Source organism: Edwardsiella piscicida, from assembly GCF_001896205.1.
Classification (GTDB): Bacteria; Pseudomonadota; Gammaproteobacteria; order Enterobacterales; family Enterobacteriaceae; genus Edwardsiella; species Edwardsiella piscicida.
In genome coordinates this window covers 1,910,871-1,968,541 of the sequence record NZ_MPNU01000001.1, presented here as the reverse complement: position 1 = coordinate 1,968,541, position 57,671 = coordinate 1,910,871, and the positions used below count along the sequence as shown (strand labels likewise).

Here is a 57,671-nt window from a genome sequence, read left to right as displayed (position 1 = left end):
CCTCTGCGCCGTTCAGCGCAGTCCGCGGGCCCCGGATGTTCGTCATCACTATGGGCATCGGCGCTACGAGAATGCGGCCTCTTTGATCTTGGGAGGACTCCTGTTGGCCGTCGGTATTGGGATGATCGTTTCGGCCATCAATAAGCTCAGCGATCCGGCGGCCATTCCTACCGTGCATTACACCGCACTCGGCGTGGCGATAGCTGCACTGCTGGCGAAAGAGATACTCTTTCGCTACATGCTCGCCGTCGCCCATCGGGTTGGCTCTGGAATGCTGGTCGCCAACGCCTGGCATGCCCGATCGGACGCTGCCTCATCGTTGGTTGTCGCCATCGGGATCGCTGGAAATCTGCTGGGGTTTGGGTGGCTCGATCCCATCGCAGCGCTGATCGTCGGGGCAATCGTGAGCCGTATGGGATGGCGCTTTAGCGCGGATGCGCTGCATGATTTAACCGATCGGGCCGCCGACGCTGAGCAGAATGATGCCATCCGACGGGCTATTTTATCTACGCCCGGGGTCATCGGACTGCATGCGCTAAAAACCCGCAAAAGCGGCGATCTGATCCTGGCCGATGTCCATCTGGAAATTGACGGCCGGCTTAGCGTCACCGCGGGACATCATATCGCCAGCGAGGCGGAGCGCAGAGTGATGGCAGAACATCCGGTGCTGTGTCTGATGACGCACGTCGACCCCGTCGTTTGCGCAACCCCTCGCGGTTAACCCCGAACCGCCTCTATCACCCGCTGCAGCGGTCGGGGATCTGCCCTGAGAGCGGCGCCATCGCCGGCGCCGCACGCTGATAATCCGTGACAACGTCACGATATGGCGCACCTCGCGCCGCCGGCGCCCTACTTTTCAAGGCGGCGCACGGGCGAAATAGCGCCTCGCTAGGCGCCGGCAAACAGGTATTTCGCGTTAACATCCTGCGCCAGCTGAGTAAACAGCTGGTTGGTTAGCCTCTGCGTCGTCTCTAACGCCTCCGCAAATACCTGCTCGCCAAAGCGCTGAAGCAGGCGGTCGGCCTCATCCATATCATCTTGATAAATATTAATATATTCAGACTCCATCGCCTGCTGCAGCTCGCTAAAGCGCAACTCTAATTGTTGATATGCCTGCTGAACGCTCGGTGCATAGCGATAGTAGTTGACCATAACCAGCGTCTGCAGCTTGCGAAACTGCCACTGCGCCGAGAACGTATCGGCCTCCCCGGCGGTAACCTCGCAATAGGCGGCTGGCACATCGCCCTGAGCGTTGGGATAAAACGGAATATAGAGCGAAATGCTGGGCATACCGTAGGATAGGTATATCACATCGCTCAGCGCACGCGGCAAACCGCTGCGCGACTGTAGGATATGGGACTGCTGGGTGCGGAACAGTGATATCGGCCGCCAGGTATAGTCCGGCGTATCCGCATAGGGCTGCCTCCCCAGATTATCGTATGTGTTGCGTAGCCCTCGCTTAACCGATTCCACATCCAGCGCAGCGCTGGGCGCTTCGAATACCGCAAACTGCTGCGGCTGCTGCAGCGTTCTGTCCGGATCGGGGCGATACAGCTGCTGCAAGGCATACACCCGCGGATAGTTATAATAACCGTCGAGGCGATCGTCATGGCGCGTATAGGCCCGCTCAAAATTGAAGGCCCCCTCGCGCTGGGGATCATACAGTCCATGCTGAAGGGCAAAGTCGATCAGCGAGGCCGACGCCATATAGCCGTCGTGGTCGTCGGGATCATAGTCGCGCAGGCGTCCCTGATTGCCGGTAACAAAATAGCCGTGCGGCGGCAGTTTAGCGGCCAGCCACTGGTGCGCACTGCCGGTCTCCAGATACCAAATCTCATCCGAATCGATAAAGGCAACGCCAAACCCCTCACCGGCGCCCTGCTCTTCAATCATTTTGCCCAGGCGCGATACCCCGTCCCGCGCGGAGTCGATATAGGGCAAAACAATATCGACAATGCTGTCCTCGGTGATCCCACTCTCGCTCAGATAAGGATCGTGTAACAGGGCTTGCTCACTGGCAAAAATCGTCTCGGTGGCGCTCATTCCGACGCCGCGCTGATTAAATCCGGCGGCGCCCCAGGTCATCTGCGCCGCCGTTTTTCCGACTTTACCGTTAGCGAATGCGCTATAGCCCTGCGCCGTTTGGGGTAGCGGCCAGCTAAAGGCATTTTCATTGGCATGAAACAGCCCACGCTGATCCGCCTTCGGCGGATGCTTGAGCAGTACCTTCGACAGCAGCGGATCGTGGTCCTCGGTGCGGGCAATAATACGCGAACCATCGCGGGTCGCCGCCGCGCCAATCAGAATAGTGGTACATGAATCTTGGCTTATCGGCATGGTCGATGGGGAAGCAGCAGATACAGAAGAGACCTTCATTGTTCAACTCCTCGAGCCTGAGGGGAAATGACGTCAGTCATGACGCGTTACGTCGCAACGATCAGCTTCAGCATACGCCATATATTGCCATGGCGCATTTAGGCTGCGGCAATAATTCCCGCTGCGTATCCGTCTGCGCAGGGCCTAACCGTTATGACTATTTTCCATACATTAAACAGTTATTTTTTGTTACCCATTCGCCGGCAATACGGCTAAATTTAACAATAGGGCCAATAGGAGAAACAATTATGTACAGAAATATTTTAGTACTACTTGACCTTAAAACCGGATCCCAAGAGGACATTCAGCTATTGAGCAAGGGCGTTCAGCTGGGTGAGCGTCTGCAGGCAACCCTGCATCCGGTACATGTCGTGCTCGATATTGATCCGGGCGATGACGGCGGAAACTCACCCTACTTTTCTCAGCTAGAGGATCAGGCCGAAACGCTGAAGCACACCATTGGCGCCGCATGCCCAGAAATTACTATTATGATCAGCAATGATTTTTCTGCATCCCTGGAGGACTTTATTCAGCAGCAGCAAATCGACTTGGTGATTTTGGGGCACCACAACAGCGCGTTTGCACAGAAATTTGTCTCCTTTCTTTCCGTGGCGAAGAACACCATTGACGCCATAAACATTGATACGCTGATCGTCCCGTTAAAAGGTAACTGAGTTAGCGAATCCAGATAGACCCGGCATCTTTATCGCCGGGTGCTATCCTTAAGTTAACTGACATCTTGACCCGTTGCCTGGATCACCATGAAGCCTCCGCGCGCGATTCCCTTTTATTTGCATATTGCCTATCTGTTTATCGGACTGCTGCTGGTCTTCTCTTGCCTGATCCTATGGTATCAATATCACGCCAGCACCCGCCTGCTCTTGGGGACGACGTACAATCATTATCGCAGCGTCGTCAGTGAAACCGCGAATGAAATGGAGCAGGCCTACCACAGCGGCTCGCTGCTGGTCGAGCTGCTGGCTAACCAGCGCAACGATATGGCGACGCAGCCATTGGCAGATCGCCTGCAGCATCTGCCGTTCTATGTCACCGCATTACGCAATAGTCCTAAACTAGCCGCGCTCTATACCGGCTATGATAACGGCACGTTTTTTCTGGTCCGTCGCTATATTCCGTCGGCTGAAATGATCCGCCAGTTCGATCCGCCGGCGGGAACCGCCTGGATGGTACAGAGCCAAACGCTGAACGGCGATGGCAAAATAACGGGAAGCTACCTGTTTTATAATGATAAATTAACCCTCCTGGAACAGCGCGGCGTCGCCGCCTATCGTTTTGATCCGCGCATGCGTAACTGGTATCAGATGGCCAGCGATCCGGGCATGCTGCACAGCACCTCGCCATACCGCTTTGCCAGCGGCGGCCTGCTGGGGATCACGCTCGCGGCACGCATGGTCAACGCCCCCGGCGTTGCAGGCAGCGATATTCAGCTTAATGGATTAGATGCGATGCTGCAGGCGGCGCGCATTACGCCCAACAGCCATCTGGTCCTCCTCAACGCCCAGGGGCAAATCCTCGCCAGCGATCTGGGACTGCCTGGACTACTGACCAACAGCCTGGGTATTGTCCACCTTCCTACGTTGGCCGATACCGACAACCCGCAGCTGCTCCCGCTGGCCCAGCTTAGCCGCATGCCGCCCTTACAGCCCGTCTCGCTGGATCTTGCCAACGGCGAACGCTGGGAAGGTATGCCCTTTACCTTTAAGGTATTAGGGGGAGAAACGCTGCGCCTGCTGATGGCCTCGCCTACGGCGGAGCTGATGGCCAGCGCCCGACAGGACGTCGGCCAAATGCTGCGGATCTCGCTGCTGATCCTTGGGTTGGGGCTGATCGGCGCGATATGGCTGGCGCACCGCGCATCCAAGCCGTTGAATCAGCTGGTTAATGAAGTCAAGAAGATCGAAGAGTTCCGCTTTGATGAGCCGGTCAATGTGCAGAGTAACATCGTTGAAATTTATCGTCTGGCCAAAGCGTTCGGGAAAATGAAAGAGAGCATCGACCACTTTATGGCGATCTCTCAGGCGCTGGTCGGCGAACGTCACCAGCCCGTACTATTGGCGCGGATCCTGGCCGAAATGACCAGCCAGACCCATGCGATGGGGGGATTAATCCTGCTATCTCAACAGGGGGTGCTGCACCCGGTTCAGTCGCGCTGGCAGGAAACAACCACGACAATCGATGAACGTCATACCTGGGTCTCTGCTGCCGGGATGGGCCTGCTCCAGCGAATGCAGCAGCAGCAGCTCATCCGGCGCACTATCGATCCGCCTACGCTAGCGGCGGCCTTTCCGGCGTTTCCCCCGACGATCCGGCCGCTGACTCTGCTACTGCTCCCCTTGAGAAACGCCGCGCAAGAGTCCCTGGGGCTGCTGATCCTGTTCATCGATCATCAGCACTTTCCCGTCTCATCGCGTATGCTGGCCTTCGCCCAGGCGCTGGCCGGAACGGCCGCCGTCGCGCTGAATACCCAGCGCCTGCTGGATGAGCAAAAGCGCCTGCTGGAGGATTTTATTCGTATCATCGCCGGCGCCATCGATGCGAAGAGTCCGCATACCGGAGAGCATTGCCAGCGGGTTCCCGTGCTGGCCAAGCTGCTGGCACAGGCGGCCTGCGACCAAAAACAGGGCCCCTTTGCTGACTTCTCTCTCTCTGACGATGAGTGGGAGGCGCTGCGCATCGCCGCTTGGCTACACGACTGCGGCAAGGTGACGACGCCGGACTCCGTGATGGAAAAGGCCACCAAGCTGGAGACCCTGTATGACCGGATTCATGAGATCCGTATGCGCTTTGAGCTGCTAAAACGGGATGCTGACGTCGCCTACTGGCAAGGCATGGCGGAAGGCGGCGATCCGACGACGCTGGCGCGGGTGCGCGATACGCTAAAATTACAGCTGGATGAGGAGTTTGCCTTTGTCGCCGCCTGTAACCGCGGCAGTGAATCCCTGTCGCCGGAGGCGATTGAGCGTCTGCGTGCCATCGCCCTACGAACCTGGACCCGCACCCTTTCCGATAGAATCGGGCTCTCCGCCGATGAGACGCAGCGCAAGCAAGCAACGCCGGAATCGCCCCTGCCGGTGAATGAACCGCTGCTGGCCGACAGAGCGGAGCATCTTCTGCCGCGCCACGGTAACGAACTGCTGGAGGCCTATCGTCAGCAGGGATTTACCATGGATATACCGCAGTATCAGTATCATCACGGCGAGCTGCATAATCTGACCATCGTGCACGGAACCTTAACCGACGAGGAGCGCTTTAAGATCAATGAACACATTATTCAGACGATTCTAATGCTGAATCAGCTGACCTTTCCCCGTCATCTGCAGCAGGTGCCCAATATTGCCGGCAGTCATCATGAACATATCGACGGCTCCGGCTACCCACGGGGGCTGATCCGCAGTCAGATGTCGATACAGGCCTGTATCATGGCCGTTGTCGATATTTTTGAGGCGCTTACCGCCAGCGATCGTCCCTATAAACCGGCGAAGACGCTATCGCAGACGCTCACGATCATGAGTGAGATGTGCCGTCGAGAGCATATCGATGCCGATGTATTTTGTCTGTTTCTACAAAGCGGCGTCTACCTGGACTACGCTAAGCGCTACCTACGCCCAGAGCAAATGGATCGGGTCGATATTGCTATGCTGATAAATAATTGCCGGGGGAAATCGGATCGGGGCGCAGAGGCCTCATCGGTATAAAGAAAAAGGGCATGCCCTCGCGATGGGCATGCCCTTTTAAATAGGTATTATTTGTTAGCGCTACGCAGTGCGTTTCTCAACAAGATATACCCGCAGCTTAAAATCACACCCAGCAGTAAGGACAAGACCAAAATTAAAGCACGCTTTTGCCCTACTTTATCCACCGATATATTAGTCGCATTGAATATGGATAAATTATCTTCAGTGAGCTTGAATCCATTAATCGAATCAAACATTTCCTGCATGTCAAAATAGCTGGCGTTAAACTTCAGCGGTAAGTTTTTTTCATGCTCAATCATTGTGTTTAAGATTGGAACGCCAAGCATAAACAGCATATCATCAGATATTTCTCCGGATACCGGGTTAAGCTTGGTCTGTTGGATGTTCATCTGGTTCGCCAGCTGTAGCGCATTTTTCAACACGCTAATGCGATAGTCTCGCTGCGCCCTGGCGCTATTTTCCTGAGCCTGCATCTGTATTTTCAAGCTATTAGCGCGTTCACGTAGCGAACTGTACATCAACGCATCCAGCTGCTTACGCGCATCATCACTCAGCGACATTAAGGCTGATTGCAAGTTTTTCTTCGCCAATGCCGGATCGTTTGCCGTTGAGGAAACAATAAACGTCTCGGCGGTGGTGCCGGGACGAATACTGATATCCATCCCGGAGAGAATTTGAGCATTAGCCATAGCGATAAACGTATTAAATACATTGCCGGTTATTTTAGCATCATCGATAACGGGGGCGTTATCCCCGTCATTCATCGGCCAGACCTGGCTCAGCATGACCCCTGCGGGATAATTTGCCAATTGGTTAAGATAAGGCTTCGAAAGCGTTGACTCCGCCGTCCATTTTGGCGTAGTCAACATGATATAAAGGCCAGCGATAGCGAGAAACATGATTGAAACACAAAAAACAATCACTTTCCCTTGCCATAGCTGCCTAATGATATCAAGCAGATCGATCTCATCATTGACATGGTTTACTGGTTTTTCATGCATCTTGCATAGTCCTTAATATGTCGCATGTTTATACGTAGTAACGTAAATCCCTGTTAAGAATATCTCGATTTTAATAAGACAGGTAGTATATTACGAATAAAAAACATAGAATTTTAAAATATGATATGTATCGAATTATTATCATGATTACATATTAGGATAATTCTGGCATTCTGATAGACAGTGTTCCATTACGGTGCGTAACGTCGGCGGTTGTGAAACGTTGCAAAGGCGCATCAAATTTATCCACACGCGAGGGAGTGAGTATGAACGTTTTCATTACCGGGGCTACCGCCGGGTTTGGTGCGGCGATCGCCCGTAAGTTTATTCGCCATGGCCACCACGTTATCGCCGCCGGACGGCGCCTCGAGCGGTTGGAGGCGCTACGCGATGAACTGGGCGATACGCTGACGGTCGTTCAGCTGGATGTCCGCAACCGGGCCGCTATCCAGGATGCGATCGCGCACCTGACGCCGGCGCAGCGCACGATCGATCTGCTGGTCAATAACGCCGGATTGGCTCTGGGGCTGGAGCCCGCCCATCAGGCGGATATCGATGACTGGGAAACCATGATCGACACCAACGTCAAAGGCGTCGTGAACATGACTCGCGCCCTGCTGCCGGAAATGGTCGCCCGCAACGCGGGTCATATTATCAATATCGGCTCAACGGCGGGCAGCTGGCCCTACGCCGGCGGCAATGTCTATGGCGCGACCAAGGCCTTTGTCCGCCAGTTCAGCCTTGGCCTGCGGGCCGATCTGCACGGAACCCGAATCCGGGTAAGCGACATTGAGCCCGGCCTGGTCGGCGGTACCGAATTCTCCAGCGTCCGCTTTAAAGGCGACGAGCAGCGCGTCACCCGTACCTATCAAGATGCGCATGCCCTGACCGCCGACGATATCGCCGAGGCGGTGTTCTGGGTGGCAACGCTACCCCCTCACGTCAATATCAATACGATGGAGATGATGCCGGTCTCCCAGTCGTTCTCACCCCTGGCGGTCTATCGCGGCGAATAGGCATTCGCCGAATGGCTATAGCGTCATAGAGAAAATCATGGCAGATTGAATCAATGACGCTCTGCGCGGTCTGAAAAGTGCATTTCGCTGAGGACAACACTGTGAAGATAGATAAACGACATCAACTCGTCCGTTTGATTCCCCTGCTGCTACTGCTCGGCGGCGTCGGTTGGCAAAGTGCCGCGCAGGCCGCCAGCTGCGAGGCTGGCAGCACCTGCGTCTTTGGCTCCAGCGGTGGACAAGACAACTCGCTGACCAAAGAGCAGGCGCGTGAACAGCGGGAGCAATGGGACCAAACCCGCCCTTTGCGTAGTAAGGTCAACACGCACGTTGAGAAAGAGTTTGATAAGGCCGATCGGGCCATCGAACAGCGAGAGCGCTGTGAGCGCAGTTTGAACGTCAACGCCTACTGGGAACCAGGGACGCGCCGCTGCCTGGATCGTCAGAGCGGGCGTCCGTTAACTCCCTAACTGACAGGTATCATATGCATAAACCTATCTTATTCTCCGCCCTGCTCCTGGCACCGTTGTTCTCTTATGCCGCCGTCTCCTCCTGCGAAACCATCCGGGATGAGATTAGCCAGAAGATCGTAGCCAACGGCGTCCCGCAGGACGCCTTTACGCTGGAGATCGTCCCCAACGATCAGGTACAGCAGGCGAACGGTCAGGTCGTGGGTCACTGCGGTAACGACACACAGAAAATTATCTATATCCGTACCGACGGCGCCGAACCTGGCGCCCACGCGACGCCACGCTAAACGCCTAGGCCGCCGACGGCGGCCTAGGCTATTTATGATCCCCGATCTCTTCAATCCGTTCGCGCAGCCCCGCCCCCGCCGGGATCAGCCATGCCGCCAACAGGGCAAGCCACGCCAATAGCGCCGCTGCAATAAACACCGCGTGCAGCGACGCCGCGACCGGCGCCAGTAGCGCGCCGACCTCCTCCGTCGCCGGCTGAGCCCGCAGGGTCATCAGCCGCTGTACCGGATCGCTCACCTGCGGTAGACGCCAGGCCAGATTCAGGTTGAGCGTCGCGCCAAGAATTGCGGTGCCCAGCGCAGAGCCAAGCATACGGGTAAACACCGTACAGGCCGTCGCGATACCGCGCATGGCGTGCGGCGCGCTGTTTTGGACCGAGACCAGGAAGGTGGTATTGGTCATTCCCATCGCCGCGCCAATGATAAAGGCCGAAATCCGCCCCCACCACAGGCTCCCCTGCGGGGTCTGCCACAGCAGACATAGGCTTCCCGCAATCAGCAACAGGGCGCCCAGCAGCGCCGTGGTGCGATAGGAGGTATGGGCCATCAGCCGACCGCTGAGCGTGCTCGCGATAGGCCAACCTATCGACATCAGGGCCAGCGTCGTACCGGCCTCCAGGGCCGAATACCCCATAACGCCCTGCACATAGGTGGGCAAAAACGCGGCGACACCCATCATGGCGGCCCCAACGACCAGCCCGCCGATGTTGCCGGCCACCATAATGCGCTGCCGCCAGAGTACGGCCGGGAACAGCGGCTCTGCCGCGCGCAGCTCCTGACGCCACAGTAAAAAACCGCTCAGCACGGCGATGGCCAGCAGCAGCAGCACCCACCGCCCCAGCCACTCGGCCTGCAGCAGTGACAGCAGCAGCGCGGTAATGCCGATGGCGAGCCAGGCGGTCCCGGCCAGATCCAGCGCATGGCGCCGCGGATGCCGCTGTTCGGGAAAATAGCGCCATAGCAAATACATCGCGCAACAGCCAATGGGCAAATTGATCCAAAAGACCAGAGACCAGTGGAAATGCTGGACGATAAATGCCCCCATCAATGGCCCAACGATCGCCGATACGCCCCAGACGCTGGAGATATATCCCTGAATTCGGGGACGCTCAAGGGGGCCATAAACGTCGGCGATAATGGTGACGGCGATCGGCGTAATCGCGCCGGCGCCGGCCCCCTGCAGCGCGCGGAACGCGATCAGCCACAGCATGCTGTGGGCAAAGCCGCAGAGCACCGAGCCCAGCAGAAACAGCGTGGCGCCGATATAAAACATCCGTTTGCGCCCATGCAGATCCGCTAACCGCCCATAGATAGGGATAGAGATCGCCTGTGTCAGCAAATAGGCGGCAAATACCCATCCCAGCAGGGAAAAGCCGCCCAAATCGGCAATGATGGTTGGCATGGCGGTAGAGACAATCGTTACCTCAATCGCCGCCATAAAGGTGGCAAGCATACAGGCTGCCAAGACCAGTACCCGCTTCGGGCTTATCGATGTCGTATCCGTACTCATAGGGCCTATGTCGTCGAAAATCCTGCGACTATACTAGCACGGAGAGATAAGACGATTCCCACTTACTTTCCTGGCCTGCGCCTTTCCGCAGCCCTTACCACCAAATTTCAGCCTGCACCCCAAAGCTGAATTGCTCGGGACGCTCATCCTCAAAAGAGAACTGTGAGATATCATTATGCAGCGTCTTAATCCAGGTCGTATAGAAGCGAATTTCAGGACGGGAGCGCAGCATGCTGGTATCAACTTTAAACGCGTGATATAGCGTCATCTTATATCCCTCTTCATGATAGCGGCCGCGATTTGCCCGATTCACCTGGTTAAACCAGCCGACCTCAACGCCGCTCTGGTTAAAGTCATTCCATATATATGCAGGACGTAACACGGCGCGGAATGAGTCAAAATCGGTATGCGCCCCGCTGGCATAGCTATACACATCGTGTCCCCATGCATACACCAATGCGTTAGCCATGATGATTTTAGGGTGTAGGTACATCTCCCCCTGCGAGATTAGGCGAAAGGCGTTGCCATTATTATGATCGCCGTGATAATACACGCCGTCGCCATAGTGAGGATTGGCATCAGAGATACTCATAAAGCCACTGGCCACAGAGTTATTGGCTGCCTGAATAACAAACTCGTTAAATCCGCCGTTTTCAAAGCGCTGCCGTACGATTCCCGCGGCTAACCAGGCATCCTGAATGGAGAAGTATTCATTTGATTTGGCTGCGTGACTGCGATTAGCCAGGTTGTATCTGGCCGCAATATCCAGCGTTGCATTATGCCACAGCGGGATATCTTTATAGCGGAGCTCGATGGCGTTGGTATTCACCGGCGTACTGGTGTTGTAATCCCTAGCGTAAAGCTTTAAATCCTGACGCAGCAGCGTAACGTCTATATTTCCAGGCCCTGCTTTTATATTCTCCAAGCCAACGCCGCCCGCCGATACGGCCCAGTTGGCCTTCCAATCCAGCATCTGAATCTCATAGAACGGCAGCGCATTTTTCCCCACCCAAAAGGTTGTCTCCGGCATAAACGGGATAAAGCCGGTGGTGGTGACATACAGGTTTGAAAACTGCAGCAGATTGTCTTCAAACGTATTAAACCAGGCCGTCGTATAAGCGTTGCTGACGTTACCATCCAGCTGTACCACCGCATTGACCGTTTTCCCTTGGTTGGCGTAAACACGCTTATCCAGGCGGAGATCAAACCAGGCGCCATACTCATTCCCCAAGCGCCCCAGGGAGCCAACGGCATAGGGACGCGGGCTGCCTCTGCTGCTGCTTGCCCAGCCGCCGCGAAAGTAACCGCTGTAGCGGAGCCACAGATCATCACTCGGCGACGCAGCCGCCCGCTGGCGCTCGGCCTCCTGTTTCTCCAGCGCATCCAGACGCTGCTCGACGGAAGGCGATGAGGCCAGTAGAGCCCCCGAATACAGCGCCGATAAGATTATCAATATTTTTGCCTTTAGCTTATTTCCTTGGCTCATAGCAGATCCCTCATAGACGAGATAAAGCCGTTGTACCGACGCAGTGAACCGGCGCCGCAACGCTATCGGAGTAAATTACGGATATAGCAACCACCTCCACTGCAGGATCGTTCAATACCGCAAAACGTCATTCCGCGAATAAAAGTTAAATAGCAACGCGTAGTTGCGCATGGAAAATAATAAAATGGCCCCCCTCAATGCCATCATTCCTCTTTCTTACGCAGCGTCATTCCATGGCTCTTAATAATATCGGCATACCAAAAGAAGCTGTCTTTACGCATTCTCTCCAGCGTACCGTTACCCTCATCATCGCGATCGACATAAATAAACCCATAGCGCTTTGACATCTCCCCCGTTGATGCACTGACCAGATCGATCGGTCCCCAGCAGGTATATCCCATCACCGCCACACCATCCTCGATAGCCTCACTCACCTGCACGAGGTGATCGTTTAAGTAGCTAATACGATAATCATCATGAATGTGGCCATCCGCCTCAACGTAATCCTTCGCCCCTAAGCCATTTTCAACGATAAAGAGCGGTTTCTGATAGCAATCCCAAAGCATATTCAGCAATGTCCGTAGACCCAGTGGATCGATCTGCCACCCCCACTCCGACGCGCGAAGATGCGGATTAGGGATCATGTTGAAAATATTTGAGGATGATGCTTCATATAGCCGCTCGTCGGCAGAGACACAGCCGGTCATGTAATAGCTGAAAGAGATAAAGTCGACGGTGTAGGCGAGTATCGCGCGATCGGCGTCGGTTATCTCCAGCGTAATATCGCGCTCGCGTAAATAGCGTAATAGATGGCCGGGATATGTACCGCGACACTGGACGTCCGCAAAAAATTGCCAGCGATGGTTGGCGTGTAGCGCGTTAAGGATATCTTCAGGCCTACAGGTCAGAGGATACATTAAGGCCCCCAACAGCATATTGCCTATCTTAGCGTCGGGAATAATCTCATGGCAGGCTTTAACCGCTAAGGCGCTGGCGACCAGCTGATGATGAATCGCCTGATATACATCGGCCTCGGCGCACTCTCCGCGGAGGCCAACCCCGGTTAACGGCGCATGTAAGGACATATTGATCTCATTAAAGGTGAGCCACAGCTTCACCCTATCCCGATAGCGCGTAAAAACCGTTCTGGCATAGCGTTCAAAGTACGCGATCACCCTGCGGCTGCGCCAGCCGCCGTAGTTTTCGACCAGTGCCCACGGCATCTCATAATGTGACAGTGTCACAATTGGCGCGATGTGATACTTTTCCAGCTCGCTAAATAGCCTGTCGTAGAAGGCCAGTCCGGCTTCGTTTGGCTCAGCATCGTCGCCCCGTGGAAAAATCCGCGTCCAGGCAATGGAAATGCGCAGGCAGGTAAATCCCATCTCGGCAAACAGCGCAATATCCTGCGGATAGCGGTGGTAAAAATCGATGGCGATATCTTTAATCCCGCTGCCGCCCAGCGTACGGTCGACCATCTTCCCCAGCACGCCGTAGGGCTGGATATCTGAGGTGGAAAGTCCTTTTCCCTCCTCCAGATAGGCGCCCTCGACCTGATTGGCAGCGATAGCGCCACCCCATAAAAACTCCGGTGGAAATGTTGGCATCATGTTTCCCCTTGCATTGAGTGATCCTGCGCCCCGGCGGACTAACGCCGACCGTCGTGGCGCAGCTGAGTTACCTGTGCGGTGCATTCCGCTCAATATCCGCATCAGCGTGCGCAGTCGCCTTCATCTGCTCGCTTGAGCGCGTAGCCTCGGCCGACGCGCGCGGCAGCCCGGCCATCATGGTCAGCCCACAGGCGATAAACAGCGCGGCGAAGATCCCGATGGCGCCCCCCCAGACCGACGCATCCACGCCCTGAGGCGGGATCATCTGTGCGATAGCGAAGAAATTGGCAAAGCCGACAGAGTAGATTTGCGTCCCGCTGAAGCCGGCAATTCCGCCGCCAATAGCGCCAGCGATACAGCCGAAGATAAAAGGACGACGCAGCGGTAGATTCAGACCATAGATAGCGGGCTCGGTAATGCCAAAAATCCCGGCGGATAGCGCGGATCCCGCCAGAACCCGCTGCTGAATATCGCGAGTGCGCAGGAAGATCCCCAGCACCGCCCCCACCTGTCCCATCACCGCCGGTATCAGCATCGGCGCCATAGAGTCATGCCCCACCACGGCCATGTTATTGAGCATGAGCGGCACCAGCCCCCAGTGCAGGCCAAAGACCACGCAAACCTGCCAGAGCGCCCCGAGCACAACCCCCGCGATCCACGGCGCTAATGTATAAACGGCCTGATAGCCATTCGCTAGTAGCTGGCTCAGCCAGGTCGCCAGCGGTCCAATCATTAGAAAGGTCAGCGGAACGACGACCGACAGACAGATAGCCGGGGTGAAGAAATTTTTCATCGCCGCCGGCAGCCATCGGCTGCAGTGGCGCTCTAGCCAACAGCTGAGCCAGGCGGCAAGAATGATAGGGATCACCGATGAACTGTAGTTAATAAAGCTGACCGGGATCCCCAGAAAATACTCCGTGGCCGCCCCCGGCGCTAAGCTGGCCTCAAAGGCGCGAATCATCAGCGGATGCAGCAGCGCAGCGCCGATCGCCATGGTAATAAACGGATTGCCGCCAAATTTTTTCCCGGCGCTGTAGCCAAGAAACAGAGGGAAAAAGAAGAACAGTGCATCGCCCGCCGCAAACCAGATTTTATAGGTGGCGCCGGCGGGATTGAGCCAGCCGCAGACTTCGGCCAGCGCCAGCAGCCCTTTCACGATCCCCGTCGCCGCTAAGACACCGATAAAGGGGGTAAAGATACCGGAGACAATATCGATCGCTTTCCCCATCACGGTGCTATTTCCGCCCGGCGACGAAGGCGCATCATCTTCTCCCTGCCCACTCGCATGGAGTACCGCTAGCCAAACATCATGCACATGGTTGCCGATCACCACCTGAAACTGGCCGCCGCTTTCTACAACCGTAATAATGCCGGGGCACGCTTTCACGCCTTCCGCATCGGCCAACGCGGGATCGTTTAATCGAAAGCGCAGACGCGTCGCGCAGTGCAGTAGGCTTGCCACATTCTCTTTGCCGCCAATCAAATGCAAAATATCTTGCGCCAGCGCCTGATACTGCGCATGCGGCGCCCCACGTTGGCTATCCATAGCGTTCCCCTGTGCCGATGGTTCAAATAAAAAAACCTGAGGACGACGTCTTACCCGACGTCACGCTCAGGTTTTGCCTGCCTTATGCAGTCGCAATCCAGTCACGAACCGTTTTCTCTGCCCCGCGCTATAATAATGCGTAAAAAAAGCAGCCCCTCGCTGGTGGATTTATTTATCGGACCCCATACGCACAGCGTGCGCCGGATAAACACGCAGGCCCATTGACGGCGCGGCGCTGCAGAGACGATCGCCGCGGGCGCGTTATTCTCGGCAAAGCCTGAGTACGACCGCAGTCATTAATGGCCCGTGGCGCCATGGCTATTTAATCGCGCCATGACAAAGTGCAGCGCAATAAACCCGACCTCATCATGGCTAAGCGCTAGACTAAAATATTGGGTGATCAGCGATTTCACCTGCAGTCCCAGCGCGAACTCACGCGGATAGCGCCCGATAATTTCCCGTAAAAGTGCATTGTGAATAACGGCCCCTCGCCGATGTCGCTCAATGGCGCAATAGCAGTACTCTGCCAAGGCGCTGGCGAGCCCGGCCTGCAATTTACCCTGGCCAGTATAAACCGATAAAATAATGCGCTCGCAGGTGGCTATAGCATCCAGGGGAAGGTGTAGAATCATGTCATGAGGTCTGCAGCTTAGTCTATTACACTGAAGCGCAAAGATTTTCTCTATTCTACCCTCATCCAGGATATCCCCTACGCACTGATGAAAAGCAAGGCCTCGCCCCATCATCACCAGCTCGCGCTGCCGGCTATCCAGCGCCAGCACCACATTATTATTCAGGATTTTGGCAATGCGCATCATCATCCCCCGGGCGCGCTCCCGCCGCCGTCGATAGGCCGGCACGGCGACAAGACAAAAAAAACCTGACCTTTGACGTCATCGCCAACGATCAGGTTTTGCCTGCAGGTGCAGTAACAATCCAGTGTTTTAGTATTGTAATTGCACCTATAATAACTTCAACCGGCTTAATAAAAAAGTGTGAAGCCGATGGGTAATTTATCGCTATATTAGCGTCACCTTAATACTTCCCCAATAACTCATAAATTAAATAAATCTCTGTATTGTAAAAGCGATGCGGCTATGGTTGGCGATCACCGCGCCGACCTATATCAACAGAGATAATCATAATGCAATTAAGTATGGTGAAAGGGAATTCATTATCGGCGTAATCTCTCTATCCAACCAACGCATAATAAGCCGGCGTTCACTGACGATGCGATCGCCGCGGCGTCAGCGCCGGTGCCTCTCGCCACACGGTCGTCCAGCCGATGGCGTCGAGTACAGATCATCTGTCAGAAACAGATAGTATTACCCTGTAATATATAAATTAATCGCCAAATCCGGCCTAAAAGGCAGTATATACATCTAATAAAACGCGCTTAATTGTCGATTCCTATCTTAATGATAGGTTATCCCTGCATCTATCGTTGACACTTATCAAATATCGACGCGAGACCACCCTGCACTATGGGCGCGTCGGTTCGCCGACATTTGTCGGCTGCCTCCGCAGCCGTATTGACACTCTCAAAAGGAGTTTTGTAACAATGAAAAAAATAACGAAATGGGCGGGAGGCATCGTCATTGCCGGTCTCGCCTGCTACTTAGGGTTGGTCGGCTATGTCTATAATCATGACAAACAGCGTAATACCGTACCGAGTGAACCGGCAAGTTCACCGCTTAATGCGCAGGTATTGGGGATACTGAGCGAAAAAGGCTGTGACTACTGCCATACACCATCGGCTAATTTGCCGTTTTACGCCAGCGTTCCCGGCGTGAAACAGCTGATGGAGTATGACATGTATCAGGGATATAAGGCGTTCAACCTGACTCCCCTGCGCGAAAGTCTGCTGAAGCCCTCCCCGTGGAAAACCGCCAGCGGCCAACCACCGACCCTGACGGATCTCAATAAGCTGGAATGGGTGGTTCAGCATCAAACCATGCCGCCAACCCGCTATACCGCGATGCACTGGGCCGGTCGGATGTCGCAGGCCGATCGCGATACGCTGCTGACGTGGGTGGATGAGCAGCGTCAAAAATACTATGCAACGCCGGATATGGCGCCCTCGCTGCGCAATGAGCCGATACAGCCGATCCCTGAGTCTTTACCGGTCAACGCAGAAAAAGTCGCGCTGGGATTCCGTCTGTACCACGATCCGCGCTTATCCAGCAATGACACCGTGGCCTGCGCCCACTGTCACCAGCTGGGCGCCGGTGGCGTCGATGGGCGGAAAACATCGCTCGGCGTCGATGACCAGGTTGGCCCCATCAACGCGCCAACGGTGTTTAACTCTGCGTTCAACATCGCCCAGTTCTGGGATGGACGTGCGGCAACCCTGCAGGATCAGGCCGGTGGGCCACCGCTGAATCCGATCGAGATGGCGTCCACATCGTGGGAGCAGATCATCGATAAGCTGAATCAAGATCAGGCATTTAAGCAGGCGTTCCTCAAGGTATATCCGCAGGGCTTCAGTGGAAAAACCATCACTGACGCCATCGCCGAGTTTGAGAGGACCCTGATTACGCCAAACTCCGCGTTTGACCGCTACCTGCGCGGCGATAGCAGCGCGCTCACGACCCAGCAGCAGCGTGGCTATCAGCTATTTAAAGATAACCGCTGCGCAACCTGCCACGCCGGCGTGGCCATGGGGGGAGAGTCTTACGAGCCACTCGGGCTGATCAAGGCATATCCGTTTGGCGAAATGACCAGCGCGGACATCGGTCGGATGAACGTCACCCAGGATCTGCGCGATAAGCTGCGCCAGAAGGTACCGACGCTGCGTAACGTTGAGCTGACCGGGCCCTACTTCCACCGTGGCGATGTGCAGACGCTGGATGAGGCTGTGAAGCAGATGCTGCGCTATCAGGTCGGCGTCACCCTGCCGCAAAGCGATGTCGACGATATCGTGGCCTTCCTGAAGAGCCTGAACGGTGTCTATACGCCGTACCCGATGAACACGGCCGCCGCAGAAGCTCCGGCGACGCCAACGACGGAGACGGCCCATCCGTAGCCGTTGAGGTAAAAGCAAACGGGCGTGCACAGTGCACGCCCGTTTTAGTAACGTCTGCTCTCCGCGCGCGGCGTCAGTCCAGCGCGGACAAATCGATATAGCGTGCCAGCGCTTTTTCCTCTGGGCGGTACAGATAGGGAATCTCTCCCAGCTGCGGCGCCGGCAGCTTCTGCCTCAGAGCATCAATGGTTTCAGCATAGTGCGACAGGCCGGGGTTAATCCGGTTTGCAATCCAGCCGACAAACGGCAGGCCATCATTAATAATGGCCTGGGCGGTCAAGATGGCATGGCTGATACAGCCCAGCTTAATCCCTACCACCAGGATCACCGGGAGCTGCTCCTGCACAACCCATTCGGAGAGCGGGCGTAAATCCTGCATCAATACCCGCCAGCCGCCGGTTCCCTGCACCACGACATGCTGCGACTTGGCACTCAGATGCTGTAGTCCACGGCTCATAGCGCCGTAGTCCAGCGCCTCACCGGTATAGGCATTAGCTATCTCTTCGCGCAGGGTGACAGGATTGACCTCGTCATAGCTTAGCGCCATGGAGGACGCGTTGAGCAGCGTGACGGCATCTCGATTGCGGAGCCCCTGCGGGGTCTCATCACTGCCTACGGCGATAGGTTTATACCCCACCGCACTGTGCCCAGCCGCCTGAATAGCTTGTAATAACGCACGAGAAGCCACCGTTTTACCCACCTCGGTGTCGGTTCCCGTAACGAATACGCGTTTTAACATGGAATAATTACTCCGGAGAGACTCCGATTAATAATAGAAAAGCAGAACGATCTGACCGGAAGTATGCTGTGTGCCCGCGATCGCCAATAAACCAGAAAGTCTAGGCGAAGCGCTTCTCACGCGGCTTGCGTTAGCTCAAATTTTTATTTATCGCGCGGATCATTTTCTTACCCACCGCGCGAATTCACGGGAAATGAGTAACAACTCGGCAAACAAAAGCGAACAATTACCCTTGCAGCAGCTGTACCAGCAGCGAACCGTTATACAGCGCTTCTTTGACCAACGCAGCGGCAGGCATTGTACCATGATGGTGGAAATGGCTGGCTTCAACCGACAGATGCTGGGTGTAATGGGGCAGCGCCTGCTGCCGAATTGCGCTGGCAATGGAGGGGAACAAGACCTCTGCGGCCTGGTTTAGCGGTGAGCCTATCAGGATTTTCTCCGGGTTAAACAGGTTAACCATCACCGCCGCGATGCGGCCTACGCTATGGCCGACGCTATTGATCAAGTCCCGCCCCAGCTGATCTCCCTGCAGCGCGGCCTGACACAGCGCCTCAATGTTCAGCGGGCTGACCGCGTGCAGCTGTGACGACGGCGACAGCGCGAGGCGCTGCTGCGCCAGCGTCAGTATATTGCCCAGCCCGGCAATCGTCTCCAGACAGCCATGGTTTCCGCAGTAGCACTGCTTACCATAGGGATCGACCTGGGTATGCCCTATTTCAACCAGACTTTGACGGCTCCCGTTCAGCAGACGCCCTTCGCTGATCACGCCGGCGCCCACGTTATGGTCAATGACAATCTGAATCAGGTTGGCACAGCCCGCGCCGGCGCCAAACAGCGATTCGGCCATGGTCCAGGCGCAAACGTCATGCTGCAGATATACCGGCAACCCAGTATGGCGCGAGAGTTCGGCGCTCAGCGCCATGTCACGCACCTCGGCATAGTACGGCATCCGGTGTACGATCCCTTGGGCGGCGTTGATTAACCCCGGCAGCGTGATGGCAATCGCCGTCAGACGCTCTAACTGATGCTGGTGGCGGGTAAAAAACAGATCGATCTCGGTCACGATGCGGGTCAGCAGCGGCAGTTCCCCCTGCGCCGGCAGCGCGAGCTCATCTTCGGCGACCAGCGCCCCGCTCAGATCGCGCAGCGCCAGCGTCATGGTGCCCAGCCCAATCCGCACGCACAGATAGTGCCAAGAGGCGGTATCCAGCGTAAGCCCCACGGCAGGACGCCCGCGGCTGCCGGGCTCCTGGAACTCCGTCTCCTGCACCAGGTGAGCCTCAAGCAGCTCACGCACGATTTTGGTGATACTGGCGGGAGCCAGCTGTGCGCGTTTTGAAAGCTCAATGCGCGAAATGGGGCCAAAACGATCGATAAGGCGGTAAACCGCCCCAGCATTTATCTGCTTGATTTGATCAATATGCCCCGGCTGACCGTCAGCAATCACTACTGCTACTCCCAGTTATTTTTCGCGCTTCAAAATAAATCTTACCGGGTATGGTGGGTATTTTACAAAAAGGCGTCAACCATTTGATTAGTTATGTGATTAAGTGCACAAATACTTACCCATTCGGTGGGTTTTCCAGCATGGCTGGCGCCACCATGGCGTCGGAGGATGGCGCGGTCAGCAGCGCGATCAGCGCATTGGCCTGTGCGCTCAGCGGACGCTGGCGGTGGTAGGCGAGCCACACCTCGGTATAGGCGTCGGGCTCATCCAATGCGCGATAACACACACCGTCCACCTGAATACGGGTATAGGAGGCCGGCAGAATAGAGACGCCCAGCCCCGCCGAGATCAGTCCGACGATCGTCATCGCCTCGCCGACCTCCTGCGTAATATACGGCACAATGCCGGCCCTCTTCAGCAGCGACAGCAGTTCATCGTACAGCGCCGTACCATCGCCGCGGGAAAAAAAGACAAAGGGTTGGTCGGCCAAGTCGCAGAACTTCAGCGCCTGCCCCCGCTGCGCCAAAGGATGATGACGGTGTAAAACCGCAACCAGCGGCTCGCGCTGCAGCACCCGGTGCGTCAGCACGCCGGGCAGTTGGGTATTGCGCAAGATGCCGATGTCCAGCTTTCCCTCAACCAACGGTTCGATCTGCTGCTTGGTATTGAGCTCGCGCATTTGCAGATGCACCTGCGGATAGCGATGGCGGTAGGCGAATAGGCTGTGCGCCACCCGGGGAATAAAGGGGACCGAGGAGGTAAAGCCAATGGTCAGATCCCCGGTCTCCCCTCGATGTGCTCGAGCCGCCTTTTCTGCCGCCTGCTCCAGCTGGCCAACGATGGCATAGCACTCTTTCAGAAAAAGGCTCCCCGCCTGCGTCAGACTGACGCTGCGGTTGGTGCGCATCAGCAGACAGGCGCCCAGCTCACGCTCCAGCGCCTGGATCTGCTGGCTCAGCGGCGGCTGGGAGATATTCAGCCGCTCCGCCGCCCGGTTGAAATGTCGCTCCTCGGCAACGGCGATAAAGTACTTTAGATGACGAATTTCGATGCGCATGGCCATTGATACTTTAAATATATTATTGGTTCTTATTAATATATTAGACATTCAGCAGGCGTAATTCTATGCTCGCTATCATGCAGCCTAGTTCCGCGTCGACATCGCAGATCGTGATGCGGCCTACGCTGACTCTCTGTGTGCCCCGTACAAGGATATTGTGTGAATACCTCCCCGGCTGAAGCCGCGCCGGATACCGTCTCTCCGGCATCCACCGCCATCAGCGATGGCCTTACTGGTAAACCCCCTTTTATCACCCGCGACCGCCCCGATTTTAAGCGGGTCACGCTGGCCCTGTTTTCAGCGGGGCTGGCCACCTTTGCCCTGCTGTACTGCGTACAGCCCATCCTGCCGGTGCTATCGCAGGATTTCGCCATCACGCCGGCGACCAGCAGCCTATCGCTGTCGGTGTCCACCGCCATGTTGGCCATCGGGCTGCTGTTTACCGGCCCGCTCTCCGATGCCATCGGACGTAAAAATGTCATGGTCACGGCGCTGCTGCTGGCGGCGATCTGTACCCTGATCTGCGCCCTGATGAGCAGCTGGGATGCCATTCTGGTGATGCGAGCCCTGGTGGGGCTAGCCCTGAGCGGCGTCGCGGCCGTGGCCATGACCTATCTCAGCGAAGAGATGGATCCTTCGGTAGTCGCGTTCTCCATGGGGCTGTACATCAGCGGAAACTCGATCGGCGGCATGAGCGGCCGACTGATCAGCGGCGTCCTGACGGACTACTTTTCCTGGCGGGCCACCCTGGCCGTTATCGGGCTATTTGCGCTGTGCGGCGCGCTGATGTTCTGGAAGATCCTGCCGCCCTCGCGCCATTTTCGCCCGACCTCTCTGCGCCCGCGCAACCTGCTGCTCAATCTGCGCCTGCACTGCCACGATCGGGGGCTTCCGCTGCTGTTCGCCGAAGGCTTCCTGCTGATGGGCAGCTTTGTCACGCTGTTTAACTACATTGGCTACCGCCTGCTGGCCTCGCCCTATTACCTTAGCCAGGCTATCGTCGGCGTACTGTCACTGGTCTATATCAGCGGCACCTACAGCTCGCCCAAGGCCGGGGCGATGACCGCGCGCTTTGGCCGGGGCCCGGTGCTGAGCGTCGCGATCATCATTATGCTGCTGGGGCTGCTGATCACCGCCTTCTCCGCGCTGTGGCTGGTGTTTATTGGCATGGTGCTGTTTACCACCGGCTTCTTCGCCGCCCACTCGGTGGCCAGCAGCTGGATCGGACGCCGAGCGCGCCGGGCCAAAGGTCAGGCCTCCTCGCTCTATTTGTTCAGCTACTACGTCGGCTCCAGCGTCGCCGGGACGCTGGGCGGAGTGTTCTGGCACAGCCACGGTTGGAACGGTATCGTCATCTTCCTGGTCGTCATGCTGCTGCTCGCCTGGCTGCTGGGCCGGCGGCTGCAGCGTCTTCCTGAAGCCGCTCCCCTCTCATAACGCCCTCGCCGGGCGGCCAAAGGGCGGCTCGGCGAGATCGGTTACTTGAGACGCAAGCGCACCGGCTCAGGTATTGCGAGGGCCAATGTAGCCGGAAAGCGCATTGTCCCTGCTTCAGCACGGAGTGAAGAACGGCTACCTACGGTGACGACACGTATTAACGCCGGGGCGAGTCGCCGAGCCCTTGCACAAAAATTTACGTCCTCCCGCCGCCTCTGATCCAACGAAAGCAGGAAAGCTATCATTCTGGATAATTTGTGGATATCGATACCGCCTCAAGACACCCGCGGTGGCGGTCTGCTCAGAGCGTGACGTGGGCATTGGTTACCCACAAGGCCAGGGGAAACCGTCAGTCCGGGGAGTCCCCTTCATCTAAGCCCCTCTACACCTATCGGTACGCGTCATCCTACGTATTTTAGCCCGCCGCTCCCGGCACCAAAGTCTGAGTTCATCCCCGCCCGTCGAGGCGCCGTCATCCTGGTTGGCTTACGTTGCTCACCGTTCATACGAGGGTAAGGGGAAAATGCGTTGCCGCAGATGGCGCGGTGTGTCATAGTCAAATGTATGTTGTAACTAATAAGGGCTTGTCTTCTTTATGTCCACCAGCAGCGTCATCGAACGACTTCATCTCTGCTTCCGTCAACTGGAGGAGGCGCTCGCTCATACCGACCACCAGCTGGCCGCCCTCACTCCGCTGCAGGCGCAAATCTTTGCGCTGCCGGAGATAGAAAAAGGCAAAGAGCATGAGGAGATCCGCCGCATCGCCGTCACCCCCTGCGCCGCCGACGAGGCCTTTGACGCCGGACGCCGCCACTTTCGCCGCCTCTTCCTCCACCACCACAGCCAGCACGTCAGCAGCAAGGCCGCGGTACGCCTGCCCGGCGTGCTGTGCTATCAGGCCACCCCCTCACAGCGCAGCGCGCTGCGCGACGCGATCGAGCGGGTCAACCGCTACAAACGGCAGCTGGAGCAGATCATCGCCGTGGAGACCGGCCTGCCGCCGGAGCAGCGTTTTGAATTTGTCCACCGCCAGCTCAAAGGACTGTTGACCCTCAGCGCCTACCGCACCCTGACGCTACTGGACGACCCCAGCAGCGTCGGCTTCGGCTGGGCAAACAAGCAGGTGATCAATAATCTCAGTCGCGCCGAGGTGCTGACGCGCCTGGACAAGAGCCTGCGCGCCGGGCGCGCCGTCGCCCCCTATACCCGCGAGCAGTGGACGCAGCGCATTCTGCAGGAGCGAGATACCCTGCTGGCGCTGCCCGAGGATGTCAAACTCAAAATTCGTCGTCCGGTCAAGGTTCAGCCGATTGCCCGCGTGTGGTACAGCGCCATCCAGCGTCAGGTGCAGCACCCGTGCAGCATGCCGCTGATCGCGCTGTGCGAATCCGCCGAGCTGGCGCCGCGCATCGGCACCCTGGCCGACTACGACGCCGATAACATCGCGCTGCGCCATCGCCCGCGGGCCAAGCAGCTGATCCCGCTGATCCCCCGGCTGCACCTGTACCGTGAGGTCGATGGGCAGGGAAACTAAGCGTGACATTGTCACAAATCAGTCGCCCTGTGCGACACTCCCCACCATCTGCGCGGGTTGAACCCATTGGTCAAACGCCTGCGCGCTAACGTAGCCGAGCGCCAGCGCCGCCTCCCGCAGCGTCGTCCCCTCTCGGTGCGCCCTCTTGGCGATCTCTGCCGCCCGATCGTAGCCGATGTGCGGGGCCAACGCCGTCACCAGCATCAGCGAACGCTGCAGCAGTTCATCGATACGCTCCCGATTCGGCATCAGTCCCTGCGCACAGTGCTGGTTAAAGCTCTCCATACCGTCGGCTAACAGGCGCAGCGACTGTAAGACATTGTGGATCACCAGCGGACGAAAGACATTCAGCTCAAAGTTACCGGAGGCGCCGCCGATATTCACCGCCGTATCATTCCCCAGCACCTGCGCGCACACCATGGTCAGCGCCTCACACTGCGTCGGGTTGACCTTCCCGGGCATGATGGAGCTGCCCGGCTCATTCTCCGGCAGCCTCAGCTCCCCTATCCCACAGCGAGGCCCAGAGGCCAGCCAGCGCACGTCGTTGGCTATCTTCATCAGGGAGCAGGCCAGCCCCTTCAGCGCACCGTGTCCCTGCACCAGGGCATCACAGGTCGCCAGCGCCTCGAACTTATTGGGGGCGCTGACGAACGGCAGACCGCTCTGTTCGGCGATCTGCGCGGCGACGCGCTGGGCAAAGCCCGGCGGCGTATTCAGCCCGGTTCCGACCGCCGTTCCCCCCAGCGCCAGCTCGTACAGGTGCGGCAGCGCGTGGCGGATATGTTGCCCGCTATGCTCCAGCATCGCCACCCAGCCGGAGATCTCCTGCCCCAGCGTCAGCGGCGTGGCATCCTGCAGATGGGTGCGTCCAATCTTCACAATGGAGGCGAAGCACTGCGCCTTATGCCGCAGGGTATCGCTCAGTTGGGCGATCCGCGGCAGCAGATCGCGTTCAATGCCCAGCACCGTCGCCACGTGCATCGCCGTTGGAAACACATCGTTGGAGCTTTGGGCACTATTGACGTCATCATTGGGATGCACCAACCGCTGCTCGCCGCGGACCCCCCCCAGCAGCTCACTGGCCCGGTTCGCCAGCACTTCGTTCATATTCATATTGGTCTGCGTACCGGATCCCGTCTGCCAGACCGACAGCGGAAACTCCCCGGCGCGCTGACCGTCGATAACCTCCTGCGCCGCCAGCATAATGGCGTCCGCCTTCTCCGGCGTCAGGCGCCCGGCCTCTCTGTTGACGCGCGCGGCGCACAGCTTGACCAGCGCCAGCGCCGTAATCAGCGCCGGCGGCATCTTTTCTACCGAGATACGGAAATGCGCCAGAGAGCGCTGCGTCTGGGCGCCCCACATCCGTTCCTGAGGAACCTTCACCTGTCCCATCGCGTCGCTCTCTATACGCATCGCCGTCATCGTCTCTCCTCGATTTTCCGTTGGCCCATCGCCCGCGCGGTGAAAAATTAATCGCTGTTTTTTCAGTATACTTCCTTATCAATGACCTCATTGTGAATGCCTTCGCCATTTAGATGATCAATCCCCTTGCCGAGGCGGGGGCTGTTCCTGTTTACTGAAGAAAATTCACGTTTCACTGACTCGCGGAACCGATAGATGCAAAAGATGATCAATGCCATACAGCACTATGCCTGGGGCAGCCACGACGCGCTGAGTAACCTCTATGGCATCGCTAACCCCGATAACCAGCCGATGGCCGAGCTGTGGATGGGGGCCCACCCGCTGAACAGCTCTCGGGTGCAGGATGCGCACGGCGCCGAGCAAAGCCTGCGCGATCACATCGCCGCCGATCCACGCGCTCAGCTGGGCGATGCCGTCGCCCGCCGCTTTGGCGAGCTGCCGTTTCTGTTCAAGGTGCTGTGCGCCGCCCAGCCGCTCTCCATCCAGGTACATCCCAATAAGCGCGCCGCCGAAGCCGGCTTTGCGCGTGAGGAGGCCGCCGGCATCGCGCTGAATGCCCCGAACCGTAACTACAAGGACGCCAACCATAAACCGGAGCTGGTGTATGCGCTGACCCCCTTTGCGGCGATGAACGGCTTTCGCGAATTCGACCAGATAGCCGCCCTGCTGCAGTCGCTAGCCGATGCCCACCCGGATATCGCCGGTTTTATCGCGCACCCGAACGCCGACACGCTGCGAACCCTGTTTGCCAACCTGCTCAATATGCAGGGCGAGGAAAAAGCCCATGCGCTGCGCCGCCTGCGCGAGGAGATGGCCCACCAGCAAGGCGTTGTCTGGGACACCCTGCGCACCATTGCCCCGATTTACCCGGATGACAGCGGCCTGTTCTCCCCGCTGCTGCTGAACGTGATCGCGCTGGCGCCGGGCCAGGCCATGTTCCTGGATGCCGAAACCCCCCACGCCTATCTGCACGGCGTCGGCCTGGAGGTCATGGCCAATTCGGATAACGTACTGCGCGCTGGCCTGACCCCGAAATACATCGACGTCGCCGAGCTGCTGGCGAACGTCCGCTTCGTCGCCAAACCGCGCGATACGCTGCTGACGGCGCCGTGCACCTCTGGCGCGGAGCGCCGTTTTCCGGTGCCGGTCGCCGATTTTGCCTTTGCGGTCCATACGCTGAGCGCACAGCCGCAGCCGCTGCACCAAGAGAGCGCCGCCGTACTGTTCTGCATACGCGGAGAGGCCCGTCTGCAGCAGGGAGCACAGACGCTGATCCTGCGCGCCGGCGAGTCTTGCTATCTCAGCGCCGCCGACCGCCAGGTTTCGGTGACCGGTCACGGCGAGCTGGCGCGCGTTTTTAATCAGTTAGATTAATTTTCAACGAATTATTTGCCAATTACGCCCCCTTGCCTCCACAATAAAAACGCCTGCGGGCGTTTTTTACCTTCCGGCACCGCTGCGCTTGAAGCCGGTGCCCGATTCTGGCTACAGAAGGACAGAGTATGAAAAAATCAGCCGTCGCCGTTGCGGTCATCGTGGTATTGGGCGCAGCCTGGAGCGGCGCATCGTGGTATACCGGTAAGCTTATTGAGCAGCGTATGGACGGTGAAGTTGCCCGCCTTAACGAAAGCCTCACGCAGCGCCTGCCTCAGGCCGGCCTGAAGATCAGCTACCAGGATTACCAGCGCGGCGTTTTCTCCAGCCGGGTTCACTACATTATCCAAGCCGATCCCGCCGCCAAACAGGATGCACTGCTGAAGCCGGGCCAGCAGCTGGCGCTGAATGAAACCATCAGCCATGGCCCCTTCCCGCTGACTCACTTCTCCCTGGCGCCCAGCATGGCCGTGGTGCACAGTGAGTTGGCCAATACGCCGCTGGTCGCCCCGCTGTTTACGGCCAATAAAGGGCAGTCGCCTCTCGATGCCTATACCCGGATCGCCTATAGCGGAGATAACCGCTCCGAGATAACCCTGCTGCCGCTCTCTCTGCAAGCGGGCGAGAATAAAATCGACTTTGGCGGCGCACAGATTAAGGCCGATATCGCTCGCGATCTCAGCCGAATGGATCTGGCGGCGGATGCCAAGAGCCTGAGCATCGACGCCCCGAACGGTGGGCAGCGTGAAACCCTGTCGCTGACCGGCGCCACCTTTACCACCCACAGTAAGATGGGCAAGTTCGGCCTGAATGTCGGTGAACAGCAGATCGCCGCCAAGCGACTGAGCCTGTCGGTCGATGGCAAAGAGAGCACCGCGCTGGACGATCTGGCGATGGACGCCAGCCTGAAAGAGGGTGAGCGTACGCTGGACGCACGGGTGGACTATCGCCTGGGCGCGCTGCAGATCGATGGGAAAGCCTTCGGCGGCGGCGCCATGACGCTGAATCTGAACGGGTTCGATGGCCATGGCGTGAAAGGGTTTGCCGATGAGTACAATGCCTTTATCAGCCGACAGATCAGTAGCGGCAACAGCAGCGACAGCATCGCCTATCAGCAGCAGCTGACCCGCATGCTGGATGCCGCGCTACCGACCCTGCTGAACGGCAACCCCCAGATCGAACTCAAGCCGGTCACCTGGAAAAACAGCGCCGGCAGCAGTCAGTTTGACCTGAGCCTGTCATTGGGCGTACCGGCCAAGACCGAGGCCGCCGCGGCGCTGCCACCGCTGCTGCAGGCCGTCCGTACGCTGGATGTCTCCCTCAACCTCTCCATGCCGATGGCGACGCAAATCGCCGCCAATGCGGCCGAGCTCGAGGGCTACCAGGCCGATGAGGCACAAAAGCTGGCGGCACAGCAGGTGCAGGGCGTCTCCGCCATGGGCCAGATGTTTAAGCTGACGACGCAGCAGGATAACGCGATCGTCAGCCAGCTGCACTATGCCGACGGTCAGGTGACCCTGAACGGTAAGCCGATGACCCTGGCCCAGTTCGCTGGCCTGTTTGGCGTGCTTGGCGGTATGGATTCGGCGCCCGCTGGCGCACAGTAATCCTCCCCGGCACCCGCGATAACGCCCGCCGCTCGGCGGGCGTTTTTCTTCCCATCCCCGCGTCGCGCACACCACTGTATATATACACAGTATTACAGCAAATCGAGACATCCGTTGATTTTTAGTGATGTTGATCACACTTTTATGTAATGAGATAGCGCTTTACATCGCGTTATTTTTATACTGTTGCGCACTTTACGCAAAATAACTGAGAGTGCCCATCATGATCGATTCGCGTTTTCCCCTGACCGACCTGCACCGCCATCTTGATGGCAATATCCGACCGCAAACCATTTTAGCGCTGGGGCAACAGTATCAGCTGGCGCTGCCGGCGAACGAGCTGGAGGCCCTGCGCCCCCACGTCCAAATCAGCGATACGGTGCCGGATCTGGTCAGCTTTCTGCAGAAGCTGGACTGGGGCGTCGCCGTTCTGGCCACCCTGGACGCCTGTCGCCGGGTTGCTTACGAAAACGTTGAAGATCTGAAGCGCGCAGGCATCGATTATGCCGAGCTGCGCTTTTCTCCCTACTACATGGCGCAGCGCCACGGCCTGCCGCTGCAGGGGGTGGTTGAAGCCATCATTGACGGCGTCCGCGCCGGATCGCGCGACGTCGGCGTTCCGGTCAAGCTGATTGGGATCATGAGCCGCACCTTTGGGCAGGAGGCCTGCCGCCAAGAGCTGGAGGCGCTGCTGAGCTGCCGCGATCAGATCGCCGCGCTGGATCTGGCCGGTGACGAGCTGGGCTTCCCGGGCGATCTGTTTATGTCGCACTTTACCCGGGCGCGTGACGCGGGGTGGCACATTACGGTACACGCCGGCGAAGCCGCGGGGGCGGAAAGCATCTGGCAGGCTATCCGCGAGCTGGGTGCCGAACGCATTGGCCACGGCGTGAATGCGATCCAGGATCCGCGCCTGATGGATTATCTGGCGGAGCACGCTATCGGCGTGGAGTCCTGCCTCACCTCTAACCTGCAGACCAGTACGGTGCCCTCGTTGGCACAGCATCCGCTGAAGCATTTCCTGCAGCACGGCATTATCGCTAACCTCAATACGGATGACCCGGCGGTCGAAGGAATTGAGCTGCGTCACGAATATCAGACGGCCGCCCCGGCGGCGGGGCTGAGCGCCGAGCAGATCCGCCAGGCGCAGTACAACGGCCTGACCATGGCTTTCCTGAGCCCGGCGGAGAAACAGGCGCTGCGCGACGCCAAGCAGGCGGGCTAACGTCCCCCAGCCCCAGCGCGCCATGGGGCCTCGCTATTCAGCGCGCGCCTGACCGCCGCGGGCGTAGCGCTGGGCCAGCCAGGCACAGACCATCAGCTGCAGCTGGTGAAAAATCATCAGCGGCAGCACCATCATTCCGACGGCCGCCGCCGGAAACAGCACATTGGCCATCGGGATACCATTGGCCAGGCTTTTTTTAGAGCCGCAGAACACAATGGTTATCTCATCGGCCTTATCAAATCCCAACGCCCGGGCGACGACGGTGTTAATCAGCAGCACAATCGTCAGCAGCAGGCAAGAGACCAGCACGATCACCCCGAGCGAGACGGCGTCAATACGCTGCCAGATCCCCTCGATCACCGCCTCACTGAACGCGGTATAGACCACCAGCAGAATCGATGAGCGGTCGGTTACATTGATCAGGCGCCGGTGACGGGCCACCCAGGCCGCCGTCAGCGGACGCGACAGATGCCCCAGCAGGAACGGCAGCATCAGCTGCAGCACAATCGCGCCGATCGCGTGCAGGCTATCGATATTGTCGCCCTGCGTATGCATCAGCAGCCCCACCAGCAGCGGCGATAAAAACACCCCCAGCATACTGGAGGCCGAGGCGCTGCAGATGGCCGCCGCCACGTTGCCGCCGGCCATCGAGGTATAGGCAATGGCCGACTGTACCGTCGCCGGCAGCGCGCACAGATACAGAAAGCCCAGATAGATAGCCGGGCTCATCAGCGCCGGCACCAGCGTCCCCAGCCCCACCCCCAGCAGGGGAAACAGCGCGAAGGTGCTCAGGAAGACCACGAGATGCAGCCGCCAGTGGCCGATGCCGGCGCCGATCGCCTCGCGCGACAGCTTGGCGCCATGCATAAAAAACAGCAGCGCGATGGCCGCCGTCGTCAAGTGACCAAACAGGGTCTTGGCTTCACCGCGACAGGGAAACAGCGATGCCAGCAGCACCACCAGGATCAAGACCAACAGAAATGGATCAATGCGTAAACGCCGCAGCCAGGACATAACACCGGTTTCCTTGTCAATCGATGGGATCGCTCCCATCATAACGGGGTTTCCCCCTGCTGCCACGCCCCCTGTTACAGACCCTGACAAAATCCCCGCCGCCGCGGCGGGCTGAATGGCGTCGTTGCCATCAATATTTCATAAATTTGTAATCCATGTCACTAATATCTCTCTGGACTCATTAGAATAATTGCTGAATACTGTTTTTTATTATACATATCCATTTCGAACAATGACCAAAATATGAACGTTGACGAATTCCTGCACAAATTCCGCAAAGTGAATAATAGCGACAGTCTGGAAAAACTTTTCGACCATTTAAATTATTCTCTGCAAGATGAACGCGACATTATAAATATGTATCGCGCCGCCGATCATCGGCGCGCCGAGCTGGTCAGCGGCGGGCGCCTATTTGACGTAGGCTGCGTGCCGAAAGAGATTTGGCACTATGTCGTCTAGAATGAGCTGCGCCGCGCGCATCGATCGTTTGTCCGCGCGCGGCGGACAGGGTTTTCCCCTCCCCAGCGCGCCCGCCTCTCGCTGAGCCCGACGCCGTTGTCTCAACTACGCAGAGCAGGCCACAGGAATAGCGGGCGGCGGACGCCCCGGATAGGGAAAATGAATTTAAATTAGGTTATCTGAATTATTCCATCCGGTTAATCGTTTACCTCGCCTTTTCTATTAACGCTAACAACGATGCAAATTACGCGTAAATACCCGGCGACGCCGCGGCTATCCCCCTATCCTCGCCGTATTCAGCGGCATGATAAATCAGCCAGCCTTATAAAATAGTCCACTCTGGCGGCGCAGCCTATTTTTTATCCTGTCCGGCGCCGTTTTCCCCCGCCCTGTCACAATATTTCGACATTTAGCGGAGCAAACGTTTGCGCAGTGTGGCATAGTACGCACCCGAGCCCGTCCAGGCGTATAATCGATGCCGCTCAGCCCACTTAGCGGCCTGCTGCCGGCAGCGCCTGTGTTTACTCTGTCTATGTAAAGGATCACGACACGCCATGATATCCCGCTGCGAACCGATGCCTTCATCTCAGCCTGCCCTGCAGCCGATCGCCGCCGTTGCCGCCCGAATCGGCATCGCCTCTGAAGCCCTGATCCCCTATGGCCACTATGCGGCCAAGGTGGATATGCGGAAGCTCACGCCCCGCCCGTCCCGCGGTAAACTGATCCTGGTCTCCAGCATCACCCCCACGCCGCTCGGCGAAGGGAAAACCGTTACGACCCTCGGCCTGAGCCAAGGGCTGAACCATCTGGGGCACAGCGCCATCGCCTGTATCCGCCAGCCCAGCCTCGGCCCGGTATTCGGCGTCAAGGGCGGCGCCGCCGGCGGCGGTGCGTCGCAGGTGCTGCCGATGGAGCAGCTCAATCTGCACCTGACCGGCGATATTCACGCTATCAGCGCCGCCCATAACCTGGCCGCGGCGGCGCTCGATGCCCGTCTGTTCCATGAGCAGCGCCTGGGCGACGCGTTCTCCGACCAGAGCGGGCTGCCGCGTCTGGATATCGACCCCCAGCGCATCGTCTGGAAGCGGGTGATGGATCATAACGATCGGGCGCTGCGCAGCATCGACGTTGGCGTCGGCGGCGGCAATAACGGCGTGCCGCGCCACGATGGCTTTGACATCAGCGCCGCCTCGGAGCTGATGGCCATTCTGGCGCTCTCCGAGAGCCTGGCCGATATGCGTCTGCGCATCGGTAAGGTGATCCTGGCCTATTCCCTGCAGGGCGCGCCGATCACCGCGGAGGATCTGCAGGTTGCCGGTGCCATGACCGTCGTGATGAAAGAGGCGATCCACCCGACCCTGATGCAGAGCAGCGAGCAGACGCCGGTGCTGATCCACGCGGGCCCCTTTGCCAATATCGCCCACGGCAACTCCTCTGTGCTGGCCGATAGACTGGCCCTGCAGCTGGCCGACTATGTGGTCACCGAGGCGGGCTTTGGCTCCGACATGGGCATGGAGAAGTTCTTCAATATCAAATATCGCCAGTCGGGGATCGCCCCCTCCTGCGTGGTGCTGGTCGCCACGCTGCGCAGCCTGAAAGCCAACAGCGGGCAGTTCAATATGAAGCCGGGACAGGCGCTGCCGGAAGAGGTCAAGCAGCCGAACGCCGATCTGCTGCGCGCCGGGTGTGAAAACCTGGGCTGGCACATCGCCAACGCCCGCCGCTACGGTCTGCCGGTAGTGATCGCCGTCAACCGCTGGCCGGAGGATACGCCGCAGGAGCTGGCCATACTGCGCGACTATGCGCTGAGCGCCGGCGCCTTCGGCGTCGAGTTCAGCGAAGCCTTTGCCCTCGGCGGGCGCGGCGCGGCGCGCCTGGCGGCCTGTGTCACCGACGCCTGCAGCCAGGCGGCCCAGGTCACGCTGCTGTATCCGGACGAGATGCCGCTGGCAGACAAGCTGCAGACCCTGGCGCACAGCTACGGCGCCAGCCACGCCGAGCTGACGGCGCAGGCGCAGCAGGAGCTGGAGGCGCTGGCGCAGGCCGGCTTTGGCCACCTGCCGCTGTGCATGGCGAAGACTCCGCTCTCCATCAGCGCCGATCCGGCGTTGAAAAATGCCCCGCGCGACTTTGTGCTGCCCATCCGCAGTCTGCAGGTCTCCGCCGGCGCCGGGTTTATTCGCGCCTACGCCGGTAACATCATGACGATGCCGGGGCTCAGCACCCTGCCAGCCTACCGCCACATCGATATCGACGCCGACGGCAATACCGTTGGCCTGAGCTAACGCCGCCCCCCGATCCCTGCCCCCTCCGGCGCCGGGATCGGGTATACTCCCCCGCATTCGCCCTTTTATCCGGTATTGCATACGATGAAAACTGACCGTATCGGCGGCTGGCTGTTTGCGCCATTGGCCTACATGATCCTCTCTCTCTTCTCCTCCAGCCTGATGCTGGTGCTGTTCATCATGACGCTGCTGCAGCACGGCGGCGGCGGACGCCTGTGGGCCCACGGCGGCACCTTTTCCTCTCAGTGGGGGCTCTCTCTGCTCATTACTCTGGGAATATGGTGCTTCTCCCTGCACGTACTGCGCCTGTTTTTTAAGCGTTCGCGGCGCTTCCCCAAGCATTTCATCGCCTGGCTGCTGGTCATGCTGCTGCTGGCGCTGAAGTCGTTCGCCTTCTCGCCGATCAGCGATACGCTGGCGCTGCGCGGGATCATCACGCCGCTGCTGGCCGCCGCCGTGTTTGTTCCCTATATCAAGCGTTCGACCCGCGTGCGCCAGACATTTATTGAGCAATAGCGCCAATTTACGCCGTCGACGCCGCCCTTATCGTGGGTAATTTGCGCAAATCGCAATAACCCTACGTTTGATCTGTTGTCGTCAGCCGGTTAAACCCCGATAATACAGCGGTTTCATCTTCCGGCTGATCTTTCTGCTTTGTAGGTTTTGTGTGATGACCGATTACCTGTTGTTGCTGGTCGGCACCGTCCTGGTCAATAACTTCGTCCTGGTTAAATTTCTCGGCCTGTGCCCCTTTATGGGGGTATCGAAAAAGCTTGAGACGGCGATGGGCATGGGACTGGCAACCACCTTTGTACTCACCCTGGCGTCCGTTTGCGCCTGGGCCGTAAACCAGTTTATTCTGGTGCCGCTGGGGCTGACCTATCTGCGCACCCTGACCTTTATTCTGGTCATCGCCGTCGTGGTACAATTCACCGAGTTGGCGGTGCGTAAAACCAGCCCGATTCTATATCGTCTGCTGGGCATTTTTCTGCCGCTGATCACCACCAACTGCGCGGTGCTCGGCGTGGCGCTGCTCAACGTCAACCAGTCGCACAACTTTCTGCAGTCGGCCGTGTACGGGTTTAGCGCCGCCGCCGGCTTCTCGCTGGTGATGGTGCTGTTTGCCGCCATCCGTGAACGATTGGCGTTGGCCGACGTACCGGCGCCGTTTCGCGGCGCGTCCATTGCCCTCATCACCGCCGGGCTGATGTCTCTTGCCTTTATGGGCTTTAGCGGATTGGTGAAATTCTAATGTCTTCATTGTGGATAGCGATCGCCGCCGTCAGCGCCATCGCGCTGGTGTCCGGCCTGATCCTGGGATTTGCCGCCCGTCGTTTTCAGGTGGAGGCGGACCCCATCGTAGAACGTATTGACGCCCTGCTGCCGCAGAGCCAGTGCGGCCAGTGCGGTTACCCTGGCTGCCGCCCCTATGCCGAAGCCGTCGCCAACGGCGAAAAGATCAATCGCTGTGCGCCGGGCGGCGATGCGGTAATGCGTAATATCGCCGCCCTGCTGGCCGTCGACCCGCAGCCGCTGGAGGGTGAAAATGCCCAGAGCGAGCCTCAGCGCCAGGTCGCGCTGATCGACGAGGCCAACTGCATTGGCTGCACCAAGTGTATTCAGTCCTGTCCGGTCGACGCCATCGTCGGCGCGACGCGGGCGCTGCACACCGTTATCAGCGATCAGTGCACCGGCTGCGGCCTGTGTCTACCGCCCTGCCCGACGTCGTGTATCCAGCTGGTGCCCGTACCCACCACGACCGCCACCTGGAAATGGGATTTGCAGACCATTCCCGTACACATTCTGGAAGTTGAGCGCCATGTTTAAGCTGTTCGCCGCACTGCGTAAAGAGAGACTGTGGGACTTTAAAGGGGGGATCCACCCCCCTGAGATGAAGCAGATCTCCAGCGAGATCCCGCTGCGCCGCATTCCGCTGCCGAATCTGCTGATCATTCCGCTGCAGCAGCACCTGGGACCCGAGGGGGACCTCCTGGTCAAGGTCGGCGAACGGGTCTTGAAAGGCCAACCGCTCACCCGCGGCAATGGCCGCACCCTGCCGGTACACGCGTCGACCTCCGGCACCATCAGCGCCATCTCGCGCCAGGTGACCGCACACCCCTCCGGCCTGCCCGAGCTGTGCATCAGCCTGGTTCCCGACCAGCAGGAGCGCTGGGGAGAGCGTCACCCGCTGCCCGACTATCGCGCCCTGACGCCCCCGGCGCTGATCGACCATATTCATCAGGCCGGGATCGCCGGGCTCGGCGGCGCCGGTTTCCCGACGGCCGCCAAGCTCAACGGCGGCGCAGATCGCATTCATACCCTGATCATCAACGCCGCCGAGTGTGAGCCCTACATCACCGCCGACGATCGCCTGATGCGCGAGCACGCCGCGGACATCGTCACCGGCTGCGCGATACTGAGCCACATTCTGTCGCCAGAGCGGGTGCTGATTGGCATCGAAGACAATAAGCCGCAGGCGATCGCCGCCCTGCGTCAAGCGTTACAGGGTCACGAACAGATACAGCTGCGGGTGATCCCCACCAAATATCCCTCCGGCGGGGCCAAGCAGCTGATCAAGATCCTGACCGGCATGGAGGTTCCCCACGGCCAGCACTCGGCCTCCATCGGCGTGCTGATGCAAAACGTGGCGACGGTCTACGCCATCAAGCGCGCCGTCATCGACGGAGAGCCGCTGATCGAGCGCGTGGTCACCCTGACCGGCGAGCAGATGCATCGCCCGGGGAATGTCTGGGCCGCCATCGGTACGCCGGTGAAGCATCTGCTGCAAAACGGCCGCTTTATTGCGCAGAACAAACACCCGATGGTGATCATGGGGGGCCCGCTCATGGGCTTTACCCTGTCGCGCCTCGGCGTCCCAGTGGTCAAGATCACCAACTGTATTCTGACGCCTTCGCGCGATGAATTCAGCGCGCCGCAGGCGGAGCAGCCCTGTATTCGCTGCGGCGCCTGCGCCGACGTCTGCCCCGCGCGCCTGCTGCCCCAGCAGCTGTACTGGTACAGCCAGGGCAAAGAGCACGATAAGGCGCGCGACTACCATCTGCAGGAGTGCATCGAGTGCGGCGCCTGCGCCTATGTGTGCCCCAGCAATATTCCGCTGGTGCAGTATTATCGCCAAGAAAAGGCCGAGATCCGCGCGTTGGACGATGAGGCCCGACGCGCCGCCGAGGCCAAGGCGCGCTTTGAGGCGCGTCTGGCGCGCCTGGCGCGGGAAAAAGCGGCGCGCGAGCAGCGTCACAAACAGGCGGCGGTCAGCGTCAGCAGCAGCGATCGGGAGGCCATCCAAGCCGCGCTGCAGCGCATTAACCTGCGTAAAGCGGGCCCGACCGATGATAGCGACGCCGCCGTAGACGCCGCCATCGCCCGCGCCAAAGCTAAACAGGCCGCGGCGAGCGAAACCGATGCCCCGAACACCGCGCCGCCGGCGGCAGACAATACGCCGGACGACCCGCGCAAGGCCGCTATCGCCGCTGCCATCGCCCGCGCCAAGGCCAAGCAGGCCGCGGCGAACGAGACCGACGTTCCGAACCCCGCGCCGCCGGCGACAGACAAGGGTGAAAGCCCTCGCCGTCAGATCTCCCGGGCTACGCTGCAGGCAGCCTACGCGCCAGGATCCGACGCGGATACACCGGCATCCTCGGAGAGAGAGACGCCGGCGTCCGATCGCCAGGCGGCGATTGCGACGGCCATCGCCCGGGTAAAAGCCCGCCAGGCGCTGGTCAACGGAGAGGCACCCCAGCCCACCGCTCCGTCCACCCCCACGGATGCGCAGAAAGCGGCCGTCGCGGCCGCTATCGCCCGCATTAAGGCAAAGCAGGCGTCCGCAGCGCCAAGCGAGGAATAAATGGCCTTCAGAATCGCCAGCTCCCCCTTTACCCACAACCGTCAACACACCGCACGGATCATGTTCTGGGTCGTCGCCGCCGCGTTACCCGGCATCGCCGCCCAGATCCACTTTTTTGGCTATGGCACGCTTATCCAACTGGCGCTGGCGATCGTCACCGCCTGCCTGTGCGAAGCGCTGGCGCTGCGTCTGCGCCGACGCCCGCTCAGTACGCTCGGCGATAACTCCGCGCTGCTAACCGGGCTGCTGCTGGGCATCAGCCTGCCACCGCTGGCGCCCTGGTGGCTCGTCGTGCTCGGCAGCGCCTTTGCCATCATCATCGCCAAGCAGCTGTACGGCGGACTGGGACAGAATCCCTTCAACCCGGCCATGGTCGGCTATGTCATGCTGCTGATTGCCTTTCCGGTGCCTATGACCACCTGGCTGCCGCCGCAGAGCCTGCTGAGTCAGCCGCTGGATTTCAGCCATACCCTATTACAGATCTTCGGCGGTCACGCCGCCGATCTGCACGCCCTGCTGAGCGTGGACGGCGTGAGCTCCGCCACGCCGCTCGACAGCGTGAAGACCGGGCTGCGCAGCGGCCAGACGCTGACGGAAATCTTCTGCCAGCCCATCTGGCAGGGCGAGCTGGCCGGTTTAGGGTGGCAATGGGTCAACGCGGGATTCCTGCTCGGTGGCCTGCTGCTGCTGCTGCGCCGCATTATTCACTGGCAGATCCCGCTCGGCTTCCTGGCCGCCATGGCGCTGTGCGCCGCGCTGGGCAGCGGGCTGGCGCCGCAGAGCATTGCGCCGCCGCTGACCACCCTGTTCTCCGGCGCTACCATGCTGGGCGCGTTTTTCATTGCCACCGATCCGGTCACCGCCGCCACCACCCCGCGGGGGCGCCTGATCTTTGGCCTGCTGTGCGGCGTGCTGGTCTGGCTGATCCGCACCTACGGCGGCTACCCCGACGGCGTCGCCTTTGCGGTACTGCTGGCCAACATCTGTGTGCCGCTGATCGACCACTACACCCAGCCGCGCGTTTATGGGCATCGCTAAGGAGTCCCCATGCTAACCACTATGCGCCGCCACGGTATCCGCCTGGCCCTGTTTGCTATTCTCGCCACCGCGCTGACCGCGATCGTGCATCAGTTGACCACCCGCACCATCGCCCGTCAGGCGGCGCTGCAGCAGCAGCGGCTGTTTGATCAGGTGATCGCGCCGGGTGACTACGACAACGACCTGCAGCGCAGCTGCCTGCTGCTGCGCGATCCCCGCCTGGGCGACGGCGCACCGCACCGGCTGTATCTGGCCCAGCGTCAGGGCCAGCCGATCGCGGCGCTGGTCGAAGCCACCGCGCCCGATGGCTATGCCGGCGCCATTCGTCTGCTGGTCGGCGCCGACTTCAGCGGTAAAGTCCTGGGGGTGCGGGTGCAAGAGCAGCACGAAACCCCGGGGCTGGGCGATAAAATCGAAATCCGTATCTCCGACTGGATCGACAGCTTTCGCAATAAGGTGGTGCACGGCGCACAGGACCCGGCGTTTCGGGTAAAGAAAGACGGCGGTGAGTTCGACCAGTTTACCGGCGCCACCATTACCCCGCGGGCGGTGGTTAACGCCGTTCGCCGCACCACGCTGGCGATCCACGATATCCGACCGCATCTGGCCAGTCTGCCGCGCTGTGGAGAAAGTGAATGAGTGAAGCCAAAAATCTATTCCTCAACGGGCTATGGAAGAACAACTCGGCCCTGGTGCAACTGCTCGGCCTCTGCCCGCTGCTGGCGGTCTCCTCTACTGCCACCAACGCCCTGGGGCTGGGGCTGGCCACCACGCTGGTGCTGGTCTTGACCAACAGCGCCGTCTCGGCGCTGCGCCGCTGGGTGCCCGGCGAGATCCGCATTCCTATCTATGTGATGATCATCGCCTCCGTCGTCAGCGCGGTGCAGATGCTGATCAACGCCTACGCGTTCGGCTTGTATCAATCGCTGGGGATCTTTATTCCGCTGATCGTCACCAACTGCATTGTCATCGGACGCGCCGAGGCCTATGCCGCCCACCATCCCGTCGGGATGGCGGCGCTGGACGGCCTGGCGACCGGGCTGGGCGCGACCGCGGCGCTGTTCGTTTTAGGCGCCCTGCGTGAAATCCTGGGCAACGGCACCCTGTTCGACGGCGCCGACCTGCTGCTCGGCCACTGGGCCCGCGCGCTGCGCATTGAGCTGTTTCATACCGATACGCCGTTCCTGCTGGCCATTTTGCCGCCGGGCGCATTTCTTGGCCTTGGGTTTATGCTGGCGTTCAAATATGTTATCGATCAAAAGCTACGCCGGCGTCAGGCGCAGCGTAGCGCCGTTGGCCCAGCGCCGCGCGACGCGGCGCCCACGGAAAACCATGAGCAGGCATGATGAATCAGGCAAAACGCATTGAGATACTCCGGCGCCTACGCGACGCCAACCCGCAGCCGACCACCGAGCTGATCTACGGCAGCCCATTCGAGCTGCTGATCGCCGTGCTGCTGTCGGCCCAGGCGACCGACGTCAGCGTCAATAAGGCAACCGCGACGCTGTTTCCGGCGGCCAACACCCCCGCGGCGCTGCTGGCGCTCGGCGTGGACGGCGTCAAGCGGCACATCAAGACCATCGGCCTGTATAACGGCAAGGCGGAAAACATTATCAAGACCTGTCGCATCCTGCTGGAGCAGCACGGCGGCGAGGTGCCGGAAGATCGCCAGGCGCTGGAGGCGCTGCCCGGCGTCGGACGCAAGACCGCCAACGTCGTGCTCAATACGGCCTTCGGCTGGCCGACCATCGCCGTCGATACCCATATTTTTCGCGTCTGTAACCGCACCCGCTTTGCGCCGGGAAAGACGGTCAACGAAGTTGAGGAGAAGCTGCTTAAGGTCGTACCGGCGGAGTTCGCCCTCAACTGCCATCACTGGCTGATCCTGCACGGGCGCTATACCTGCATCGCCCGGCGCCCGCGCTGCGGCTCCTGCCTCATCGAAGATCTGTGCGAATTCCGCGATAAAGTCTACCCCGAGCAGTAAGCCCTTTCCCGGCGCCGCGCGGCGCCGTCTGCTGTGATCTCTCCCTCGTTTTTACCTCTGCTAGCGCAGTTTCACTTTATTTTCCACAGTGCAAGCACTTTCGTTGTCATAATTTTGAGGTTGATCACATTTAAATCGTTAATATTATTTTTCGATTGATGCCGATATGTTGCTTGATTTGATGATTTTGGAAAAAGACGATAATTTAGTACAATCAAATACAATTATTGCGAACAGCCAGACAATAACCCTGCTTTTTATAAAAATAGCGAAACATACAACGAAATTGCTTTTGTACGGCAATTCGGCAAAATTTTACATCGGAAAATGCATTTTAGGCGTTAGTTCCCTCTGAGTAACATTTGTAACATTATCGGATTATTCCAGAGAATGTTTGTGTAACAGGATATTACAAACCTATTGTCAGCCTGCAAAATATCGTTAAGAGTACCCCTCTTCCTGCCGCGTATAACAATGTAAACAGTATGTTTTTTAAACATGCGCCGCGGCCGTTACCCGTCGTCAGACGGGCGTGAAAAACCAGAGGTAACTTGTGTCAAACGCAAACAACAACCAACCGGAAAACGTGAGTCTCAACGCGTTTAAACAGCCCCGTGCTTTCTATCTGATCTTCTCTATCGAACTGTGGGAGCGTTTTGGCTATTACGGCCTGCAGGGCATCATGGCCGTTTACCTGGTCAAGATGCTGGGCATGACCGAGGCCGACTCCATTACCCTGTTCTCCTCCTTCAGCGCCCTGGTATACGGCTTCGTCGCTATCGGCGGCTGGCTGGGTGACAAGGTGCTGGGTGCCAAGCGTGTCATCATGCTCGGCGCGCTGGTTCTGGCCATTGGCTATGCCTTTGTCGCCTACTCCGGCCATGATCTGTCGCTGGTCTACGTGGGGATGGCGACCATCGCGGTCGGTAACGGCCTGTTTAAGGCTAACCCCTCCTCGCTGCTCTCTACCTGCTATGAGAAAAACGATCCGCGCCTGGATGGCGCCTTCACCATGTACTACATGTCGGTGAACATCGGTTCCTTCTTCTCCATGCTGGCAACTCCGTGGCTGGCGGCCCGCTTTGGCTGGAGCGTCGCGTTCTCCCTGAGCGTCGTGGGCATGCTGATCACCCTGGTCAACTTTATGATGTGCCGTCGCTGGGTGAAGGATCAGGGCTCCAAGCCGGACTTCGCACCGCTGCAGGTCGGCAAGCTGATGATGACCCTGGTCGGCGTGGTGATCCTGGTTGCTATTTCAACCTGGCTGCTGCATAACCAGACCATCGCACGCTGGGCGCTGGCCATCATCTCCGCCGGCATCATCCTGATCTTCGCGAAAGAGACCTTTGCACTGCAGGGCGGCGCACGCCGTAAGATGATCGTCGCCTTCCTGCTGATGCTGGAAGCCGTGGTCTTCTTCGTGCTGTATAGCCAAATGCCGACCTCGCTGAACTTCTTCGCCATCCATAACGTTGAACACAGCATCTTCGGCATCGCGTTCGAGCCGGAGCAGTATCAGGCGCTGAACCCGTTCTGGATCATGGTCGCTAGCCCGATCCTGGCCGCAATCTACAACAAGATGGGCGACCGCCTGCCGATGCCGCACAAGTTTGCTATCGGTATGGTGCTGTGCTCCGGCGCGTTCCTGGTGCTGCCGTGGGGCGCATCCTTCGCCAATGAAGCGGGGATTGTGTCGGTTAACTGGCTGATCCTGAGCTATGCGCTGCAGAGTATCGGCGAGCTGATGATCTCCGGTCTGGGTCTGGCCATGGTGGCACAGCTGGTGCCGCAGCGACTGATGGGCTTTATCATGGGCTCGTGGTTCCTGACCACCGCCGCCGCCGCGCTGATCGCCGGTAAAGTGGCTGCGCTGACCGCCGTACCGGGCGGTGAGGTTGCCGATCCGCACGCCTCACTGGCTATCTATAGCCACGTATTTATGCAGATCGGCCTCGCTACCGCCGTCATCGCGGTGCTGATGCTGTTGACCGCACCGAAGCTGAACCGTATGACCCTGGGCGATTAATTTCTCTCCCTCGCAAAAAAGGCGCCCCTGCGGCGCCTTTTTTTTGTCTATGGAAAACCCCCAGCTAGGCTGGGGGTTCCGGAAAGCTTTCAGCTTTGAGCCAGTTATTAAAACCCCTTTTGATTTGTTAAAACGTCTTGCGGTCTGGCAACTGCAAGCGTTCAACAAGAAATCAAAAGGGGGTCCCAATGGGGGACGAGAAGAGCTTAGCGCACACCCGATGGAACTGTAAATATCACATAGTTTTTGCGCCAAAATACCGAAGGCAGGCGTTCTACGGAGAGAAACGCAGGGCAATAGGCAGCATCTTAAGAAAACTGTGTGAGTGGAAAAACGTACGGATCTTGGAAGCGGAATGTTGCGCAGATCATATCCATATGCTCGTGGAAATCCCGCCCAAAATGAGCGTATCTGGCTTTATGGGTTATCTGAAAGGGAAAAGCAGTCTGATGTTGTATGAGCAGTTTGGGGATATGAAGTTTAAATACAGGAACAGAGAGTTCTGGTGTCGTGGATACTACGTAGATACGGTGGGTAAGAACACGGCGAAGATACAGGAATACATAAAGCACCAGCTTGTGGAGGATAAAATGGGAGAGCAGTTATCGATCCCTTATCCGGGTAGCCCGTTTACGGGCCGTAAGTAACGAAGTCTGATGCAAATGTCAGATCGTATGCGCCTGTTAGGGCGCGGCTGGTAACAGAGCCTTATAGGCGCATCCGAAAAACCTCCGGCTATGCCGGAGGATATTTATTACCGCTGGCGCCCACGTATAAATTCTATCTGCCACACAGACAGGCCGCCGCTGACGGACTACGCTAACAGTCATCTACCTGTCAGAAACGTCCAAGGAGCGAGTGATGAAATTGTTCTATACGTCCGGGGCCTGCTCTCTTTCACCGCATATCGTACTGCGTGAGGCAGGGCTGGACTTCACCATTGAAAGCGTGGATCTGGCCAGCAAACGTACCGAGCACGGCAGCGACTATCTGAGCATTAATCCCAAGGGACAGGTGCCCGCGCTGCTGCTGGATGACGGCAGCCTGCTGACCGAAGGGGTGGCCATCGTGCAGTACCTGGCCGATCGGGTACCGGACCGCGCGCTGATCCCGCCGCCGGAGACGCTGGCGCGCTATCACGCTATCGAATGGCTCAACTACATTGCCACCGAGATCCATAAGGGATTCAGCCCGCTGTTCAATCCGCGCCAGCCGCAGGAGAGTAAGACGATAGCGCGCGGCGCGTTGGAAAAGCAGTTCCACTACCTCAACGGCGTACTCGGTGAGCGCCCCTACCTGCTGGGGCCCCGCTTCAGCGTCGCCGACGCCTATCTGTTCACCCTGCTGTGCTGGGCCAAGGCAATGCACTTCGATCTGGCCACCTGGCCCGCGCTGGCCGACTATATGGCGCGTATCGCCGCGCGGCCAGCGGTCGATGCCACGCTCAGCGCCGAGGGGTTGAAATAACGCGCTCGACGCGGCGCGCAGAAGACCAAAGAAAAAGGCCTCCCAAGGGAGGCCTAGCCTGTGGCGGACAGTCGGGCATCAGCCGTGCAGCGCCCGCGCCGTATAGCGGTGCTGCGGACAGGCGATGCGATCCTGCGCGGCGACCAGCTGCAGCTCGTACTCTCCCATCGCCTGGGTCGTCAGCATTACCTCATAGACCGCCGCCGTCACGTGCTCCAGCGCGCTCTGCAGCGGCTCGCCCTTCAGCAGGTTCACCAGCAGCAGACCGCTGGTCAAATCGCCAACGCCCACCGGCTGGCGAGCGCCGAAGTCCACCAGCGGACGGGCGATGTGCCAGGCCTCGTCGGCGGTGACCAGCAGCATTTCAAAGCTGTTGCTATCGTAGCCGGCGTTGTGCAGGTGTTTGACCAAGACAATGCGCGGGCCGCGGGCGATCAGCGCGCGCGAGGCCGCCAGGGCCTCCTCGACGCAGGTTATCTTACGATCGGTCAGCGTCTCCAGCTCCAGCAGATTCGGTGCCATGATATCGCTGCAGGCCACCGCCTGCTGGCAGAAGAACTCCGCCACGCCCGGCGCGACGATGCACCCTTTTTCCGGGTGTCCCATCACCGGGTCACAAAAATACCATGCCTCGGGGTTGCTCTGCTTCACCTGTCGAACGATCTGCAAAATATGCTCGCCCTGCTGCGGCGAACCAATGTAGCCGCTCAGCACCGCGTTGCAGCGCGCCAGCTCCCCAATATCGGCAATCCCTTGCACAATCTCGGTCAGATGATTAGCCGGCATCACGCTGCCGGTCCAGTGACCGTACTGAGTATGGTTAGAAAACTGAACGGTATTCAGCGGCCATACGTTAACGCCCATGCGACGCATCGGGAAAACGGCGGCGCTGTTGCCGGCGTGGCCAAACACCACGTGAGATTGAATGGAAAGGATATTCTTCATCGTATTTTTGCTTATCTGCCCACTGGGCAGTCGTTGGTATTAACGGGGGCCGCAGCCCCCTTGATTGCTGTGATTACTTCCAGCAGATCAGGCAATAGTTCTTCTTGCCGCGACGCAGCAGCGTATAGCGGCCAAACAGACGATCGCCGTCGCTGAAAGTGTATTCGGGGTCGGACTGTTTCTCACCGTTGACGGTGACCGCGTTAGAGGCGATGGTTTTACGCGCCTGGCCACGCGACGGCTGCAGTTCGGCGTCAACCAACGCCTGCTGCAGATCGGCGCCCTTATCCATTTCGACCATCGGCATACCATCCTGCGCCAGCTGGGCAAAGTCGGCCTCGGTCATTTCGCTCAGGCTGCCGGAGAACAGGCTGTGGGTGATGCGTTTCGCCGCCTCCAGCCCCGCCTCGCCGTGCACCAGGCACGTCACCGCCTCGGCCAGCACATACTGCGCGCGCGGCGCCTTACCGCTGTTCTTATCTTCATCTTCCAGCGCATTGATCTCCTCAATGCTCATAAAGGTGAAGAACTTCAGGAAACGGTATACGTCGGCATCGGCGGTATTGATCCAGAACTGGTAGAACTTGTACGGACTGGTCTTTTTCGGATCCAGCCATACCGCGCCACCTTCGGTCTTACCAAACTTGGTTCCGTCGGCCTTGGTGATCAGCGGAACGGTCAGTCCCCACACCTGCTGCTGGTTCATACGGCGGGTTAGATCGATGCCGGAGGTGATATTCCCCCACTGATCGGAGCCGCCGATCTGCAGCTCGACGCCGTGCATCCGGTTCAGGCTGGCAAAGTCATAGCCCTGCAGCAGGTTGTAGGAGAACTCGGTGAAGGAGATCCCCACATCGTCACGGTTCAGACGCTGCTTAACCGCCTCTTTGTTAATCATCTGGTTAACAGAGAAGTGCTTGCCGATATCGCGCAGGAAGGTCAGCACGTTCATGCCGCCAAACCAATCGTAGTTGTTGGCGGCAATCGCGCTGTTGCTCCCGCAGTCGAAGTCCAGGAACGGCGCAACCTGGCGGCGGATTTTGTCCACCCAGCTCTGCACCGTCTCTTCGGTGTTCAGCTTACGCTCGGTCGCCTTAAAGCTCGGATCGCCGATCAGACCGGTCGCCCCGCCCACCAGCGCCACCGGCTTATGCCCGGCCTGCTGGAAGCGCTTAAGGCACAGCAGGGGAACCAGATGGCCCAAATGCAAGCTGTCAGCGGTCGGATCGAATCCGCAATACAGTGCGATGGGCCCCTGCGCCAGTCGCTCTGCCAACGCTTCTTCATCCGTAACCTGGGCAACGAGGCCCCGCTCTTGCAGTTGTTTAATCAGGTTGCTGCTTGCCATTAATAACTCCATTAGTGTTAACACACACCGTCACCCTTACAGGGCGGTGTCAAGGCGGATAATAAACGCTATAGGATAAAGCGCCGCGCTCCGTCACGCCAGCCTTTACAGGGGAAATAACGCCGTTAGGCAGCACCGGTAACCGTTTGAGGGTTAAGGCGTAGCCAAATGGTCGACGTCGCCGCCGTCCCTGTCTCCAACCTAGGGCGCCAGGCGGTCAATTTGCCAGCTATCCCCGTCGCGCTGATACAGAAAACGATCGTGCAGGCGGCTTTCGCGCCCCTGCCAAAACTCCATGGTCTGCACCGATACCCGGTAGCCGCCCCAAAAGCTGGGCAGCGGGATCTCGCCCTGCAAAAACTTCTGCTTCAGCTCCAAAAACTTGCTCTCCAGGATCCCGCGGGTGGAGATGCGCGCCGACTGGTGTGACACCCAGGCGGCAATCTGGCTGTCCTTCGGTCTGCTGTGAAAATACTTCATCACCTCCAGGGCCGAGAGACGGTGAGCCGTGCCGGTGATACTGACCTGTCGATCCAGCATATGCCAAGGGAAGTGCAGGCTAATACGCGGATTCTCCTCCAGCTGCTGGGCCTTATTGCTGCCCAGATTGGTATAAAACACCATGCCCTGCGCATCGTAGTGCTTCAGCAGCACGATGCGCTGGTGGGGCTGGCCAGATTTATCCACCGTCGCCACGCACATGGCGGTCGGATCGGCTAAGCGCGCATCGCACGCCTGGCGCAGCCAGCGTTCGAACAGATCCAGCGGATCGGCGGTTAAATCACGGCGGCGCAGGCCGCCGCGCACATAGTCGCGGCGCAGATCGGCAATATCAAACTCGTTGTTTTCGCTCATATTCAACGTCCTGACAGCGGAGATGAATTCATTCTGCACGCTGGCCGCCACAATCTCAATCACCCGCGTTCCCCCGACCTCGCGTCAGGCGGAAGGAACGGGGATTTTGCCATATAAATTCACCCCGCGCCGCGGTGAGCGATGGCCGGAGATGGGATGTAATTAGTTGATAATAATCAGAATAAATGCACCGCCCGCCGCAGGGTGGGCCGGACGGTGACAGCAGAGGGGAAACTATAGGGACAGTCAGGCTCAGCGCTGCAGGCGGCAATCATTCAGGATCAAATTTCCGTCGCGCTCGACAAAGGCGCCCTCGCCCTTAGACCAGAAGGTATAGCGGCCATCGCTGTAGCGCACGCCCGATGCCGAGAGCGTCTGTGATAGCGTCAGGGCGTTGCCGTCCAGCACCAGGCGCACCTGACGCCGGGCGTTGTCCTGCTGGACGGTCAGCGGCAGCGTGCCGCAGCGATAGTGCAGCGTCTGTAGCGGAGTCACGCCGGGCCACCACTGACACCCGCTTAGCGTCAGCATGGCGATAATCACCAGGGAAAAACGCATCATCGTGCCCTCCGTTTAGAAAGCGACATCGGTATCGTAGGGATTGACCGGGTAGATGGCACCCAGCAGCGTCGGACGATCGGCGCCGGTCACCGACGGCAGGTTGCCGGGCAGCCCGGAGAGCGTCCGGTAGGCCAGCCAGGCAAAGGCCAGGGCCTCCATATCATCCGCGCTGACGCCGTACTTATCGGTCGGTGCGACCTCGGTCCCCGGAAGCAGCGCCGCCAGCCGGCCCATCACCAGCGGATTGTGGACGCCGCCGCCGCAGACCAGCAGGCGCTCGCAGCCGCCGGCCAGCTGGACCTGATCGGCGATGCTGCGCGCCGTCAGCTCCGCCAGCGTCGCCTGAACATCCCGGGCGTCCACGCCGGGCCAGCGCTGCAGGTGCCGCTCCAGCCAGCCGAGGTTAAACAGCTCCCGCCCGGTGCTTTTCGGCGCCGGACGCGCAAAATAGGGATCCGCCAGCATCTGCGCCAGCAGCGCGCTAAGAACGCGGCCGCCGCGTCCCCAGGCGGCGTCGGCGTCGTACGGACGTCCGCACCGACGCCAGATCCAGGCATCCATCAGCATATTGCCCGGCCCGGTGTCAAAGCCGCGCACCGCCGCGCCAGGCAGCAGCAGCGATAAATTGGCGATCCCCCCGATATTCAGCACCATGCGGCGCTCGCCGGGATGGGCCAGCAGCGCATGATGAAACGCCGGGACCAGCGGGGCACCCTGCCCGCCGTAGGCCATATCGCGCCGCCGAAAATCGCCCACCGTGGCGATCCCGGTCAACGCCGCTACGCGGTTATTATCCCCCAGCTGCAGCGTAAAGGGCGCGCTCCCCTCGGGCTGATGCCAGACGGTCTGTCCATGGCAGCCGATGGCCACAATATCATGGGGCGTCAGCCGCTGGCGCTGCAGCAGCTGATTGACCGCCTCGGCATACAGCGTGCCCAGGGCGCGGTCCAGCTCGCCCACCGCCGCCAGCGTCGTCTCCTGCCCCTGGCTCATGGCCAGGATCGCCGTCTTGATCTCATGGGGGATGGGGTGAACGTAGCGCCCCTGGCGTGCCACCAGCGTTTCATCGATCGCGGCCAGAACCACATCAATACCGTCCAGGCTGGTGCCGGACATAATGCCGATATAGCGTCCCGTTTTCATATTCTCTTCGACTCCGGTGTTGCGACGCGCCGCGCAGGCCGCCGCCGGTATTTCGTCCAGCCTATCACCCAACTCACGGATCGACTTAACGTTTATCAATATCAGCGCCAATTGCGGATAAATCCGACGGCAGCAAAAAGCTGCAACATAATTTACGGATTCCGACTTCTTAAGCTACCGTTTTATCATTAGAATAACATGATACATACCATACTGATGGGCCGCGCGCCGCCGCCGGCGACGGTTTATCCACGGTTAAGCCATTTTGACATACACTGAAGCTACGCTCATCCCGCGTCCGCGTCCGGTCATGATGCCCCGCCATCTCGCCGCCGCACCTCGGGAAAGAACACGGGTAATGGTAATAAAAGGAACCTAATCATGATGAAGCGTCTTATTATTGTCGCTATTGCCACGGCAACCCTGGCGGGCTGTGCCAATACCAGCACCCTGTCCGGCGACGTGTACAGCGCCAATCAGGCCAAGCAGGTACAGCAGGTGACATATGGCACCATCGTCTCCATGGAGCCGGTACAGATTCAAGCCGGTAGCGAGGCGAACATGATCGGCACCATCGGCGGCGCCGTCATCGGGGGGCTGCTGGGTAACACCATCGGCGGCGGCACCGGACGCAGCCTGGCGACCGCCGCAGGCGCCGTCGCGGGCGGCGTGGCCGGCAACAGCATTGAGGGCGCGGTCAACCGTACCAACGGCGTCCAGCTGGTGATCCGTCTCGACAGCGGTAAGACCATCGCCGTGGTACAGAAAAACGACAAGCAGGCTTTCCGGGTTAATCAGCGCGTAATGCTGCTGAGCAACGGCAGCACCGTTAACGTCTCGCCGATGTGATCCCGCGGCAATAAATAAAAAAAACCGGAGGCATGCCTTCCGGTTTTTTTTTGACTGCTCGAACGCGGTGCGGTTTATTTATTCTGTAAATGAATAATGTTCTGCTCCAGACGTTCGACCAGACTGGTCAACAGCGAGACCTCATCCGCTGAGATACCGTCCAGGATTTCACTGCGCGTCAGCGAAATCACGTCGGTCACTTCCCTAATCACGGGTTCGGCACCGTCCGTCAGCTTAATGCGTTTGGCACGGCGATCGTTAGCACAGATATGTCGAGTAATCAGACCCTTATCTTCCAGCTGATCCAGCGTACGCACCAGCGACGGCTGCTCAATGCCAATCGCCTTGGCCAGCTGAATCTGTGACTGCTCCGGCGGCAGGCGGTGAATGTTATACAGCGTCACCCAATGCGTCTGCGTCAGCTCCAGCGGCTTCAGTCGCTGATCGATCAAGGCACGCCATACACGCACCAACCGTGATAAATCCGACCCCAATGTTGATTCCAATTTAATCTCCTTATAATGAGCGTGCTAATCCATAAACCCGATACACCGTCATCACCGACCTCTGTCCGGAGGACACGACTCAGCGTGCAGCTCCCCTTTGGACAGGATCCGGCGGCGCGATGCCCGTTGGTTTCCCCTTTCCGGTGAAACGCAGCGGTCAGGCCTCAGGCGGCGAGCTCCTTTCGGCTATGGCACCGAACGGTAACGCATCATCATCCCGATGCCCGTGCCGGGTACATATCGGCCAATTCCTTTGTGGTTCACTCCCGCGCGTCTATCGAGCCAAAAACGTCGATAGTCGAGCGATTGCGTGCCAATAATATTAACCAGTTAGCTAAACAATATAAAGCGAAATAATGAAAAAAAGCTTATTCATGCTTATTGTTTGCGCATTAATAAACATACATATTGCAAATATATCCAAATTAATCGTCGTCTATCACATAATACACCGCAAGAATGCGCTAGCGCCGCCGCACTCAGGCAGCGCGGGCGATTGCGCCGTCCTCTCCCCGCCCAGCGACGCCCCATTTATTGATTTAACCTGCGCTATAAAAATGCAACATAAATATCTATCACACAAATTCCATACGACGCCGAAAAGAAACATCAAATAATTATTTAAGCTAATATGATAACAATTAATCAATTAAATGCGTTAAAGATCCTCCGCGCCCCGGCGCCACCCTACGCCACCCGGCGATCGCCGCGCCGAGTCATCGGAATCAGCGCGTCGTCAACGCGCCCGGCCCAACCGCTCACCGGGTTTGACGTTGCCAAGTCGGCGGCCGCTGTGACACTATTGAAACGTCTTTTTACTTTGCCAGCGTTGAGGATAACTATGCGTGTACTTCATACCATGCTGCGGGTCACTGACCTGAAGCGCTCCGTCGACTTCTATACCCAGGTGCTGGGCATGCGCCTGCTGCGCACCAGTGAAAACGAAGCCTATAAATACTCTCTGGCCTTCGTCGGCTATGGCGATGAGAGCCAAGGCGCCGTGATCGAACTGACCTATAACTGGGGCGTCGATAGCTATGAGATGGGCAGCGCCTTCGGCCATATCGCCCTCGGCGTCGATGACGTCGCCGCCACCGTCGAGCAGATCCGCCGCGCCGGCGGCAACGTTACCCGAGAGGCGGGCCCGGTCAAAGGCGGTCATACGATCATCGCCTTTGTCGACGATCCCGACGGCTATAAAATCGAGCTGATCGAAAACCGCTCGGCTAGCGAAGGGCTGGGCCGCTAACCTCCCCGCCCCGTTCACCCGGGCGGACGCAATATGTGCCGCCCGCGCCCCTGCTCATTTGCCATCCCCGTGTAAAACACGGCAAAATTTGCCATAATGCGCGCTGCATTCAAAATAAAGACACCAACGAACTCATGGCTGACACCTCTAATCTCAATGCGCTGAGCGCGCGCTTTCGCGGCTTTTACCCGGTCGTCATCGACGTCGAAACCGCGGGCTTTGACGCCAATCGCAACGCCCTGCTGGAAATTGCCGCCGTCACTCTGCGAATGAACGACGACGGCTGGCTGGAAACCGATCAGTGCCTGCATTTCCATATCACCCCCTTTGAAGGCGCCGTGCTCTCGCCAGAGGCGCTGGCCTTTAACGGAATCGATCCGCACAACCCGCTACGCGGCGCCGTCAGCGAATATACCGCGCTGCACGCCATCTTTAAGATGGTGCGCAAGGGAATTAAAGATCAGGCGTGCAATCGCGCTGTGGTCGTGGCCCACAACGCCCACTTTGACCACTCGTTTCTGATGGCGGCCGCAGAGCGCGCCGGGCTGAAGCGCAACCCGTTCCATCCGTTCGCCACCTTCGATACCGCCGCCCTCAGCGGGCTGGTTCTCGGTCAAACGGTGCTGGCCAAAGCCTGCCTCAGCGCGGAGATCCCCTTCGACAGCGCCCAGGCCCATTCGGCCCTGTATGATACCCAGCAGACCGCCACGCTGTTCTGTGAGCTGGTGAACCGCTGGAAACGCCTGGGCGGCTGGCCCCCGGCCTACCTGAACGATACCGCCCCCTCCGCAGAGGCATAATCGCCCCCCTGCAAGCACGCCCGCTCCGCGGGCGTTTTTTATTCCGCCCCGCGACGACGGGAAAAAGGTCACGGCAGGGTATTTTTTTGTCGTGCCGCGCACGGAAACATGCTAATAATCCTGCTATTGCCTTGAACGACTTTTAGGACATTGACGTCTATGAATGCTGTTGTAATTGCCGTGGTCGTAATGCTGCTGCTCAGCCTGCTGCGGGTTAACGTGGTGATCGCCCTGATCGTCGCCTCTCTGGTTGCCGGTCTGAGCGGCGGTCTCACCCTGGACACCACGATCACGACCTTCAGCGGTGGGCTGGGCGGCGGCGCGGAGATCGCCCTCAGCTACGCCATGCTGGGTACCTTTGCCGTCGCGATTTCACGCTCTGGTATCACCGACGTGCTGGCCCACGGCGTGATCCGCCGCATGGGGCTGGCGCCGAGCGCCCACCGCCTGTTCTGGTTTAAATACGGTCTGCTGCTGATCCTGACCCTGATCGCCATCTCGTCGCAGAACCTGATCCCCATCCACATTGCCTTTATTCCCATTCTGATCCCGCCGCTGCTGCACGTATTTTCGCGGATGAACCTCGATCGGCGCGCGGTAGCCTGCGTGCTGACCTTCGGCCTGATCACCCCTTATATGGTGCTGCCGATCGGCTTTGGCGGCATCTTCCTGAACAATATTCTGCTGAAGAACCTCAATGAGAACGGGCTACAGGTCACCGCCGCCCAGGTGCCCAGCGCCATGCTGCTGCCGGGGCTGGGGATGCTGTTCGGCCTGCTGCTGGCCATCTTCTTCAGCTACCGCAGGCCGCGCCGCTACAACGAAGGGCGCATTCTGTCCGCCGAGCCGGAGCATAAGCGTATTCATTTACGGGCCGTGTGGGTCGCCGTTATCGCCATCATCGCCGCCCTCGGGGTGCAGCTGGCGACCAACTCTATCGTGCTCGGCGCGCTGATGGGCTTTGTGGTGTTTATTCTCGGCGGCGTGATCCACTGGCGGGATACCCAGGATGTCTTTACCCGCGGGGTGCATATGATGGCGATGATCGGCTTTATCATGATCACCGCCTCCGGGTTTGCCGCCGTGATCAAAGCCACCGGCAGCGTAGATGCGCTGGTGACCTCTATCGAGGGGGCGATCGGCGGCAACCGGGGACTGGCTGCGTTTCTGATGCTGGTGGTCGGGCTGGTCATCACCATGGGCATCGGCTCCTCCTTCTCCACGGTGCCGATCATCGCGGCAATCTATGTGCCCCTGTGCATTGCCTTTGGCTTCTCCCCCATGGCGACCATCGCCATTATCGGTGTCTCCGGGGCGCTGGGGGATGCCGGGTCGCCGGCCTCTGACTCTACCCTGGGGCCAACCTCTGGGCTGAATATGGACGGCCAGCACGACCATATATGGGATTCGGTGGTGCCGACCTTCCTGCACTACAACCTGCCGCTGCTCGGCTTCGGCTGGGCGGCAGCGATGATCCTCTAGCACACGGTCCCGACCGATACACAAAAGGCGCCCTGCGGCGCCTTTTTACATGGCCTAACGCCGCGCGATCAGGCGTTGTCCTGCGCCGCTGAGCCGTGGCGCGCCGCGGCCTCTTTGATCAGCGTCTGCAGCTCGCCGCGCTGATACATTTCCAGCACGATGTCACACCCGCCGATCAGCTCACCCTCAACCCACAGCTGCGGAAAGGTCGGCCAGTTAGCAAACTTTGGCAGCTCGGCGCGAATGTCCGGGTTCTGCAGGATATCCACGTAGGCAAAGCGCTCGCCGCAGGCGGACAGCGCCTGCACCGCCTGCGCAGAAAAGCCGCAGCTCGGCAGCTTCGGTGAGCCTTTCATATACAGCAGAATCGGGTTCTCGGCGATCTGGCGCTGAATCTTTTCGATAGTGGTCATGATCTTTACTTCCTTAAATATCCAGTGTTATAGCGGTAACGCAGTATATTGTCATTATCGCCCGCGCCGACCACAGCAGACAAGGGATGGGGCACGAAAGGCGCCTCCCCCGCCCGCCGCGGGGCACGCGGCGTCGGATCGCGCTATTGTAGCGGCGGGCACGGCAGGAAAAAAACACCATCTTTTGCAGGGTCTATTGCACAGCGCGCTGCCGCGGCAGCACATCGTCGCTCTGCCAGCCGCTCATTATTCGCCCATTATCCTGCTCAACCGTTTTTTAATAGGCAATATCACTGTAAAAAAGCCCTCTCTGTCGCTAAATCAGACAATTGAAATATTTACTCACAATTAGACGCGAATACGTAAACATCAGTACTGTTATGTTCAGCATATTTTAATTAATACTGTTTCTGCGTTTTTATTTTAGTTTTTGGCTTGGAAGCGACTGATCATGCGTCTACTCGTTGCGCTCTTTGTATTGCTGTTTACCCAATGGTTTACCACCTCAGCGGCCGCCTCACCGGCACACAAAGTCATCGCCGATCAGCGAAAAGCCACGGCGGGCCACAGCCAGAGCGGCGAGCGTAAAAAACGCAGGGCAGACGCCGGGGCACACAAGCATCACAGCGCGGCGTCTCATCCCCCCGCCCGGGAAAAGCGCGCGGCGCACAGTAGCCACCGCACGGTCGCCGCACCGCACCGCGCCGCCGTCGAGCACAAGGCGCAAGCGCACCACCGCGGCGAAAAGCCCCTTGCGCGTCGCGCGAGCGCACATGGGGCGTCGCACCCGGGTAAAAAAGCCTACGGTCGCCCCTCGCCTCTTAAGACGGCCCACCGCGCGGCCGGCCGCCATGAAGATAGCCAGCCGATCCACATGAGTCCGCTGCACAAGAAACGCTACCAGCACGCCAAACAGACGGCGATGAATAAGCTGATGCGCCAGATAGGCAAACCCTACCGCTGGGGCGGTACCTCTCCCCATACCGGCTTTGACTGCAGCGGCCTGATCTATTACGCCTATCAGGATCTGCTGAACATTAAAATGCCACGCACCGCTAACGAAATGTACCACCTGCGCGACGCCGCGCCGGTCAAGCGCGCCGAGCTGCAGCGCGGCGATCTGGTGTTCTTTCAGATCCACGGACGCGGCGCCGCCGATCACGTCGGCGTCTATCTGGGCAACGGCAAATTTATCCAGTCTCCGCGCACCGGCGAGGAGATCCGCGTCAGCTATCTGGGCGATGACTACTGGCAGGATCACTACCTGGGCGCCCGCCGCGTCATGACCCCGAAAACCATTCGCTAACGCCCCGTACGCCCCCGTTCCGGCGGCGGTTACCCCATGACCGCCCCCTGCAGCACGCCGCTTTCGCCGCTTGTCTGCTGCACATTTCGCCACTCAGTCAGCTAAAATACACCTGCCCCCTGTCTTTCACGGCAAAACTTGCTAGAATCACAAACCATAACAAGCGGACAACAAGATTTTTTCATTTTTGTCTAACCGCCGGCGACGTCTCATCTGCGTTGCTTACGGGTTAACCGTCTTGCCACAGAAGCATTAAGGAGAGAGCTATGTCATTTGAATTACCTGCATTACCGTACGCCATGAATGCGCTGGAACCGCATATCTCCGCCGAAACGCTGGAATACCACTACGGTAAGCACCACAACGCCTATGTAGTCAACCTGAACAACCTGATCAAAGGCACTGAGTTCGAAGGAAAATCGCTGGAAGAGATCGTGAAGAGCGCCTCCGGCGGTATCTTTAACAACGCCGCTCAGGTGTGGAACCACACCTTCTACTGGCACTGCCTCTCCCCGAACGGCGGCGGTGAACCGCGCGGCGCCCTGGCGGACGCCATCAACGCCGCCTTCGGCTCATTTGCCGCGTTCAAAGACGCGCTGACCAAGTCTGCCGTAGGCAACTTCGGCTCCGGCTGGACCTGGCTGGTGAAAAAGGCGGACGGCACCCTGGCCATCGTCAACACCTCTAACGCCGCGACCCCGCTGACCGGCGACGACAAGCCGCTGCTGACCGTGGACGTATGGGAACACGCCTACTACATCGACTACCGTAACGCTCGCCCGGTGTACCTGGAAAACTTCTGGGCGCTGGTGAACTGGGAGTTCGTCGCCCAGAATCTGGCGTAACCGACCAGAGAGACAAAAAAGGCGCTCACCGAGCGCCTTTTTTATTACGCCGCTCGCTAACTTAGTGCAGTGCGGCGATCAGGCTGGCCACGACGATCAGCGCCAGCGCCACCACCGTTGTTACCAGAGAATACTTCAGATCGTTTTCCATCCTGACACCTCATGTTTTACGTTCTGTATCAATTTTTACTGACTTAAGAATTCGCACAAAACCCGTGTTAAATCATTTTTACATAAATCACATCTTAAAACACGCAGAAAATCTTATGATTACATCCTGCGCAAATCGCCAATTAGTGCTTCCCCTTTTGCCTGAGATCAGACAGAATTTGCGGTTTACTGCCGCGTGCCGACGCTATAATTCTAAACAAGAAATGGCAAACGTCACCCTATTGCGCAAACGCGCCGGCGCCGAGCCGCGCTGTCAGGCGTATTTTCCGATGCACGCAGGCAAACGATTAACAAAACGGCGACGCAGCGCGTACGCCTAGGAGTCATTTGTTTCATGGCAACGATTAAAGATGTGGCAAAGCGCGCAGGCGTATCGACCACCACGGTGTCTCACGTCATCAATAAAACCCGCTTTGTCGCCGACGAGACCAAAGCCGCCGTCTGGGAGGCCATTAAAGAACTACACTACTCCCCCAGCGCCGTTGCCCGCAGCCTGAAGGTCAACCACACCAAATCCATCGGCCTGCTGGCGACCTCCAGCGAGGCGCCGTACTTTGCCGAGGTCATCGAGTCGGTAGAGAATAGCTGCTACAGCCAAGGCTATACCCTGATCCTGTGTAACTCCCACAATAATCTGGAGAAACAGAAAGCCTACCTGGCCATGCTGGCGCAAAAGCGCGTCGACGGCCTGCTGGTGATGTGCTCCGAATATCCGGAGAACCTGCTGGAGATCCTTGAGGACTACCGTCATATCCCGATGGTGGTCATGGACTGGGGCACCCGCCGCAGCGACTTTACCGATGCTATCCAGGATAACGCTTTCGAGGGCGGCTATCTGGCCGGCCGCTACCTGATCGAGCGCGGCCACCGCGACATTGGCGCCATCACCGGCCCGGTATCGCGCAACACCGGCGGCGGTCGCCTGCGCGGTTTCCTCAAGGCGCTGCAGGAGGCCAACATCACGCCGCAGGAGAGCTGGCTGGTCGAAGGCGACTTCGAGCCGGAGTCTGGCTATGCGGCGATGCAAAACATTCTGTCGCAGAAGCAGCGCCCGACGGCGGTGTTTGTCGGCGGCGATATCATGGCGATGGGCGCCATTTGCGCCGCGGACGAGATGGGGCTGCGCGTACCGCAGGATATTTCCGTCATCGGCTACGATAACGTGCGCA

51 protein-coding genes and 1 pseudogene (2 of these 52 cut by a window edge) are annotated in these 57,671 nt (G+C 58.8%); 32 read left to right on the top strand and 20 right to left on the bottom strand.

Translation table 11 applies throughout. The features are described from left to right. Positions 1–721, top strand: partial view of a cation diffusion facilitator family transporter gene (locus tag BRD58_RS09070; protein ID WP_015461489.1) — the 3' portion only. The gene continues 209 nt to the left of window position 1, outside the view; only the last 721 of its 930 coding nucleotides appear in the window; the start codon falls outside the window, past its left edge; its stop codon occupies positions 719–721. A gap of 167 nt (positions 722–888) precedes the next feature. Here BRD58_RS09070 and BRD58_RS09065 read toward each other — a convergent pair whose 3' ends face one another. Continuing rightward, a complete protein-coding gene (locus BRD58_RS09065) occupies positions 889–2,376 on the bottom strand; it encodes a C69 family dipeptidase (protein ID WP_012848570.1) in 1,488 nt (495 codons plus the stop codon). 248 nt (positions 2,377–2,624) lie between these two features. On the opposite strand from BRD58_RS09065, the gene BRD58_RS09060 reads away from it, so the two are divergent. After that, positions 2,625–3,050 carry a universal stress protein gene (locus BRD58_RS09060; RefSeq protein ID WP_012848569.1) on the top strand — a complete coding sequence of 142 codons (426 nt, stop codon included), beginning with the start codon at positions 2,625–2,627 and terminating at the stop codon, positions 3,048–3,050. 87 nt (positions 3,051–3,137) lie between these two features. Beyond that, entirely contained in the window at positions 3,138–6,092 is a 2,955-nt protein-coding gene (locus BRD58_RS09055; RefSeq protein ID WP_073382440.1) for an HD domain-containing phosphohydrolase, read from the top strand. Positions 6,093–6,139: 47 nt separating this feature from the next. Here the strand turns inward: BRD58_RS09055 and wzzB are convergent, their stop codons facing one another. Beyond that, positions 6,140–7,093 carry an LPS O-antigen chain length determinant protein WzzB gene (gene wzzB, locus BRD58_RS09050; RefSeq protein WP_069578623.1) on the bottom strand — a complete coding sequence of 318 codons (954 nt, stop codon included), beginning with the start codon at positions 7,091–7,093 and terminating at the stop codon, positions 6,140–6,142. Positions 7,094–7,359: 266 nt separating this feature from the next. Between wzzB and ydfG the strand changes: the two genes are divergently transcribed. From ydfG to BRD58_RS09035, 3 genes are all read left to right on the top strand, one after another. Further along, the gene (gene ydfG / locus BRD58_RS09045; RefSeq protein ID WP_015461485.1) at positions 7,360–8,109 is read left to right on the top strand and encodes a bifunctional NADP-dependent 3-hydroxy acid dehydrogenase/3-hydroxypropionate dehydrogenase YdfG; all 750 of its coding nucleotides are present in this window, start codon (positions 7,360–7,362) and stop codon (positions 8,107–8,109) included. A 134-nt stretch (positions 8,110–8,243) separates the two neighbouring features. Continuing rightward, positions 8,244–8,579, top strand: a complete 336-nt coding sequence (locus BRD58_RS09040; RefSeq protein ID WP_015461484.1) for a DUF1283 family protein — start codon at positions 8,244–8,246, stop codon at positions 8,577–8,579. 14 nt (positions 8,580–8,593) lie between these two features. Beyond that, positions 8,594–8,866, top strand: a complete 273-nt coding sequence (locus tag BRD58_RS09035; protein WP_012848564.1) for a DUF1161 domain-containing protein — start codon at positions 8,594–8,596, stop codon at positions 8,864–8,866. Between the two features lie 28 nt (positions 8,867–8,894). Here BRD58_RS09035 and BRD58_RS09030 read toward each other — a convergent pair whose 3' ends face one another. The 5 genes and pseudogenes from BRD58_RS09030 to BRD58_RS09010 form a co-directional block, all read right to left on the bottom strand. Further along, the gene (locus BRD58_RS09030) at positions 8,895–10,376 is read right to left on the bottom strand and encodes an MDR family MFS transporter (RefSeq protein ID WP_073382436.1); all 1,482 of its coding nucleotides are present in this window, start codon (positions 10,374–10,376) and stop codon (positions 8,895–8,897) included. A gap of 94 nt (positions 10,377–10,470) precedes the next feature. Then, a complete protein-coding gene (locus tag BRD58_RS09025; RefSeq protein WP_034168081.1) occupies positions 10,471–11,862 on the bottom strand; it encodes a carbohydrate porin in 1,392 nt (463 codons plus the stop codon). Between the two features lie 203 nt (positions 11,863–12,065). Continuing rightward, positions 12,066–13,469, bottom strand: a complete 1,404-nt coding sequence (locus tag BRD58_RS09020) for a glycoside hydrolase family 1 protein (RefSeq protein WP_069579648.1) — start codon at positions 13,467–13,469, stop codon at positions 12,066–12,068. A 151-nt stretch (positions 13,470–13,620) separates the two neighbouring features. Next, a pseudogene (locus tag BRD58_RS09015) lies at positions 13,621–15,018 on the bottom strand (PTS transporter subunit EIIC); the annotation flags it as partial. A 296-nt stretch (positions 15,019–15,314) separates the two neighbouring features. Next, positions 15,315–15,839 (bottom strand): CAT RNA binding domain-containing protein, encoded by a 525-nt coding sequence (locus BRD58_RS09010; RefSeq protein ID WP_052219211.1) that lies wholly within the window; start codon positions 15,837–15,839, stop codon positions 15,315–15,317. A 740-nt stretch (positions 15,840–16,579) separates the two neighbouring features. Between BRD58_RS09010 and BRD58_RS09005 the strand changes: the two genes are divergently transcribed. Then, entirely contained in the window at positions 16,580–18,043 is a 1,464-nt protein-coding gene (locus tag BRD58_RS09005; RefSeq protein WP_069578621.1) for a cytochrome-c peroxidase, read from the top strand. Between the two features lie 73 nt (positions 18,044–18,116). Here the strand turns inward: BRD58_RS09005 and bioD are convergent, their stop codons facing one another. The 3 genes from bioD to BRD58_RS08990 form a co-directional block, all read right to left on the bottom strand. After that, positions 18,117–18,782 carry a dethiobiotin synthase gene (gene bioD, locus BRD58_RS09000; RefSeq protein ID WP_012848556.1) on the bottom strand — a complete coding sequence of 222 codons (666 nt, stop codon included), beginning with the start codon at positions 18,780–18,782 and terminating at the stop codon, positions 18,117–18,119. Between the two features lie 226 nt (positions 18,783–19,008). Continuing rightward, positions 19,009–20,232, bottom strand: coding sequence for a sugar metabolism global transcriptional regulator Mlc (gene mlc / locus BRD58_RS08995; RefSeq protein ID WP_012848555.1), 1,224 nt, complete (start codon positions 20,230–20,232; stop codon positions 19,009–19,011). Between the two features lie 115 nt (positions 20,233–20,347). Continuing rightward, positions 20,348–21,289 carry a LysR family transcriptional regulator gene (locus tag BRD58_RS08990; RefSeq protein ID WP_041692854.1) on the bottom strand — a complete coding sequence of 314 codons (942 nt, stop codon included), beginning with the start codon at positions 21,287–21,289 and terminating at the stop codon, positions 20,348–20,350. A gap of 219 nt (positions 21,290–21,508) precedes the next feature. Between BRD58_RS08990 and BRD58_RS08985 the strand changes: the two genes are divergently transcribed. Both BRD58_RS08985 and tus read left to right on the top strand, forming a co-directional pair. Further along, entirely contained in the window at positions 21,509–22,729 is a 1,221-nt protein-coding gene (locus tag BRD58_RS08985) for an MFS transporter (protein WP_225857743.1), read from the top strand. A gap of 595 nt (positions 22,730–23,324) precedes the next feature. Next, entirely contained in the window at positions 23,325–24,263 is a 939-nt protein-coding gene (tus, locus tag BRD58_RS08980) for a DNA replication terminus site-binding protein (RefSeq protein WP_069578619.1), read from the top strand. An 18-nt stretch (positions 24,264–24,281) separates the two neighbouring features. Here the strand turns inward: tus and fumC are convergent, their stop codons facing one another. Then, positions 24,282–25,685 (bottom strand): class II fumarate hydratase, encoded by a 1,404-nt coding sequence (fumC, locus tag BRD58_RS08975; RefSeq protein ID WP_015461472.1) that lies wholly within the window; start codon positions 25,683–25,685, stop codon positions 24,282–24,284. 195 nt (positions 25,686–25,880) lie between these two features. Between fumC and manA the strand changes: the two genes are divergently transcribed. The 3 genes from manA to add all read left to right on the top strand — a co-directional run bounded on the left by manA (position 25,881) and on the right by add (position 29,891). Next, positions 25,881–27,059, top strand: coding sequence for a mannose-6-phosphate isomerase (gene manA, locus BRD58_RS08970; protein WP_012848549.1), 1,179 nt, complete (start codon positions 25,881–25,883; stop codon positions 27,057–27,059). A 128-nt stretch (positions 27,060–27,187) separates the two neighbouring features. Next, positions 27,188–28,666 carry a YdgA family protein gene (locus tag BRD58_RS08965; RefSeq protein WP_069578618.1) on the top strand — a complete coding sequence of 493 codons (1,479 nt, stop codon included), beginning with the start codon at positions 27,188–27,190 and terminating at the stop codon, positions 28,664–28,666. Positions 28,667–28,889: 223 nt separating this feature from the next. Continuing rightward, the gene (gene add / locus BRD58_RS08960; protein WP_012848547.1) at positions 28,890–29,891 is read left to right on the top strand and encodes an adenosine deaminase; all 1,002 of its coding nucleotides are present in this window, start codon (positions 28,890–28,892) and stop codon (positions 29,889–29,891) included. Positions 29,892–29,924: 33 nt separating this feature from the next. Here add and BRD58_RS08955 read toward each other — a convergent pair whose 3' ends face one another. Then, a complete protein-coding gene (locus BRD58_RS08955; protein WP_012848546.1) occupies positions 29,925–30,905 on the bottom strand; it encodes a bile acid:sodium symporter family protein in 981 nt (326 codons plus the stop codon). A 243-nt stretch (positions 30,906–31,148) separates the two neighbouring features. Between BRD58_RS08955 and ydgT the strand changes: the two genes are divergently transcribed. The 13 genes from ydgT to gstA all read left to right on the top strand — a co-directional run bounded on the left by ydgT (position 31,149) and on the right by gstA (position 44,029). Next, complete coding sequence (gene ydgT, locus BRD58_RS08950) at positions 31,149–31,364, top strand: transcription modulator YdgT (protein WP_015461470.1); 216 nt, start codon at positions 31,149–31,151, stop codon at positions 31,362–31,364. A gap of 554 nt (positions 31,365–31,918) precedes the next feature. Next, complete coding sequence (locus BRD58_RS08945; protein ID WP_012848544.1) at positions 31,919–33,649, top strand: formate--tetrahydrofolate ligase; 1,731 nt, start codon at positions 31,919–31,921, stop codon at positions 33,647–33,649. An 84-nt stretch (positions 33,650–33,733) separates the two neighbouring features. Continuing rightward, positions 33,734–34,165, top strand: a complete 432-nt coding sequence (locus tag BRD58_RS08940; protein ID WP_015461469.1) for a DUF2569 domain-containing protein — start codon at positions 33,734–33,736, stop codon at positions 34,163–34,165. 154 nt (positions 34,166–34,319) lie between these two features. Next, complete coding sequence (gene rsxA / locus BRD58_RS08935) at positions 34,320–34,901, top strand: electron transport complex subunit RsxA (protein WP_015461468.1); 582 nt, start codon at positions 34,320–34,322, stop codon at positions 34,899–34,901. Continuing rightward, positions 34,901–35,476, top strand: a complete 576-nt coding sequence (gene rsxB, locus BRD58_RS08930; RefSeq protein WP_012848541.1) for an electron transport complex subunit RsxB — start codon at positions 34,901–34,903, stop codon at positions 35,474–35,476. The genes rsxA and rsxB overlap by 1 nt, the downstream gene beginning before the upstream one ends. Then, the gene (gene rsxC / locus BRD58_RS08925) at positions 35,469–37,511 is read left to right on the top strand and encodes an electron transport complex subunit RsxC (protein ID WP_073382427.1); all 2,043 of its coding nucleotides are present in this window, start codon (positions 35,469–35,471) and stop codon (positions 37,509–37,511) included. The genes rsxB and rsxC overlap by 8 nt, the downstream gene beginning before the upstream one ends. Next, complete coding sequence (rsxD, locus tag BRD58_RS08920; RefSeq protein WP_069578615.1) at positions 37,512–38,549, top strand: electron transport complex subunit RsxD; 1,038 nt, start codon at positions 37,512–37,514, stop codon at positions 38,547–38,549. A 9-nt stretch (positions 38,550–38,558) separates the two neighbouring features. After that, the gene (gene rsxG / locus BRD58_RS08915) at positions 38,559–39,188 is read left to right on the top strand and encodes an electron transport complex subunit RsxG (protein WP_012848538.1); all 630 of its coding nucleotides are present in this window, start codon (positions 38,559–38,561) and stop codon (positions 39,186–39,188) included. Continuing rightward, positions 39,185–39,895: an electron transport complex subunit E gene (locus BRD58_RS08910; protein WP_012848537.1), complete on the top strand. Its 711-nt coding sequence runs from the start codon at positions 39,185–39,187 to the stop codon at positions 39,893–39,895. Before rsxG ends, BRD58_RS08910 begins: the two co-directional genes overlap by 4 nt. Continuing rightward, positions 39,895–40,536: an endonuclease III gene (gene nth, locus BRD58_RS08905; RefSeq protein WP_015461466.1), complete on the top strand. Its 642-nt coding sequence runs from the start codon at positions 39,895–39,897 to the stop codon at positions 40,534–40,536. The genes BRD58_RS08910 and nth overlap by 1 nt, the downstream gene beginning before the upstream one ends. A gap of 553 nt (positions 40,537–41,089) precedes the next feature. Beyond that, on the top strand, positions 41,090–42,562 hold the full coding sequence (gene dtpA, locus BRD58_RS08895; RefSeq protein WP_012848534.1) for a dipeptide/tripeptide permease DtpA: 1,473 nt from the start codon (positions 41,090–41,092) through the stop codon (positions 42,560–42,562). A 188-nt stretch (positions 42,563–42,750) separates the two neighbouring features. Continuing rightward, on the top strand, positions 42,751–43,209 hold the full coding sequence (tnpA, locus tag BRD58_RS08885; protein WP_015461477.1) for an IS200/IS605 family transposase: 459 nt from the start codon (positions 42,751–42,753) through the stop codon (positions 43,207–43,209). Between the two features lie 214 nt (positions 43,210–43,423). Further along, complete coding sequence (gstA, locus tag BRD58_RS08875) at positions 43,424–44,029, top strand: glutathione transferase GstA (protein ID WP_073382424.1); 606 nt, start codon at positions 43,424–43,426, stop codon at positions 44,027–44,029. A 78-nt stretch (positions 44,030–44,107) separates the two neighbouring features. Here the strand turns inward: gstA and pdxY are convergent, their stop codons facing one another. From pdxY to anmK, 5 genes are all read right to left on the bottom strand, one after another. Next, positions 44,108–44,974 (bottom strand): pyridoxal kinase PdxY, encoded by an 867-nt coding sequence (pdxY, locus tag BRD58_RS08870; protein WP_015461463.1) that lies wholly within the window; start codon positions 44,972–44,974, stop codon positions 44,108–44,110. Positions 44,975–45,047: 73 nt separating this feature from the next. After that, complete coding sequence (gene tyrS / locus BRD58_RS08865) at positions 45,048–46,322, bottom strand: tyrosine--tRNA ligase (protein ID WP_073382421.1); 1,275 nt, start codon at positions 46,320–46,322, stop codon at positions 45,048–45,050. 201 nt (positions 46,323–46,523) lie between these two features. After that, positions 46,524–47,177 carry a pyridoxamine 5'-phosphate oxidase gene (gene pdxH, locus BRD58_RS08860; protein ID WP_015461462.1) on the bottom strand — a complete coding sequence of 218 codons (654 nt, stop codon included), beginning with the start codon at positions 47,175–47,177 and terminating at the stop codon, positions 46,524–46,526. Between the two features lie 252 nt (positions 47,178–47,429). Beyond that, positions 47,430–47,738 carry an MliC family protein gene (locus tag BRD58_RS08855; protein ID WP_078057726.1) on the bottom strand — a complete coding sequence of 103 codons (309 nt, stop codon included), beginning with the start codon at positions 47,736–47,738 and terminating at the stop codon, positions 47,430–47,432. 12 nt (positions 47,739–47,750) lie between these two features. Continuing rightward, a complete protein-coding gene (gene anmK / locus BRD58_RS08850; RefSeq protein WP_069578610.1) occupies positions 47,751–48,881 on the bottom strand; it encodes an anhydro-N-acetylmuramic acid kinase in 1,131 nt (376 codons plus the stop codon). 381 nt (positions 48,882–49,262) lie between these two features. On the opposite strand from anmK, the gene BRD58_RS08845 reads away from it, so the two are divergent. Beyond that, on the top strand, positions 49,263–49,730 hold the full coding sequence (locus BRD58_RS08845; protein ID WP_012848527.1) for an outer membrane lipoprotein: 468 nt from the start codon (positions 49,263–49,265) through the stop codon (positions 49,728–49,730). Between the two features lie 74 nt (positions 49,731–49,804). Here BRD58_RS08845 and slyA read toward each other — a convergent pair whose 3' ends face one another. After that, positions 49,805–50,236: a transcriptional regulator SlyA gene (slyA, locus tag BRD58_RS08840; RefSeq protein WP_015461460.1), complete on the bottom strand. Its 432-nt coding sequence runs from the start codon at positions 50,234–50,236 to the stop codon at positions 49,805–49,807. A gap of 841 nt (positions 50,237–51,077) precedes the next feature. Between slyA and gloA the strand changes: the two genes are divergently transcribed. The 3 genes from gloA (at position 51,078) to BRD58_RS08825 (ending at position 53,767) form a co-directional block, all read left to right on the top strand. Next, complete coding sequence (gene gloA / locus BRD58_RS08835) at positions 51,078–51,485, top strand: lactoylglutathione lyase (RefSeq protein ID WP_012848524.1); 408 nt, start codon at positions 51,078–51,080, stop codon at positions 51,483–51,485. A gap of 134 nt (positions 51,486–51,619) precedes the next feature. Beyond that, entirely contained in the window at positions 51,620–52,285 is a 666-nt protein-coding gene (rnt, locus tag BRD58_RS08830) for a ribonuclease T (protein ID WP_015461459.1), read from the top strand. A 159-nt stretch (positions 52,286–52,444) separates the two neighbouring features. Then, positions 52,445–53,767, top strand: coding sequence for a Na+/H+ antiporter family protein (locus tag BRD58_RS08825; protein ID WP_073382417.1), 1,323 nt, complete (start codon positions 52,445–52,447; stop codon positions 53,765–53,767). Positions 53,768–53,835: 68 nt separating this feature from the next. On the opposite strand, the gene BRD58_RS08820 is transcribed toward BRD58_RS08825, so the two are convergent. After that, a complete protein-coding gene (locus tag BRD58_RS08820) occupies positions 53,836–54,183 on the bottom strand; it encodes a Grx4 family monothiol glutaredoxin (protein ID WP_041692742.1) in 348 nt (115 codons plus the stop codon). Positions 54,184–54,631: 448 nt separating this feature from the next. Between BRD58_RS08820 and BRD58_RS08815 the strand changes: the two genes are divergently transcribed. After that, the gene (locus BRD58_RS08815) at positions 54,632–55,486 is read left to right on the top strand and encodes a C40 family peptidase (RefSeq protein ID WP_034168103.1); all 855 of its coding nucleotides are present in this window, start codon (positions 54,632–54,634) and stop codon (positions 55,484–55,486) included. Between the two features lie 266 nt (positions 55,487–55,752). Then, positions 55,753–56,331: a superoxide dismutase [Fe] gene (gene sodB, locus BRD58_RS08810; protein ID WP_012848518.1), complete on the top strand. Its 579-nt coding sequence runs from the start codon at positions 55,753–55,755 to the stop codon at positions 56,329–56,331. 61 nt (positions 56,332–56,392) lie between these two features. On the opposite strand, the gene cydH is transcribed toward sodB, so the two are convergent. Further along, positions 56,393–56,482, bottom strand: a complete 90-nt coding sequence (gene cydH / locus BRD58_RS17910) for a cytochrome bd-I oxidase subunit CydH (protein ID WP_095666566.1) — start codon at positions 56,480–56,482, stop codon at positions 56,393–56,395. A 354-nt stretch (positions 56,483–56,836) separates the two neighbouring features. Here cydH and purR point away from each other — a divergent pair, with 354 nt between their 5' ends. Then, positions 56,837–57,671 carry the 5' portion of an HTH-type transcriptional repressor PurR gene (purR, locus tag BRD58_RS08805; protein WP_012848516.1) on the top strand. Its footprint extends 191 nt past the window's final position, so 835 of the gene's 1,026 nt are visible here — the first part of the coding sequence; it begins with the start codon at positions 56,837–56,839; its stop codon lies off the right edge, out of view.

Coding starts and splice junctions, on each gene's coding strand:
- cydH (WP_095666566.1), bottom strand. CDS start 56,482: ATGGAAAACGATCTGAAGTATTCTCTGGTAACAACGGTGGTGGCGCTG.
- rnt (WP_015461459.1), top strand. CDS start 51,620: ATGGCTGACACCTCTAATCTCAATGCGCTGAGCGCGCGCTTTCGCGGC.
- pdxY (WP_015461463.1), bottom strand. CDS start 44,974: ATGAAGAATATCCTTTCCATTCAATCTCACGTGGTGTTTGGCCACGCC.
- rsxG (WP_012848538.1), top strand. CDS start 38,559: ATGCTAACCACTATGCGCCGCCACGGTATCCGCCTGGCCCTGTTTGCT.
- BRD58_RS09065 (WP_012848570.1), bottom strand. CDS start 2,376: ATGAAGGTCTCTTCTGTATCTGCTGCTTCCCCATCGACCATGCCGATA.
- add (WP_012848547.1), top strand. CDS start 28,890: ATGATCGATTCGCGTTTTCCCCTGACCGACCTGCACCGCCATCTTGAT.
- BRD58_RS09010 (WP_052219211.1), bottom strand. CDS start 15,839: ATGATGATGCGCATTGCCAAAATCCTGAATAATAATGTGGTGCTGGCG.
- rsxD (WP_069578615.1), top strand. CDS start 37,512: ATGGCCTTCAGAATCGCCAGCTCCCCCTTTACCCACAACCGTCAACAC.
- rsxA (WP_015461468.1), top strand. CDS start 34,320: ATGACCGATTACCTGTTGTTGCTGGTCGGCACCGTCCTGGTCAATAAC.
- ydfG (WP_015461485.1), top strand. CDS start 7,360: ATGAACGTTTTCATTACCGGGGCTACCGCCGGGTTTGGTGCGGCGATC.
- ydgT (WP_015461470.1), top strand. CDS start 31,149: ATGAACGTTGACGAATTCCTGCACAAATTCCGCAAAGTGAATAATAGC.
- rsxB (WP_012848541.1), top strand. CDS start 34,901: ATGTCTTCATTGTGGATAGCGATCGCCGCCGTCAGCGCCATCGCGCTG.
- rsxC (WP_073382427.1), top strand. CDS start 35,469: ATGTTTAAGCTGTTCGCCGCACTGCGTAAAGAGAGACTGTGGGACTTT.
- BRD58_RS08815 (WP_034168103.1), top strand. CDS start 54,632: ATGCGTCTACTCGTTGCGCTCTTTGTATTGCTGTTTACCCAATGGTTT.
- gstA (WP_073382424.1), top strand. CDS start 43,424: ATGAAATTGTTCTATACGTCCGGGGCCTGCTCTCTTTCACCGCATATC.
- BRD58_RS08825 (WP_073382417.1), top strand. CDS start 52,445: ATGAATGCTGTTGTAATTGCCGTGGTCGTAATGCTGCTGCTCAGCCTG.
- BRD58_RS09035 (WP_012848564.1), top strand. CDS start 8,594: ATGCATAAACCTATCTTATTCTCCGCCCTGCTCCTGGCACCGTTGTTC.
- gloA (WP_012848524.1), top strand. CDS start 51,078: ATGCGTGTACTTCATACCATGCTGCGGGTCACTGACCTGAAGCGCTCC.
- tus (WP_069578619.1), top strand. CDS start 23,325: ATGTCCACCAGCAGCGTCATCGAACGACTTCATCTCTGCTTCCGTCAA.
- BRD58_RS08990 (WP_041692854.1), bottom strand. CDS start 21,289: ATGCGCATCGAAATTCGTCATCTAAAGTACTTTATCGCCGTTGCCGAG.
- BRD58_RS09025 (WP_034168081.1), bottom strand. CDS start 11,862: ATGAGCCAAGGAAATAAGCTAAAGGCAAAAATATTGATAATCTTATCG.
- tnpA (WP_015461477.1), top strand. CDS start 42,751: ATGGGGGACGAGAAGAGCTTAGCGCACACCCGATGGAACTGTAAATAT.
- BRD58_RS08940 (WP_015461469.1), top strand. CDS start 33,734: ATGAAAACTGACCGTATCGGCGGCTGGCTGTTTGCGCCATTGGCCTAC.
- BRD58_RS09055 (WP_073382440.1), top strand. CDS start 3,138: ATGAAGCCTCCGCGCGCGATTCCCTTTTATTTGCATATTGCCTATCTG.
- BRD58_RS09060 (WP_012848569.1), top strand. CDS start 2,625: ATGTACAGAAATATTTTAGTACTACTTGACCTTAAAACCGGATCCCAA.
- BRD58_RS08845 (WP_012848527.1), top strand. CDS start 49,263: ATGATGAAGCGTCTTATTATTGTCGCTATTGCCACGGCAACCCTGGCG.
- sodB (WP_012848518.1), top strand. CDS start 55,753: ATGTCATTTGAATTACCTGCATTACCGTACGCCATGAATGCGCTGGAA.
- pdxH (WP_015461462.1), bottom strand. CDS start 47,177: ATGAGCGAAAACAACGAGTTTGATATTGCCGATCTGCGCCGCGACTAT.
- nth (WP_015461466.1), top strand. CDS start 39,895: ATGAATCAGGCAAAACGCATTGAGATACTCCGGCGCCTACGCGACGCC.
- BRD58_RS09030 (WP_073382436.1), bottom strand. CDS start 10,376: ATGAGTACGGATACGACATCGATAAGCCCGAAGCGGGTACTGGTCTTG.
- BRD58_RS09005 (WP_069578621.1), top strand. CDS start 16,580: ATGAAAAAAATAACGAAATGGGCGGGAGGCATCGTCATTGCCGGTCTC.
- anmK (WP_069578610.1), bottom strand. CDS start 48,881: ATGAAAACGGGACGCTATATCGGCATTATGTCCGGCACCAGCCTGGAC.
- BRD58_RS08955 (WP_012848546.1), bottom strand. CDS start 30,905: ATGTCCTGGCTGCGGCGTTTACGCATTGATCCATTTCTGTTGGTCTTG.
- manA (WP_012848549.1), top strand. CDS start 25,881: ATGCAAAAGATGATCAATGCCATACAGCACTATGCCTGGGGCAGCCAC.
- bioD (WP_012848556.1), bottom strand. CDS start 18,782: ATGTTAAAACGCGTATTCGTTACGGGAACCGACACCGAGGTGGGTAAA.
- BRD58_RS08910 (WP_012848537.1), top strand. CDS start 39,185: ATGAGTGAAGCCAAAAATCTATTCCTCAACGGGCTATGGAAGAACAAC.
- BRD58_RS08855 (WP_078057726.1), bottom strand. CDS start 47,738: ATGATGCGTTTTTCCCTGGTGATTATCGCCATGCTGACGCTAAGCGGG.
- fumC (WP_015461472.1), bottom strand. CDS start 25,685: ATGACGGCGATGCGTATAGAGAGCGACGCGATGGGACAGGTGAAGGTT.
- BRD58_RS08965 (WP_069578618.1), top strand. CDS start 27,188: ATGAAAAAATCAGCCGTCGCCGTTGCGGTCATCGTGGTATTGGGCGCA.
- tyrS (WP_073382421.1), bottom strand. CDS start 46,322: ATGGCAAGCAGCAACCTGATTAAACAACTGCAAGAGCGGGGCCTCGTT.
- BRD58_RS09020 (WP_069579648.1), bottom strand. CDS start 13,469: ATGCCAACATTTCCACCGGAGTTTTTATGGGGTGGCGCTATCGCTGCC.
- wzzB (WP_069578623.1), bottom strand. CDS start 7,093: ATGCATGAAAAACCAGTAAACCATGTCAATGATGAGATCGATCTGCTT.
- BRD58_RS08945 (WP_012848544.1), top strand. CDS start 31,919: ATGATATCCCGCTGCGAACCGATGCCTTCATCTCAGCCTGCCCTGCAG.